Origin of the sequence: Pseudomonas sp. Sample_21, assembly GCF_004307525.1 — a bacterium.
Lineage (GTDB): Bacteria > Pseudomonadota > Gammaproteobacteria > Pseudomonadales > Pseudomonadaceae > Aquipseudomonas > Aquipseudomonas atacamensis.
In genome coordinates, this window is sequence record NZ_RCNZ01000126.1 from 1 (window position 1) to 46,289 (window position 46,289).

General features: G+C 59.0%; 27 protein-coding genes. 14 read left to right on the forward strand and 13 right to left on the reverse strand.

Annotation, left to right across the window (positions count from 1 at the left end):
- The 4 genes from D8U71_RS24360 to D8U71_RS24375 all read right to left on the reverse strand — a co-directional run.
- Positions 1–1,948, reverse strand: a 1,948-nt coding sequence (locus tag D8U71_RS24360; protein WP_241664253.1) for a neuraminidase-like domain-containing protein, incomplete at its 3' end; no start/stop codon positions are given.
- Positions 1,949–2,013: 65 nt separating this feature from the next.
- Positions 2,014–5,661: a Tc toxin subunit A gene (locus D8U71_RS24365; protein WP_130888863.1), complete on the reverse strand. Its 3,648-nt coding sequence runs from the start codon at positions 5,659–5,661 to the stop codon at positions 2,014–2,016.
- Positions 5,662–5,804: 143 nt separating this feature from the next.
- On the reverse strand, positions 5,805–9,023 hold the full coding sequence (locus D8U71_RS28685) for a hypothetical protein (RefSeq protein WP_241664254.1): 3,219 nt from the start codon (positions 9,021–9,023) through the stop codon (positions 5,805–5,807).
- Between the two features lie 200 nt (positions 9,024–9,223).
- The gene (locus D8U71_RS24375; RefSeq protein ID WP_130888864.1) at positions 9,224–12,415 is read right to left on the reverse strand and encodes a hypothetical protein; all 3,192 of its coding nucleotides are present in this window, start codon (positions 12,413–12,415) and stop codon (positions 9,224–9,226) included.
- Positions 12,416–12,868: 453 nt separating this feature from the next.
- Here D8U71_RS24375 and D8U71_RS24380 point away from each other — a divergent pair, with 453 nt between their 5' ends.
- Positions 12,869–13,246 (forward strand): DUF6124 family protein, encoded by a 378-nt coding sequence (locus tag D8U71_RS24380; protein ID WP_016773463.1) that lies wholly within the window; start codon positions 12,869–12,871, stop codon positions 13,244–13,246.
- A 92-nt stretch (positions 13,247–13,338) separates the two neighbouring features.
- On the opposite strand, the gene D8U71_RS24385 is transcribed toward D8U71_RS24380, so the two are convergent.
- A complete protein-coding gene (locus tag D8U71_RS24385) occupies positions 13,339–13,698 on the reverse strand; it encodes a PilZ domain-containing protein (protein WP_125917092.1) in 360 nt (119 codons plus the stop codon).
- Positions 13,699–13,929: 231 nt separating this feature from the next.
- A complete protein-coding gene (locus tag D8U71_RS24390) occupies positions 13,930–14,316 on the reverse strand; it encodes a tetratricopeptide repeat protein (RefSeq protein ID WP_130888865.1) in 387 nt (128 codons plus the stop codon).
- Positions 14,317–14,488: 172 nt separating this feature from the next.
- On the opposite strand from D8U71_RS24390, the gene pyk reads away from it, so the two are divergent.
- The 3 genes from pyk (at position 14,489) to D8U71_RS24405 (ending at position 18,952) form a co-directional block, all read left to right on the forward strand.
- Positions 14,489–15,940 carry a pyruvate kinase gene (gene pyk, locus D8U71_RS24395; protein ID WP_024014116.1) on the forward strand — a complete coding sequence of 484 codons (1,452 nt, stop codon included), beginning with the start codon at positions 14,489–14,491 and terminating at the stop codon, positions 15,938–15,940.
- 201 nt (positions 15,941–16,141) lie between these two features.
- Positions 16,142–17,437 carry a hypothetical protein gene (locus D8U71_RS24400; RefSeq protein WP_130888866.1) on the forward strand — a complete coding sequence of 432 codons (1,296 nt, stop codon included), beginning with the start codon at positions 16,142–16,144 and terminating at the stop codon, positions 17,435–17,437.
- A 222-nt stretch (positions 17,438–17,659) separates the two neighbouring features.
- Positions 17,660–18,952, forward strand: coding sequence for a delta-60 repeat domain-containing protein (locus tag D8U71_RS24405; protein WP_130888867.1), 1,293 nt, complete (start codon positions 17,660–17,662; stop codon positions 18,950–18,952).
- Between the two features lie 95 nt (positions 18,953–19,047).
- Here D8U71_RS24405 and D8U71_RS24410 read toward each other — a convergent pair whose 3' ends face one another.
- Genes D8U71_RS24410 through D8U71_RS24420 form a run of 3 tightly spaced genes read right to left on the reverse strand, consistent with a single transcriptional unit; the run spans position 19,048 to position 21,860 of the window.
- A complete protein-coding gene (locus tag D8U71_RS24410; protein WP_130888868.1) occupies positions 19,048–19,797 on the reverse strand; it encodes an enoyl-CoA hydratase-related protein in 750 nt (249 codons plus the stop codon).
- Positions 19,798–19,825: 28 nt separating this feature from the next.
- A complete protein-coding gene (locus tag D8U71_RS24415) occupies positions 19,826–20,761 on the reverse strand; it encodes an iron-sulfur-binding ferredoxin reductase (protein WP_130888869.1) in 936 nt (311 codons plus the stop codon).
- Entirely contained in the window at positions 20,754–21,860 is a 1,107-nt protein-coding gene (locus D8U71_RS24420; protein WP_016773456.1) for a GGDEF domain-containing protein, read from the reverse strand. Before D8U71_RS24420 ends, D8U71_RS24415 begins: the two co-directional genes overlap by 8 nt.
- 485 nt (positions 21,861–22,345) lie before the next feature.
- Here D8U71_RS24420 and D8U71_RS24425 point away from each other — a divergent pair, with 485 nt between their 5' ends.
- The 8 genes from D8U71_RS24425 to D8U71_RS24460 all read left to right on the forward strand — a co-directional run bounded on the left by D8U71_RS24425 (position 22,346) and on the right by D8U71_RS24460 (position 39,597).
- Positions 22,346–23,869: a fumarate hydratase gene (locus tag D8U71_RS24425; RefSeq protein WP_024014122.1), complete on the forward strand. Its 1,524-nt coding sequence runs from the start codon at positions 22,346–22,348 to the stop codon at positions 23,867–23,869.
- A gap of 199 nt (positions 23,870–24,068) precedes the next feature.
- Positions 24,069–28,550, forward strand: coding sequence for a SpvB/TcaC N-terminal domain-containing protein (locus D8U71_RS24430; protein ID WP_130888870.1), 4,482 nt, complete (start codon positions 24,069–24,071; stop codon positions 28,548–28,550).
- Entirely contained in the window at positions 28,547–31,330 is a 2,784-nt protein-coding gene (locus tag D8U71_RS24435; protein WP_130888871.1) for an RHS repeat-associated core domain-containing protein, read from the forward strand. Before D8U71_RS24430 ends, D8U71_RS24435 begins: the two co-directional genes overlap by 4 nt.
- Positions 31,320–33,962, forward strand: coding sequence for an RHS repeat-associated core domain-containing protein (locus D8U71_RS24440; protein WP_241664255.1), 2,643 nt, complete (start codon positions 31,320–31,322; stop codon positions 33,960–33,962). The genes D8U71_RS24435 and D8U71_RS24440 overlap by 11 nt, the downstream gene beginning before the upstream one ends.
- 84 nt (positions 33,963–34,046) lie before the next feature.
- Positions 34,047–35,807: an ATP-binding protein gene (locus D8U71_RS24445; protein WP_130888872.1), complete on the forward strand. Its 1,761-nt coding sequence runs from the start codon at positions 34,047–34,049 to the stop codon at positions 35,805–35,807.
- On the forward strand, positions 35,807–37,135 hold the full coding sequence (locus D8U71_RS24450) for a sigma-54 dependent transcriptional regulator (RefSeq protein ID WP_130888873.1): 1,329 nt from the start codon (positions 35,807–35,809) through the stop codon (positions 37,133–37,135). Before D8U71_RS24445 ends, D8U71_RS24450 begins: the two co-directional genes overlap by 1 nt.
- Before the next feature lie 377 nt (positions 37,136–37,512).
- Positions 37,513–38,832, forward strand: coding sequence for an MFS transporter (locus D8U71_RS24455; protein ID WP_024014128.1), 1,320 nt, complete (start codon positions 37,513–37,515; stop codon positions 38,830–38,832).
- 135 nt (positions 38,833–38,967) lie between these two features.
- Positions 38,968–39,597, forward strand: coding sequence for a flavin reductase family protein (locus tag D8U71_RS24460; protein WP_071173402.1), 630 nt, complete (start codon positions 38,968–38,970; stop codon positions 39,595–39,597).
- Here D8U71_RS24460 and D8U71_RS24465 read toward each other — a convergent pair whose 3' ends face one another.
- A complete protein-coding gene (locus D8U71_RS24465) occupies positions 39,598–39,840 on the reverse strand; it encodes a hypothetical protein (protein WP_016773447.1) in 243 nt (80 codons plus the stop codon).
- Positions 39,841–39,883: 43 nt separating this feature from the next.
- Positions 39,884–40,237, reverse strand: coding sequence for an antibiotic biosynthesis monooxygenase family protein (locus D8U71_RS24470; protein ID WP_130888874.1), 354 nt, complete (start codon positions 40,235–40,237; stop codon positions 39,884–39,886).
- 397 nt (positions 40,238–40,634) lie between these two features.
- On the opposite strand from D8U71_RS24470, the gene D8U71_RS24475 reads away from it, so the two are divergent.
- On the forward strand, positions 40,635–41,564 hold the full coding sequence (locus D8U71_RS24475; protein WP_016773445.1) for an AraC family transcriptional regulator: 930 nt from the start codon (positions 40,635–40,637) through the stop codon (positions 41,562–41,564).
- A 247-nt stretch (positions 41,565–41,811) separates the two neighbouring features.
- On the opposite strand, the gene D8U71_RS24480 is transcribed toward D8U71_RS24475, so the two are convergent.
- Positions 41,812–43,263 carry an aldehyde dehydrogenase family protein gene (locus D8U71_RS24480; protein ID WP_130888875.1) on the reverse strand — a complete coding sequence of 484 codons (1,452 nt, stop codon included), beginning with the start codon at positions 43,261–43,263 and terminating at the stop codon, positions 41,812–41,814.
- Positions 43,260–44,897 carry a 5-guanidino-2-oxopentanoate decarboxylase gene (locus D8U71_RS24485; protein WP_130888888.1) on the reverse strand — a complete coding sequence of 546 codons (1,638 nt, stop codon included), beginning with the start codon at positions 44,895–44,897 and terminating at the stop codon, positions 43,260–43,262. The genes D8U71_RS24480 and D8U71_RS24485 overlap by 4 nt, the downstream gene beginning before the upstream one ends.
- A gap of 218 nt (positions 44,898–45,115) precedes the next feature.
- Here D8U71_RS24485 and D8U71_RS24490 point away from each other — a divergent pair, with 218 nt between their 5' ends.
- Positions 45,116–45,997 (forward strand): LysR substrate-binding domain-containing protein, encoded by an 882-nt coding sequence (locus D8U71_RS24490; protein WP_130888876.1) that lies wholly within the window; start codon positions 45,116–45,118, stop codon positions 45,995–45,997.
- Positions 45,998–46,289 lie beyond the last annotated feature (292 nt).

Consider the following 46,289-nt stretch of genomic DNA (forward strand, 5'->3'; position numbering starts at 1 on the left):
GATTACTTCCCGCCCCCTCTATATCCAGAGGCCGGCAACGCCAGTACGCCGGTTTCGGGTTCATGATCGGGACCGGCGGATCTTTCCGATCCTGGGTTGCCTGTGGATCGAACACGTAATGCAGCCAGTCCTGCGCTTCCTGGAAGCGCTCTTCATCACGCAACCGGGTGGCAATCAAATGCGGCAGGTGAAAAAACAATTCCCAGAAATTCAGACCGTTGGCACCGTTGAAGGGACCATTGAGTTCAACAAATTCTGCGCCGGTCGGCGACGGTTCGAGAATGAACTGGTTGGACCAGTCCAGCACGGCGTCCACGGAAATATTCGAACGCCTTACCAGTTCCGAACCGAATAATGAATTGAGCCGAACGTATTTCAACGCCAGTCCAGCTTGATTGAATGACAGGAACTGTGCCGTGCCTGCACTGCTCCTGTGCAGAGTTGGCGGGACGAAGTCCATGAGATCGACAATCGTCAGGTCGAATTCTTTCTGTCCTGTAGGGGAACTGGGAGAGGCGAATAAGACCGTGACTGGCGTAGCCCATGTGCCTTTCGCCCGCCGGGAAGTCCACGCTTGAGTTGTCCAGCCACCGCTTGCATCCTGGAGTTCACTAATCGGCGGCGGATCGATATCAGACGATCCCGTCACTTGCAGCACCATATTCAACATAGCGCTTTCAAGTCCCGTGGGACTGCAGAAACCCTGCACCGTCAGCACATCGTTGTCATCGACGCGCGTTGCCATAACGTTCAGACCAAGATAGGGGGTCAGAGAACCATGGTTCGTTATGCGAGGGACAGCAGTAACCTGAATGTCGAGCGGGTGCTGAACCGTATCGCTGCTGACGAATCGCTCCTTGAGTGCCAGATCCAGCCACGCGCCACCGTCCAGGAGGGGGCGCATCAGCACGTCGTAAATCGCATGCACTGTCAGATCCGTTTCAGCAGAATCTTCCGGTGGAGAATCTGCGGGTGACTTCTCAGAGAACTTGCCACTTAACAGAATCCCCAACTTGCCCTTCGGATTAAGGTAATCAGCATGCACAGTCGCAATCAGTCGGGGGGGGCTCGCCAAAAGCTTGTCCTTGCACTCTGAACTGTGCACACACAACGGCGCCGACCACTGCCCGTTCTGTGTCATGAATGCCAGATTGATCACCAATTTGCTCGGGCTGAAAGCCTCCGCTGCGCTGCCGACGACCGCGTCACGCCATTCGGCCCAGACCACACATAACCGGCCATTCCAGAACACCGGGCGGATATCCAGCACCTGATTGGTGGTGGGGATTTCCACCGCTTGCCATTCACTCCAGGCCGCCGGGTTGACCGCCGCGCTGGCCGGGCTCAGTTCGATCTCGGCCTTGCGCCAAAAATACTGAAACGGCTGCACTCGCTGCCGCCCCAGAAAGTAGTAATCGGCTTTGGCCGGTGTCATGCCATCCATGAAACAGCTGATCACATCGAGATCGCAGATTTTTTCGAATGCCTGTAGATACTCCTGCAGCGCAGCCTGCACGGTATCGTTGTTCAAACGGGCCTGGTTAAGGTTGTTTTCCAGATTTCTGAACAGACTGGTTTTGCGCAGTCGCACTGATGGAATGATGAAATTTTCCGGATAGCATGGAATTTTTTGCATCGCCGCCCAATCGGAATAATTGCTGTAAAAAATCCATTCGTGCAGATGACGCTTGTCGAACTCATGATCTCCAAAGCCTGGCTCCAGCTTTCGATACACCGCATGAATGTACTGCTGCACACAGCTTGTCGCTTCGGCAACTCTGGAACTCTTCACCTGATAGGTGTCAAGCGGGTCGATGCGCAGCAATTCAAACAGATCGTCAGGCGTTTTCAGAAACGGGTATCGGGTATTGGCCACTTGACCAATGCAGTATTCGAGCAGGGCCGAGCGACGTTTTTCCAGCAGCCCGCCAATGTTACTCAGTGCCATGATCTCGCTCCTTGGAATATGGCCCGGGGACAAACGTTCGCCAGGCAGTACGCAACGTCCTGCCACTAGCTCCGGGCGAACGTGATGGCATTGGTGAATATTCTTTCGCTTTCCCCAGACTGAGTGCGAACACTGAACACGAATGTGCCGCCCGTCCTGCTTGAAACAAAAACCCGTGTAAGCCCCTGCTGATCAGTAAAACCCTGCGCCGGCCGAATAGTGACGGCATCCCTCTTCTCGGGCGCTTCGATTGTCCAGAACCACTCCACCAGCGAGTTCTGTCCGCGGTTTCCGTAGGCGTCTTCCAGCACCGCATAAAGTTCTACTTCATGGCCGTATTCCACTGTATCCAGAGGCGTAGGTGAAAGTTCCTCAAGCGGGAAAAACAGCGTAGCGAAATCGGCCGTGATCTCGATGGAAGGGGCATATTGCGGCTCGAACAAATCCAGCCAGAGCAATGGCGTGTCGTGACCCATGACATTGCCGGGAATAAACTCGGCCACAAGCGTCCCGTCGATCAGGGTGGTGTCGTCCTTAATGGTGCCCAAAGTGGCGCGCCAATGGACGGTGACGCCACTCAGCGGCTCCCCGTTGGCGTCTTTGAGGGTCACCTTGTAAGTGACTTTTTCGCCTGGCTTATTGGCCACAACGGTGCTGTTATCCACCACTTCGCACGTCATCGTGACCAGCCCTGTGACGTCGCCCGGTGCATGCACAATTGGCGCCTGCGCACTGGACTCGCCGAGCAAGGCATGTTCAGCGGCCTTGGCGTAGGAACTTTTGTCGACCGTCTCGGGCAGATTACCGATCAGAAAAATCGTTAACGCATCCATACCGGTCGCGGTGGACAGCGTCAGCACGCGCATCAACAAATCGAGCTGGCTGAGGTTCTTCAGAATCCCGTCGGCATCGATGCGGCTGACACATTCGCGCACTTCCTGCACGCTCCAGCCAAAAAAATTCGCCAGCTTGATGGCAGACGCCTGTTGCGCAAGCCTTTTCGCATCACCGCTGACTGCCGGCAATGCGTTGACCTGACGCAGGTAATCCAAAAGCTTCTGTGGCGATTGGCCGCTCGCGGCTGAGGCGAGGGCAAAAGCGCGAGTGAGCGTCGTCAGGTAATAAAGAGTGCGCACCGTCAACGTATGTTTGTCGGCCTGAACAAGCCAGTCCTTGTAGCCGCTATCCAGATATTCCTGCAACAGCGCGGCGCTTAACCCAAGTGTCGACACCACCTCACTGCGCCGGCGAATTTCAGCCAGCAGATCAAATGATGCGCTTGCGGCTCGGTCGCGTGTACGGCCGGACGCCTCGGCTTGCATATCGGTTCGCTCCAATACATGCAGGAGTAATTGATGCACCGTGACGCCTGCCCAATCCAGGACCAGCAACGCTTGATCCACACCCACGCCGGCGTATGCCGCCAGCGTCTCCCTTACCAGCGAAGTCTGAGCATCGCGCATCTGTAGAAAAGCACTGACCATGCTGGTGATGATGTTCTGCCGCAATGCTGGCTCGATCTCACCCAAGGCGCTATTGACCGCCCATGAGATTTTTTGAAGGACGAAGGCCGGATACGTCTCAGCGCCTTGCTCATAGGGCAGGATCAGACCATACAAATCGGTTATCGGCCCCAGGCTGTCGGCGGACGTCGCGAGGAATTCGATCCAGTCAGTAGCACCGGCGGTCGGTACGCCAGCCATGAGGAAAGTGCTATTGGACAGCTGTGCCGTCGGCAGCAAATTGCGAATCTGCTCGAAAAACTGCTCATCCTGTTCGGACAGTTCCTGTACCGGTGGCGCGTCGACCGCATGCTGCAACATCCACGACACCGGCAGATTGTTTTGCGCGCACCACTGCACGCAACTTTGCATAGCCTCGATCAGTTCCAGCGCATCCGGTAAACCGTCCGGAACATCGTGAATGACAGGGACACCGGCGAAGCGGTTGATCCACTCATCGCCGCCCAGCATCGACAGCATCAGTACACCTTCAACCGGTGTGATGTTCAACAGCCGGGGCAGCGACACCAAACGATAAAAACTTGAGATGATCGCTGCGTTGCGATTCAGTGTTTCGGTCAAGCCATAAGCCTTGGCCACTGTTTTCGCCAGAACGTAATAAGTCTGCGGATCAATCGCCAGGCCACTGCAGAGCTGGCTGATCGTCAGATCCACCATACCAGGCACAGGTGTTACCGCAAACGCACCGTTGTCGAGCTTGAAAGGTTCGCGATAGCCTGATTCGAAATTGAACAACTGATCGAACTGCGAAAGCGCTTCGCCGCGGCCATAAACCGACATCTCACCGATAAAAACCGCGAAGTCCGCGGCAGTGCATTGGTAGCGCTCGCGCAACTTTTGAAACAGGCCAAGTGCATGCACGACGCCATTGGTTATTTCCATTTTGTCTGAAGAGTCTTCAGGCCGATTGCCGAGCCCTGTCGCCCTGATGGCAGCTGCCAACACTACGTCTACCTGATCGAACGGCAATCCGGTCCAGCTCGCCAGGCGCACCATCCGATTCAGTCGGTCATAATGATTGAACCCGATGGACTCGTCGGGATTTGCCGTCAATCGATGCCGAAGCTCGCTTGCATTATCGATACGCACCGCCGGCGCAGTGTTGTCATTGATATAGATTGACCCCGAGCGCTCGCTTTCCGGATGCTCGGGCTTGTCATCTATATAGGTGACATTGCTCGAGCGCACCGGAGCAAAGTCGCCAATCGACAGCAGGGCTTCGATCTGCCGACTGTCGAGCTTGGTGCGCTCACCCAGGAACACCACCTGATTGAGGAACAGGTATTCGTCGAGCTTGCTGGTACCAAAGTTTTGCGCAAAGAAACTTTCGCGATCTTCGAAATCCGCCCGGGTTTCTGTCAGCAACAGGCGCTGATAAGGGCCAAGCCGCGAAGCATGGGCGAAACCCTTTGCAGTATTGGCACCCCGACCATTGGTTTGCAGAAAATACGGATAAGAGAGGTCGACCCGGTGCTCAAAGTCGCCCACCGACAGATCATGAACCTGCGCGATACCATCAATCGTGACCCAATGCTGGTAATAAGGCAGGCCGTTGGGGTAGCGAGCTGCGATCAGCGCGTCTTCGATCGAATCGACATCTGTATTCGCCGCAATGAATTTTTCCAGCACCTCGACGATGATGTCCACAGACGAGATCGACTGATAAACCGCATTGAAGTCGACGCTCAGTGCCAGCAAATCCGTGCGCCGGTTATGCAGCGCATATTTTTCTTCCTTGTTGATGCCCTCCAGACGGTCACGAACCCAGCGCAACAAGTCGATCAGATAGGCTACTGGCGACCAGATGGACTCCAGCGCATCTGGCGGGCACAGTGCAGCAAAATCGGTACCGATCAGAGCGTGATAATTGGGACCGTCCACGATCGATAGCAAACCGCTGGAGCTGCGCTTTGGCGCGTCCCTGTTCCCCCTCAGCGTCCTCTCGATAAACTGGCGCCGCTGAGACGTGGCTATGCTGTTGGCGCCGCGCCAGAATTGTTGCGCTTGCTCAAAGCTGAGTTGCGGGTGCTCCTGGAGCATGCCTTGAACACCCTTTTCAACCAGTGGATAAATTGATCCACCGTTTTCCAGGTAAGTCTCGAGGTTCTGCAGTCCGACGTCCTGTGCTCGTTGTTTCTCGCTGAACAACTGGTCGAACAGTTGCAGGGCGGGACGGCGCGAATCAACCATGATCAGATTCCTTTAGGCGACAACTGGCCCGCACAGCCCGACATCCTTCGTCGGGCTGCACATTCAGTAAGTACGATTTAGCGCTGCGAAAGCCGTTCAGTCCACTGTCATTTATGACAGGTTTTATAACCGTTCGTCGGAAGTCAGGCTTGAGGAATTGTTGTGAAAAGCCGCGCGGCTTCGACTTCAAAACGCGCACTGTCCGCCCAATCGGACATCGTCGCGTCATCCGCTGCGTCAGTCAGCGTCTGCCGGAATCGGTACCAGTTACCCGCCAGCGGCAGTGCCCGCGTCGCCTCCCCGCGCCACTGCTCATCGACCACAGGTGCCTGAGCCAGCCACTGCACATCCGGGTTGTACCAACTCACGACGGCGCCCACGCCCAGACGGCCCTTGCCGCTGAACTGCACTGGCTGAGTGACCCAGCGTCCCGCCGCCGGCTCGTCGAGGACAGGCACAAAAGTACCCAACATGACCGAGCGCAGGGTTTCAAACGATTCGAAACCGTCCCGGGATGCGACTGCCTCCAGCCGGTAAAGCCCCCCGACCAGCGAACTTGCATCGAGCATCGCTGACCAGGTGCGATTTTCCTGCACGATTCCACTTGCCGGCTCTGAGCGCGTGGCACCGACCAGCGTCACCGTAACCGTATCGCCCGGCACGCCAAAACCGCACACCACCACCTGCTGCCCGATGGCATCGTCCTCGATCGGGGTTTCAATGAAGGGGGCGGCCGGCACGACGTCAAAGTGCAGCGGCTCGCTGTCTTTCGACTCCTGCAGTGTGCCGCTTTCATCCATGAACCTTTGCCGAGCCCAGATTGTTTTGCTGCCCACCGGCAACGTCACTTCGGCTTGCCAAATGCCCTGCCAGTCGACACCGACATTACTGAGCAGAGGTTCGGTGAGCCCTAGCAGACAGACTTCGACAACCCCGCCCCTCATGCCGGTACCCTTGAGCAATGCAGTTCGTGGCAACTTGCCGTTTGGTATCGGCTGGAGAAATTCTGGCGGCAGCAACACCACCGTCAATTCATGCTCGTCACTGTACAGCGACGGTCGACCGTCCAGTGTCTGCTGTGCGTCGAAGGTGTAGAGCCTGAATTCCAGAAGGCTCAGGTCAATCGACCAGTCGCCGTCCTGGCTCAATACTTTCGGCTCTCCCAACGGACGGCCAAACCGTTTGTCACGCAGTTGCAAGGTAGCACCCACCATTCCCATCGTGCCCTCGACCGTTACGACACGGCCGACTTCCGAGCCGTCCGGCGGCTGAGTAATCACTGGCGTGACCATCGGCCTCCTGACAATAAAGGTTCTGGACGCCGGCTCCGAAGTTTGCTGCGCGGCGAGCTGGGTTACCGTGACGGTATGGGAAATATCCGGGGCAAATTCTTTGTCGCGCCTGAACTGCCACGTGCCAGCACTGACGATGCCCTTGTGCACAATGCCGGTTTCGTCGCTGTACTCAATGTTCACGGTTGCACCCGGCCAGCACGTACCGCTGAACCTGGGCGAAAGTCCGTCATCTTCAGGGTCGTTCAGGCCTGGGGCTTGCGGCGCGATGGTGACTTTCAGCACAAACCAGTTTGGCGACTGATGACCGTCGAGAAATTGCTTTATGTGTACCTCACGCTCGAACGACGGTCCCCAGACCGTTGAAGCCTTGGTAGACCATCGCCCGCCGTCGACCTCAGCTTCAGGCGCTTCGAGGTATCCGCTATTGGGCCTGTTTGGATGCACCATGGCTCCGTTGAAGCCTTTGCCGCTGAAGGTCGGTTGGTAGTCGTTGGTGAATTGCACGTCACTGACATCGGGGAGGATGTTTTTGACTTCGAAGGTCAGCGGGAGCGACTCGATCCAGCCGCTGGCGTTGTCAGCGATTTTTTGAATGACGGTAACGTTGTAGGTACCGACAGTCCATTCCTGCGCTGCGGTGCTCCATGTGCCACTCGGCATCACTTCGGCATTTGCGGGCGTGGGAACTTGCACCGCCCCCCCCCTGACGGTGAACTGGATTTCAGATTTGCGTTTGGAATCGTAATAACCCTTGCCGGAGAAAGTTACTGTAGTTCCAGCGAAGGTGACGGTGGGCTGTTGCAGGGTGGGCGGGCGAATCCTGAAGGCCTGTGGTGCACTGCGTCCGGATGACACGCCATCCAGATCCTGTTCGACAACAAGGCTGATCGCCCCTGGCGGCACTTTGATCATCCCCTCCCACGGCCCGTCTACATCGCTAACGACTTCCCAGCCAGGAACGGAATCATTCGTCAGATCGAAAAATGCTCTCAATCGCGCGCCAGCCAGGCCGTTGGTTCCTTTCAGGAGGAAGTCTGGATCATGGATTGCCAACTCAGGTGGTTCGGATATTGACGGCACACCCATGACTCTGAAAGTCGCGGCCTCGGTATAAAAATGACTGATATTCGGTGATTTGAGTTCAGCGGTAACCGAGAACGTCCCACTTACTGGGACCTTTGTTGCCTTAGCCTCCCAACTCGTACCGGCATCTCCGACAGTAATAACGTCGCTCCAGTTCTCATAGTGATTTGAGTGCCCAACTACTCTGATATCAGTACCCGACGCAGCAATACCTCTGAAACCAACCACATCCTTTGCCAACATCAAAGCATTAGCTGCCGGGAAAGTAATTCGAGCGCGGTAGACTGTTATATAACCCGTCCGCTCGGAAACCTTACCACCGTACATTTGATATGCTTGAAACGTTAAAGAATTTTTGTTTTCTGCCACGGTGACTGGCACTGACCAAGGATCGTAGAAAGCCTCTTCTGCCCCAATCGTACCGCGCCCATCGTCCAGGACAACAATATAACGGTATATTGCCCCCGTACCCTTGACAGCGAAAGTTGAAGATGTGAAGTTTCGGATTGCACTGATGGTTGGAATGGGCATCCGATAATTGGCGATCTTATAGGTTTTCAGAACCGGATCACTTGCGTTATCTACATCATAAATATAATCGAACCCCACTGTTACGTTTCTCTGATTGGCGATAATCATTTCTCGATAGGGTTCATCAAGATCGATCCACTCACCGGTCTGGCGAGCACTGCCCGTCAGTTCTCTTACATTACCTTCACCGCTAACCAACGAAAGATAGAATTTTACATTCCCTTCATAACGTCGATTCTCTTTTGCTCTGTACGCTGACACGATGCAAGTAAATGTCGAACCATCGTAGGAGTAGGCATAGCTCACTCGAAGCTGCGCCCACCTACCGTCTTCTTCCGCGTGCAGCTCATGGGTTACAAATGCCACATCCGTTCCGATCTCCTCAGCGCAGACTACCTCTTGTTTCGGGGGCAAGCTGTCGGAAGGATCTTTAATACCATCATCTTGTTCCATGGCCGGATCTCAGAAAGGGCAAGCTGGCTGATAGATAAAACAGGTCACATTCATTGAATACCGATGCGTCGCATCGCTACACCTGTAAAACCTGACAGTCCCGACCAACGGTAACTATTCCACGCCTTAATATGCTTGCGTCCTTCAGCCATTAAACGCGACTGCATCAGCTTGCGTTGTTGCCACACATCACTCAGAGTTCACCAACTTGTACATATGAAACGCCGCCCGGCTTGGCTGATCAGGCGCGCGGCTTCGACTTCAAAACGCGCACTGTCCGCCCAATCGGACATCGTCGCGTCATCCGCTGCGTCAGTCAGCGTCTGCCGGAATCGGTACCAGTTACCCGCCAGCGGCAGTGCCCGCGTCGCCTCCCCGCGCCACTGCTCATCGACCACAGGTGCCTGAGCCAGCCACTGCACATCCGGGTTGTACCAACTCACGACGGCGCCCACGCCCAGACGGCCCTTGCCGCTGAACTGCACTGGCTGAGTGACCCAGCGTCCCGCCGCCGGCTCGTCGAGGACAGGCACAAAAGTACCCAACATGACCGAGCGCAGGGTTTCAAACGATTCGAAACCGTCCCGGGATGCGACTGCCTCCAGCCGGTAAAGCCCCCCGACCAGCGAACTTGCATCGAGCATCGCTGACCAGGTGCGATTTTCCTGCACGATTCCACTTGCCGGCTCTGAGCGCGTGGCACCGACCAGCGTCACCGTAACCGTATCGCCCGGCACGCCAAAACCGCACACCACCACCTGCTGCCCGATGGCATCGTCCTCGATCGGGGTTTCAATGAAGGGGGCGGCCGGCACGACGTCAAAGTGCAGCGGCTCGCTGTCTTTCGACTCCTGCAGTGTGCCGCTTTCATCCATGAACCTTTGCCGAGCCCAGATTGTTTTGCTGCCCACCGGCAACGTCACTTCGGCTTGCCAAATGCCCTGCCAGTCGACACCGACATTACTGAGCAGAGGTTCGGTGAGCCCTAGCAGACAGACTTCGACAACCCCGCCCCTCATGCCGGTACCCTTGAGCAATGCAGTTCGTGGCAACTTGCCGTTTGGTATCGGCTGGAGAAATTCTGGCGGCAGCAACACCACCGTCAATTCATGCTCGTCACTGTACAGCGACGGTCGACCGTCCAGTGTCTGCTGTGCGTCGAAGGTGTAGAGCCTGAATTCCAGAAGGCTCAGGTCAATCGACCAGTCGCCGTCCTGGCTCAATACTTTCGGCTCTCCCAACGGACGGCCAAACCGTTTGTCACGCAGTTGCAAGGTAGCACCCACCATTCCCATCGTGCCCTCGACCGTTACGACACGGCCGACTTCCGAGCCGTCCGGCGGCTGAGTAATCACTGGCGTGACCATCGGCCTCCTGACAATAAAGGTTCTGGACGCCGGCTCCGAAGTTTGCTGCGCGGCGAGCTGGGTTACCGTGACGGTATGGGAAATATCCGGGGCAAATTCTTTGTCGCGCCTGAACTGCCACGTGCCAGCACTGACGATGCCCTTGTGCACAATGCCGGTTTCGTCGCTGTACTCAATGTTCACGGTTGCACCCGGCCAGCACGTACCGCTGAACCTGGGCGAAAGTCCGTCATCTTCAGGGTCGTTCAGGCCTGGGGCTTGCGGCGCGATGGTGACTTTCAGCACAAACCAGTTTGGCGACTGATGACCGTCGAGAAATTGCTTTATGTGTACCTCACGCTCGAACGACGGTCCCCAGACCGTTGAAGCCTTGGTAGACCATCGCCCGCCGTCGACCTCAGCTTCAGGCGCTTCGAGGTATCCGCTATTGGGCCTGTTTGGATGCACCATGGCTCCGTTGAAGCCTTTGCCGCTGAAGGTCGGTTGGTAGTCGTTGGTGAATTGCACGTCACTGACATCGGGGAGGATGTTTTTGACCTCAAAGGTCAGCGGCAGCGAGTCGATCCAGCCGCCGGCGTTGTCTCTGATCTTCTGGACGGCGTTGATCTCATAGGTGCCAAGTTTCCAGCCCGTTACGGCGGTGCTCCAAGTGCCGTTGCGCTGTACTTGTGCGTTGGGAGGCGCGACCGGCATTGGGCCGGCTGGACTTTCGAGGATAGTGAACTCGATTTCGGTTCTGAGCTTCTCGTCGAAATGTCCGGTGCCGGAAAATGTGATCGTTTCATTGGCTTGCGTGTATGTGACCGTGGGCTTGCCCGTGCGTACCCGTATGCCGAAGGGTTGGCTGGTCAGCGATGTCACTCTCAAATAGGTATGCGTGCCGACAATTGAATGCGGACCAGGTGTCAGCGTGAAAGATGCAGACCATGCGCCTGTGGCGGCATCGGTTGGGGTGCTGATTTGAGCTTGGGTGTTTTCCGAACGCACGGCAACAGCACTGGAGATCCCGGCGACGACAGTGCCTGTGAACGTCGATGTCATGTCCACCGTCTGCGTCAATCCAGGAGACGTTATTCGGGGGGGGTCAATGACATAAAAATTTCGTTGGACTGACGGCACAGATGTTGCGCCATCGTATCTTTGACTGGCGACTAGAGAATAATTTTCGCCGAACGCAAACGTATAAGTGCTGGTACCACCCCATGACCCATCAATTTCGATCTTTGCGTCGGCCAATACTTTGATCGATGTGCCTTTGATGTAAACATCCACTCTCGTCATCGCTTGGTGCAGACCGCCTGTACCCGCAAATTGCGGCGTTTGTGTATTTATAACCTGCGGCAACGGCGTGAGCGTTACAGGCTTGAGTACGGTCAGTGACGCTTTCCCCGCGTAGCGCCCCTGCGTACTTCCATACTCCTCACGGATGATGAAATCCTGTAAACCCTGGGGGACATTATCAAGGAGGGTGACAGTCCAATTTCCGTAGCCATTGGTAATGGTCGTTGTGCTCAGTACAGAGCCTGAATTGGGACGCACAAGCGTGATTTTGCTGCCTTTACCGGCGAGGCCTGGAACCGTTGTAGTCACAGTACGATTGCTAGCAATGCGAGCAGCCTTTCTGACCAGCAAAGTCCGCGGTGTCCACCTTGACCATTGATCAACGTAATGCCATCTTCCATCAACTCTGACTTGCAGGTCACTCTCGGGAAGGTCTTCGACTCGAATACTGTGCCAGACGCCCCCCAACCATGCACTTTCAGTGATACGCCGGTAGTAATTATCGGCTCCGTGAAAATCCAGATGAACTTTGTGATAGCGGCCATCGTTTACCGGTATACGAAACTTGAAGTCCATCGTGGTATCTACTAACAGTGACCCGGAGCCGGCCTCATACTCCAAATCCGCGACCAAGATTCCAGGCTCTTCGGAAATCGGATCATCGGATTTTTGGGAAGGGCGATGGTCCTCAGGAAACGGGCGATCTTCTGGAGAATTGGAGCCTGGGTTCTCATGGTCGGACATGATTGAGCTTCCTTATACCGTCGGTATCTGGGTGCCTCATTGAAGAACCGTAAGCACGAAATGACACCTGTAAAACCTGACAGTCCCGACCAGCGGTAACTATTCCCACGCTGCAACATGCAGACGTCCTTCAGCCATTAGCACGCGGCTACATCAGCTTGCGCCGTTGCCTACACATCACTCAGAATCCGCCGGCTTGTGCGCTTTGAAGCTGCCCCGTAACGTGATCCGTGCCGCTGCCAATCAGTGGTCGGGTTTAGTCGCCCGGGTCGTGCATTGCGCATAAGCGTCATCAAGTCGGGTAATCCCTATCCCCGCACTCGATGGTGGCTGTTCGCAGGGCGCCTCAGGGCGCGCCGGTTTGTGCACTCCCGGTCGACTAACCTGCTTACAGCCGCCACCCTTTCGTTTAGTCGCGAAGAGGTGGATGCCCCAACTATGAGTGTGCAGACAATGATCAAACCAACACCCAATCCCCCTGAAAGCGAAGACTCGACCTCTCCCTACGCTTCCGCCGATTCCACCAGACTCCACCAGGCCGCTGAAAAAGCCCTCGATCACTACCTGAAAAAACCCGGCGCTGCGCCGTCGTGCAATTCCGTCGATCGCGGCATGCAGATGTTCATGGTCGCGCCCGACATCAACCCCGAAGCGATGGCCATTCAAACCTACGAAACCTTTTCTTCGGTCAGCATTCTGCTGCTCGACCTGGCGGACAGCCTCGAGGACAAGCCGCGACATCTGGCGATGGCGATCTATCAGTTGAGCGAGATGGGGTTATTGCTGGCGGAGAAGGCGCTGGATCAGGAGCGGGCGATCGCGGTGGCGTGACGTCAAGATCAAAAGATCGCAGCCTGCGGCAGCTCCTACATCTGGAATGCGTTCCACTGTAGGAGCTGCCGAAGGCTGCGATCTTTTGCTGTTCAGGCAGAAGCCGGCAACGGCTGAAAACTGAAGTACTGCTTCAGCGCCAGCACCAGCTCGCCGAACTCCGCCGGCGCACGCCGCAGGATGAAACCAGCGTCGTAATGCAGCGGTGTGGCGTCTTCATGGCACCACACGCAGCAGGCGCTGAAATCGATGACTTGCTGGCTGCCATCGCGGGCGGGGACTTTGAGGCGTAACTGGAAATCTGCGCCGATCATCATCGGCAACTGGCTGATCAGCATCAGCCCGTCCGCAGACACGTTGCCGAGAAAGCCCACGGGTTTGTCGGTGATGCTATTGAACACTCTGAGGTAATACGGCAACTGGTGCCGTTCGATCCGGCGGTCGGTAAACATGATGTGCTGTACGCCATGCAGGGCTCCGCCAGGGAGCCGCACCTGTGCTTCGGAACGAGCCTGTAGGCAGGCCCGCTCTCCCCGCTTCCGGTGTGACGGTCGCGACAATCGCCGTCACTTTTACCACTGCCAGTCGCAGGTGTTGCGCCGCCATCGAGACAAGCCTCGCAAGCGGTTTCCTTGACTATAGCGGAGCTTGTACAGACGGCCAGATTTTGTACGACAGTACCGTCAGAAGCGTGTCGGCCGCACCACCGCAGCGGCGCTGCGTGTCGAGTAATGGCCCAGGCTCTGCAAGGTTTCCAGACGCGCGCGGGCGCGGTAGGCGTATTCGCTGTTGGGGTACGAAGCGATGATGAACTGGTAGGTCTGCACCGCGTCGATGTACAGCTTCTGCCGTTCCAGGCACTGGCCGCGCATCATCGACACTTCCGGCCACACGTACGGGCGGGCGCGGCTCGCACGTTCGACCTTGGACAGTTCAAGCATGACCTGCTCGCAATTGCCACGTTCATAGGCGCTGTAGGCGTTGTTCAAATGATGGTTCATCGACCAACGGGTGCAGCCCGTCGCGGCGAGGACGCTGAGGGCAAGGGCGGCAATGGGCAACAATCGCATGGGGGTTCTCCTGTCTTGTGCTCTGTATCGACCCCTGGTCGAAAATCTTCAGGCGCGTTTGTCCCGAAGTTGCCACGTTCAATAAAGAAAACGATAAGTAGTGCATTCGAACAATGACTACACCCTTCGAGCATAGTAGCCTCTGCCTGCGCTTGAACTCAGGAGTCTTTGCATGTCCGTCCGTCGTACCAAAATCGTCGCTACCCTTGGCCCGGCCAGTAACTCGCCGGAAGTTCTCGAACAGCTGATTCTGGCTGGTCTGGACGTTGCCCGTCTGAACTTCTCCCACGGCACCCCCGACGAGCACAAGGCTCGCGCGAAACTGGTGCGTGACCTCGCTGCCAAGCACGGCCGCTTCGTCGCCCTGCTCGGCGACCTGCAAGGCCCGAAAATCCGTATCGCCAAATTCGCCAACAAGAAGATCGAGCTGAAGATCGGTGACAAGTTCACCTTCTCCACCAGCCATCCGTTGACCGAAGGCAACCAGCAAGTGGTCGGCATCGACTACCCGGATCTGGTCAAGGACTGCGGCGTGGGCGACGAGCTGCTGCTCGACGACGGCCGCGTGGTGATGCGTGTTGAAACCGCCACTGCCACCGAGCTGCATTGCGTGGTGACCATCGGCGGCCCGCTGTCCGACCACAAAGGCATCAACCGTCGCGGTGGTGGTCTGACCGCGCCGGCCCTGACTGAAAAAGACAAGGCCGACATCAAGCTCGCCGCCGAAATGGAAGTCGACTACCTCGCGGTGTCCTTCCCGCGTGACGCCGCCGACATGGAATACGCCCGTCAACTGCGTGACGAGGCCGGCGGCACTGCTTGGCTGGTGGCGAAGATCGAACGCGCCGAAGCCGTGGCCGACGACGAAACCCTCGATGGCCTGATCAAGGCTTCCGACGCAGTGATGGTTGCCCGTGGCGACCTCGGTGTGGAAATCGGCGATGCCGAGCTGGTGGGCATTCAGAAGAAAATCATTCTGCACGCACGCCGCCACAACAAAGCGGTGATCGTCGCGACGCAGATGATGGAGTCGATGATCCAGAACCCGATGCCGACCCGCGCTGAAGTGTCCGACGTGGCCAACGCCGTGCTCGACTATACCGACGCTGTGATGCTCTCGGCAGAATCCGCCGCTGGTCTCTACCCGCTGGAAGCCGTGCAGGCGATGGCGCGCATCTGCGTCGGCGCCGAGAAGCACCCGACCGGCAAGACTTCCAGCCACCGCATCGGCAAGGAATTCAGCCGCTGCGACGAAAGCATCGCGCTGGCGACCATGTACACCGCCAACCACTTCCCGGGCGTCAAAGCGATCATTGCGTTGACTGAAAGCGGCTTCACCCCGCTGATCATGTCGCGGATCCGCTCCTCGGTGCCGATCTACGCGTTCACCCCGCACCGCGAAGCCCAGGCCCGCGCGGCGATGTTCCGTGGCGTCTACACCATCCCGTTCGACCCGGCCTCGCTGGAGCCGCACGAAGTCAGCCAGAAAGCCATCGACGAACTGACCAAGCGCGGCGTTGTGGAAAAAGGCGACTGGGTCATCCTGACCAAGGGCGACAGCTACCACACCACTGGCGGCACCAACGGCATGAAGATCCTGCATGTCGGTGATCCGCAGGTCTGAGTGACCGGCCGCTGAAACGCAAAAGCCCCGCCATGTGAATGGCGGGGCTTTTTGTTGTCTGCATGTCGCTGAAAACCAGTTTTCACAGAACGTCAACTGTCAGTTCTGTCAGTTGTTGCAAGAGCCATTCTTGACTAGCGTGCTACTTCACCACCCAATCACTCAAGACTGGGCACGAGTCGTGATCAAGGAGGATTGAAGATGGACGTTGCGGCAAACATCTCGCCAGGTAAATTCGACCCAACGTTTGGCAATCAGGGCGTTGCCACTCCGAAAAAACCTCCCGATTTTTCAGGAAACCTTGTCCTGCGGGGGGTGATGGTCGACAAATCAGGGCGCACCTATATCGCGGGAAGCGTAGGCCAATCGAACGGTGATGCCTACTACTTGATCAGACTGGATAGCAATGGCGTACACGACACTCAATTTGGCCAGAGTGGCTACGTAACCGGTCAATTTGAGGACGGAGAAGGATCGCATTCCTTCGCTAACGAAATAGTGGAACAGGCCGACGGCAAACTGCTGCTCATCGGCAGTTTCTTTCAGGCTAACCTCAAGCGTGCCATAGGCGTCGTGCGTCTCGACGTCGCTGGCAACCTTGATCCGGCATTCAACAAAACCGGCAAAGTCGCTGTTTACCTCACGGACGACGACACGGCACATCAGAAGCACCAGCAACTACCCAACGCAGCGAACTCAAAAACCGGTAGCCAGCGGTCGACCGTTCTGCCTGACGGCAAGATCGTATTGCATACCACCGTAGATCGGGATGGAAACAAAGTGGCGACAGCCGTCATTCGGCTCTTGCCTGACGGCACACGGGATGTTGAATTTAACGAGGGAGAAATCGCCTATGTTCTCCACCCGAATTTCACTCACACGGAGCTATACGATCTATTGGCAAAACAGGATGGGACCTACGTGCTCGCGGGCTGTGTACGTGGCAATGATCCTTACCGGGCAGTACTCAACCGCTTGACTGCTACCGGGAAAATTGATGACTCGTTCGCCGTTGATGGCTTTGAAGTGATGGATCCGATAGAGAACTCGCTGAGCGTCAATGTCTTGAAAGTTATCGGGCAGACGAATAAGCGGCTGTTATCCGTTGGGTATACCGAGCCTGCACACCATGGCGTATTGATCAGCCGGGAATCCGACGGTAAACCCAACATCCAGTTCAACGCAGGCAAACCACTTCTGAGCAGACTGCAAGGCATTGACACCTTATGGCTTGACGCGTCCATCCAGAGCAGCGGACACATACTTGTTGCCGGGCTGAGTCAAGTGTCCTCTGGTTTTAACCATGTTATTGCCAGATTCACCGATGACGGCAAATTGGACACGGATTTTGCGGATGGCAAAGGCTGGCGAGTGTTCGACCTGGAGAGGGGGATCTGGACCGGGGTTGCAATCGGTGAAGGTAAAATGACGTTCCTCGGCCAAAGGCAAGTCGACGGGCAACGGGTTCAATGCGTCGGCCGTGGATTGATCGAGTGACCTGGCGACGAGTTTACCGGCTGCCCCTGATTGAGAGTTTTATGGTCTGGTCAACCCCTTTCGCGAGCAGGCTCGCTCCCAACTTTGAAATGCGTTCCCCCGTGGGAGCGAGCCTGCTCGCGAAGGCGTCTTGACCGTCACCGAAAAAACCTGCTCAACGCCGCCACCGCCTCCGGCGAACAATGGCGCTCTCATCCAAAAACATCGATCACGGACCATACAATGAACATACAAACATCAAACAGCGCAGGGACCCTGGATTTTGATTTTGGCGCAAATGGGGTCGCGATGATTACCGTGCCGCCATACCCGTCAGCAAGCATCCACGGAGTGGAGATCGGCCCGGATAAAAAAATTTACTTCGTAGCAGCTCAACCTGTGGCATTCCCGACCCAATACATACTCGGCCGGCTATTGAGTGACGGTAAAGTGGACACCGATTTTGGTAAGTCCGGGTTTGTCATAGGTAATTTTCCGGGTTTTGCACTAAGCACGAATGGGGTGCAGTCCTTAACCATCCAGCCTGACGGAAAAATAATTGTGCATTGTATTGTTAAAGGTTCTGCAGGCCAGAACGCCGCGGCTTTTTGCCGCTACGACGCTCAAGGTCAGCCGGATACGGATTTCGGTACAAACGGCCAAACCGTACTGGATATAATTTTATCGCCACCGGCCGTAGCCCCCTCTACAGTCAAGCCTCAATCCTTCGAGGGGAACGCCGCCACACCGCTCAGTGTAGAAGTTTTGCCCAACGGCAAACTACTTGCGTCCCATTATTACAGTTTCGACTGGCAGCAGAGCCATGGCCTGATTATTCGACTCAACGAAAACGGAACGCTGGATACGGATTTCAATCAGATTGGCTACATCGCGGTAATTCATCCCCGATATTTGCTTGGTAACACCGTTCTGCTCAATCTAATGGTACAGGCTGATGGCAAATATCTTGGATGCGGCAATGTCGGGGAACTTTCAGATCCATTCAGTTCGGCCATGTTTGTGCGTTACGACACCTCGGGTAAGCTCGATAGGACATTTGGTGAGGGTGGTTTCGTTACTATCGCCAGCGATGCGCATTCACTTCTGATTCGCAGCATGGTATTGCAACCCAACCAGCACATTCTGGGTGTAGGTTATACAACAGGCGAACCCGCCGTACTGATCAGCATCAAGGCCAATGGTGAGCCGGACGGTGAATTCAATGGCGGCAAGCCCCTCTTTACCAAACTTGAGGAAAGCGCTTTCACCACTTGGCTAGTCGGACGTATTCAAGCGGACGGAAAAGCTGTAGTTGCCGGGGGAGTCAGAAGTGACAATGAAGGATATATTGTCATCGCGCGATTTATCGATGAGCAATTCGACCCATCGTTCAATTATCCGCACGGCTGGGTTCGCACTGAGTTGGGAAGCGGTTTGCACGTAGCAACTGGTTTGACATTACAGGAAGACGGCAAGATTTTGATTTGTGCTCGCCTGCCTGACGGAAAAATCGGACTGTTGCGCTACCACGCCTGATAGGTGGGAGTCCCGCTGTATAAACGGCGGGACGCTTTGTCAGGTGATCCAGAAGGTGGGGTGACTTATCGAAAGCGATTGGCCCAACGACGCTCTCAATGCCGTTGGACAAATCCGATCAGCGCCGCCACCGCCTCCGGCGAACGCAGGCGCTGGGTGAACAACGCACCCTCCTCCTCGATCACCTTGCGTAGCAGATCCCGATCCGGCGCTCGCATCAATTGCTTGCTGATGCGCACCGCTTCGGCCGGCAATTCATCAAACCGCAGCGCCACTTCTCGCGCCTTGCTCAACGCCGCTTCACCGCTGTCCAGCGCTTCGGTGGCGATCCCCCACTGCGCAGCCTGTTCGCCGTTAAAGCCTTCCCCAAGCAGCAATAACTCAGCCGCTTTCGCCTGCCCGAGCAAACGCGGCAGGATCAGGCTGGAACCGAATTCGGGACACAATCCGAGATTGACGAACGGCATGCGCAGCCTGGCGTCGCGGCTGACATAGACCAGATCGCAGTGCAGCAACATCGTCGTGCCGATGCCTACCGCTGCACCAGCGACGGCGGCGATCACTGGTTTGCGGCATTCGAGCAGGTTAAGCATGAAGTGGAACACCGGGCTGTCGAGGTCGCTCGGCGGTTGCTCGATAAAGTCGGCGATGTCGTTGCCGGCGGTGAAGCACTCGGCACTGCCAGTGATCAGCACGGCGTTGATTGCCGGGTCACCGTCGGCCTGTTTCAGTGCTTCGGCGAGGCGGCTGTACATGGCGCGGGTCAGGGCGTTTTTCTTGCCCGGGCGGTTGAGGCGCAGGGTCAGCAAACCGCGTTCGCGTTCCAGCAGGATGGCTTCGGTCATGGCGTGTCTCGCGTCTGAAAATCAGCGTTCAACCACGGCTCACAAACACGTCGGCCAGCAGTTGATTGCGCGGCAATCCGGCCAGGTACAGACGCTTGGCGAAGGCGTCGACACTGGCCGTCGAGCCGCAGACTAAGGCCAGGGTCTGCCGGGAAACAAGGCGCAGTTGCGCCAAAGCGGCGGCCGACTCGGCCGCGGTCCACAGCTCGACACTGAGGTTTTCCCGCTGCGCAGCCAGTGCGGCAAGGGGTTTGGCCAGATAGTGCTCACGTTCGTCATGGGCCAGGTGAATGACGCGGATGGCGCCTTGGTGATCCTGACGCAAGGCTTCGCGCAGCACACCGAACAACGGACCTAAACCGCTACCGGCGGCCAGCAGCCACAGCGGGCGCGCATGCCAGTCCGGGTCATAGTGCAAAGCACCACCGCGCAGCTCGCCGAGGCGGATCGAGTCGCCGATCTGCAGCTTGCGGGCGGCATCGACGAATTCGCCGGGCTGGCGGCAATCGAGGTGAAACTCCAGAAAGCGGTCTTCTTGCGGCAGGCTCGCCAGCGAGTACGGGCGGGCGATGTGGCCGATCCACAGCACCAGATGCTGGCCGGCGCTGTAGCGCAATGGCCGCTGCGTTGTCAGGCGCAGGCGCAGAACGCTGTCGCTGAGCCAGTCCAGCGCTTCGACCAAGGCCGGCAGACCGTCAGTAATCGGGTCGAAGGTATGCACCTGCAAGTCTTCGACCACTTGGCATTGGCAGGCCAGGCGCCAACCGTCCTGACGTTGCTCGGCACTCAAGGCATCCGGGCGGTTGTCGCTGGGCACACCTCGGATGCATTGCACCAGACAGGCATGGCAACTGCCGGCGCGACAGCTGTAGGGCACGGCAACGCCGTTCTGATTGAGACTGTCGAGCAGATTGCTGCCCGGCTCAACCGTCCACTGCCGATCACCGACACGCAATTCAGGCATCGACGTTCTCCCACGCGGCGGCACAGCGATTGCGCCCGTCACGCTTGGCCCGGTACAGCGCCTGATCGGCACGCTGCAACGCCTCATCCAGATCATCGCCCACGGACAGCAGGGTCATGCCCGCCGACAGGCTCAGGTTGCGCACTTGCAGGCCCATCAATTCCACCTCGCTGAAGGCGATGCGCAAACGCTCGCAACACGCGGTCAGGCGTTCGGCATCGCAGTCGGGCACCAGCACCACGAATTCTTCGCCACCATAACGCGCCAGCACGTCACCGTCGCGCAGGCAGGCTTGCGCCACACCGGCAAACGCCTGCAATACCTGATCGCCGGCGGCGTGGCCGTGCAGATCGTTGATGCGTTTGAAGTGGTCCAGATCGATCAGCGCCAGCCCGTGCATTACGTCGCCGTCCAACGCGTTGAGCTCGCGCGAGGCGATGCGCAGGAAATGCCGGCGATTGAACAGCCCGGTCAGTTCGTCGGTGGCCACCAGGTCTTCAAGCTGGCGCATCATCCCGCGCAGGGTGTCCTGATGCGCCTGCAAGGCAAACCGGCGCTGACGCTGACGTTGCCGCGAGACCTGGACAAAACGTGCGTAAAGCACCAGCCACGCCAAAACCATTGCCAGAATGCACACTTGCAACGCCGCGAGCGCAGGCTCGGCCAAGCGGAAGTGGTAAGCGTCCCACAGGGTAATCGCGGAGAAACTGAAGAACACCAGCAGCGCGCAGCGGATGAACACCCGTCGGGTGAGATGGAACAGGCCGAACAGCAGGATCAGCACATAGAACACCAGAAACGCGCCGCGTGCCTCGTCGACATGGGCGATCAGCCACGTCTGCCAGCCCAGCCCCATCAGCACTTGCGCTTCGGTCAGGCTGGGGTCGGCGAAGCGCTGGTTGCGCCCGCTCCAGAACATGGCAAAAAGGCTCGCCTGACTGATGACCACCAGAGCGCTGCCGATGGCCACACCACTGAGCGATTGCTGATAATGCCCGGTGAAAAACGCCAGCCACAGCAGCAGCAAAGCCAATCCGTAGGTGGCCGCAGCGAGGGCGAAGCGTTTGAGCAAAAGGCGTTGAATGGCGTTATGGGTCAATCGTTGACTCACCGTGCGATAGGAGGCTGACCGAGTGTCCTACTCTACAGACCGGATGCCACTTTAGAGGGCCGGTCGCTAAATGACCACCGATTTTCGGGCTCGAAAATTGACGTCAAATGCATGACCTGATTGAGCTGCATTGATGCCCGCACCAGGTCCCTGTGGTGAGGGGATTTATCTTCGATGGGCTGCGAAGTGGCCCCTTGCAACCGGTCAATCACACTGAGCCCACAGTTTTACGACTGCTGCGCAGCCGAGCGGGGATAAATCCCCTCGCCACAGGGTCATCCGACCAAAAGCCAATGTGCCCCCACCACCGAGGCGCGGTATACTGCCGCGCCTTTTTAGCGTCGCGCCACAAAGGGACAGCCATAAGCCGCAAGCCTCAAGCGGCAAGCTCAAGCTGTCCGCGTAATGCTTTAACTTGCCGCTCGAAGCTAGAAGCCTGTAGCTTCCCCACCGTTTTCAGAGGAGCGCGACTCATGACCGTGATCAAGCAAGATGACCTGATTCAGAGCGTTGCCGACGCCCTGCAGTTCATTTCCTATTACCACCCCGTGGATTTCATCCAGGCGATGCACGAAGCCTACCTGCGCGAAGAATCGCCAGCGGCCCGTGATTCGATGGCGCAGATCCTGATCAACTCGCGCATGTGCGCCACCGGCCATCGCCCGATCTGCCAGGACACCGGTATCGTCACCGTGTTCGTCCGTGTCGGCATGGACGTGCGCTGGGATGGCGCCACCATGGGCCTGGACGACATGATCAACGAAGGCGTGCGTCGCGCTTACAACCTGCCGGAAAACGTCCTGCGGGCATCGATCCTTGCCGACCCGGCAGGCGCTCGCAAGAACACCAAGGACAACACCCCGGCCGTAATTCACTACTCCATCGTCCCGGGTAACACCGTGGAAGTGGACGTGGCGGCCAAGGGCGGCGGTTCCGAGAACAAGTCGAAAATGGCCATGCTCAACCCGTCCGACTCGATCGTCGACTGGGTATTGAAGACCGTGCCGACCATGGGCGCCGGCTGGTGCCCACCGGGCATGCTGGGTATCGGTATCGGCGGCACCGCCGAGAAGGCCGCAGTGATGGCCAAGGAAGTGTTGATGGAGTCCATCGACATCCACGAGCTGAAGGCCCGTGGTCCGCAGAACCGCATCGAAGAAATGCGTCTGGAGCTGTTCGAGAAGGTCAACCAGTTGGGCATCGGCGCCCAGGGCCTAGGTGGCCTGACCACCGTGCTCGACGTGAAAATCATGGACTACCCGACCCACGCTGCCTCGCTGCCGGTGTGCATGATCCCCAACTGCGCCGCCACCCGTCACGCACACTTCGTGCTCGACGGTTCCGGCCCGGCCTCGCTGGAAGCACCACCGCTGGACGCCTACCCGGAAATCGTCTGGGAAGCCGGCCCATCGGCCCGTCGCGTCAACCTCGACACCCTGACCCCGGAAGAGGTGCAGAGCTGGAAGCCGGGCGAAACCGTGCTGCTCAACGGCAAGATGCTCACCGGTCGCGACGCCGCGCACAAGCGCATGGTCGAGATGCTCAACAAGGGTGAAACTCTGCCGGTCGACCTCAAGGGTCGTTTCATCTATTACGTCGGCCCGGTTGATCCGGTCGGTGACGAAGTGGTTGGCCCGGCCGGCCCGACCACCGCAACGCGGATGGACAAGTTCACCCGCCAGATCCTCGAGCAGACCGGCCTGCTGGGCATGATCGGCAAATCCGAGCGCGGCCCGACCGCGATCGAAGCGATCAAGGACAACAAGGCCGTGTACCTGATGGCTGTCGGCGGCGCCGCTTACCTGGTTGCGCAAGCGATCAAGAAGTCCAAGGTGTTGGCATTTGCCGAGCTGGGCATGGAAGCGATCTACGAGTTCGAGGTCAAGGACATGCCGGTCACCGTAGCGGTGGACAGCAAAGGTGAGTCGGTACACATCACTGGCCCGGCGATCTGGCAGCAGAAGATCAGCGAGAGCCTGGCGGTAGAAGTGCAGTAAGCTTCTGGCGTCATGAAAACGGCCGGTGCATCCGCAAAAATGCCCCGGCCGTTTTTGTGTGTTCAAACCAATTGCGATAAAAGAATCGCCCAAGCACAGAAAACGATCTTGCGCACCTGTCAGATCTGACAGGTCCATTAGCGGCCCACTCCTGTTAGCGTCTATCCATACGCCCTATGTAGCGCGAATGGATTCGACCATGGCCGATCAAGACCTCAGCATCACAGCTCCTTCCATCGCCAGAAGCTCATCGATCGCCACCATCGGCAAAAGCTGGAGCGCCGTTGGGCCGACCGCCTCGGCTGGATGCGAATTGCTGATCCCGCTATCGAGCGGTCGTGGCTACGGTCCGCAAATACCCTTGGCAATCAACAGCCAGAGCGGTAACGGTTCGTTTGGCCTTGGTTGCCACCTGGGCCTGAGCCAGATCAGCCGCCGCACCAACAAAGGTGTTCCACGTTATACCGAGCACGATGAAATCATCGGGCATGACGGCGAGGTGTGGATGCCAGAGCTCGATGATGCCGGAAACCTGAAGTCGCGCACGGAACACAGCTACAGAGACCGCCCCATTGCCGAACACAACGTCGTGACTTACCGGGCGCGGATCGAAAGTGATTTTTCCCTGCGCGAATGCTGGCATCCGGCTGACGGCGGAGCCCCTTTCTGGCTGATCCACGGCGCCGACGGTACGTTGCATGTCTACGGCAAAACCACCGCCTCACGCCGTGCCGACCCCGACGACCCATCACGCATCAGCAGCTGGCTATTGTGTGAAAGCATGAACGCCCATGGCGAACACATCTGCTACGAGTACAAGGCCGACGATCAGCCTGACGAGCAAGACCCGATTCACGACTACCGCGCCCAGCGCTATCTGCGACGAGTGTGTTACGGCAATGCCACGGCGAGCGATCACCTTTACAGCTGGGACACTGACCGACCGACGGATCTGCCATGGCATTTTCAACTGGTGTTCGATTACGGCGAGCGCAGCAATTCGCTGACGGAGATTCCGAGCTACGAGGAAGTGAACCGCTGGCGGCTGCGGCCTGATCCGTTTTCCACCTATGGCCAGGGTTTTGAGCTGAGCACCCGCAGGCTCTGCCAGCAAGTGTTGATGTTTCATCACTTCCCCGGGGGCCTGGCGACAGAGGCAAAACTTGCACGTCGCCTGCTGCTGGAATATCGACCGATCCAGAACACTGCGCAGTGGGCCTACAGCCAGATCAGCGCGGCGCACTATCAGGCCTTCGATGCGCAAGGCAATGTCGAGCACTCACCGCCGCTAGAGTTCGAATACTCGCCCTTCGAGATCAACAAGGCACCCGCACGCCTGTTGGAAAACGAGACTCAACCGGGCATCGAAGACGGCGGGTTCTATCAATGCGTCGATTTGTATGGCGAGGGCGTGCCGGGCTTTCTCTGCCGCTACGACAACGCCTGGTATTACCGAGAACCGCTACGCGCGGCGCCTGGTACCGAACTGATCGGTTACGGCCCATGGGTTTTGCTGGACAGGATCCCGGTGGCAGATCGCAACCGCGCCGTGGCGCAACTGCTTGATCTGACCGGCGACGGCCGCCTGGACCTGATCATCGCCCGGTTGGGTTACTGCGGGTTTCATGCGCTGAATGCGCAGCGGCAATTCGAACTGTTCAGCGCGTTCGACAAGTTTCCCCGGGAACACCAGGATCTGACTTTGACCATGGGGGATTTCAGCGGCGACGGGCTGATGTCAGCGGCCAGCATCAGCCCCGACCGCGTGCGCCTCTATGCCAGCCTGCGCGAAAAAGGCTTCGCCGCCGCACAGGAAATACCCCATGAATACGCAGACGACCGTCTGCCGGTGTTCAGCAACTCGCGAACCGAACTGGTGCTTCTGGGCAACCTGCTCGGCAGCGACATGCCCGAGCTGTGCCGCATCCGCCATGACGAGGTCCGCTGCTGGCCGAATCTTGGTCATGGCAAATTCGGTCAAGGTCGCAAGATCAGCGCCCTGCCCTTCACCCATGAAGAATTCGACGCCTCGCGGGTACGTCTGGCCGATCTCGATGGCTCCGGCGCGCCGGCATTGATCTATCTCAAATCCGAAGGGTTCGACATTTACCTGAACCGGGGCGGCAACGGCCTGGAGCAGATTCCCGTCAGCGTGCCGTGGCCTGAAGGCGTGCGCTATGACCGTTTGTGCCAGGTCAGTTTCGCCGACCTGCAAGGCCTCGGTTGCGCCAGCCTGATTCTGACGGTGCCGCATATCCAGCCGCGGCATTGGCGCTACGATTTTGTTGCAGCCAAGCCCTACCTGCTGGTCAACAGTAACAACAACATGGGCTGTTCCAGCAGCGTGACTTATCGCAGCTCGGCTCAGGAATGGCTGGATGAAAAGGAGCGGCTGCTGGCACTTGAGCGTGCACCGGTATGTCACCTGCCCTTTCCGCTGGCCGTGGTGAAGAAGCAGGAGCAGCACGACGAGATCACCGGCAACCGGTTGACCCAGTCGTTCACTTGGCGCGAAGGGTTCTACGACGGCAGGGAGAGGGAATTTCGCGGGTTCGGCTACTTGCAGCAACTTGACTGCGAGGTTGGAACCGATCCTTCAGAGCCTGGCTTCAGCGAGCCGGTGCAAACATGCACCTGGTTTCACAACGGTCAGGAAATCAATCGCTCCCGCGACGATTATTTCAGCGCGGATGTGAACGCCTGCCCGTTGGGCGAAACCCTGTTCAGTCGTTACCACCCCAAAGGTGAAATCGATGAGCCCGTCACTCCGGAGGAGTCCGACAGTCGCTATCGGATTGCGCAGGCACTGGTTGGCTCGGTCGCTCGAACAGAAATTTTTCCCTACCGCGCCGATGCGCAGGCGCCCGGTGCAGCCGCACTGTACTCGGTAGAAGAGAAGCGCTATCTGGTTCGCGAGGTGCGGCCACAGGGTCCATATGCCGCAGCCGTTCTGCTGCCCCTTCAGGTCGAAGCCATCAGCTATCAGTACGACGGTTTTATCAACGACCCGCTGTGCCGCCACGATGTCACCCTGCGCTGGAACGCTTATGGCGCCGCGACCCACGCACTTACGGTGAGCTATGCGCGCAGGTTGACCGCCCAGAGCCCGCCCCCCTTCACCGAAGACCATCTGAATCAATGGTGGTCCGACGCTCACGACGAGGCGCAACAATACTTTTACATCAGTGAAACCCGTGCACGTCTGATCAATCTGCCAGAGCCACAGCAATGGCGATTGGGCTTGCCGTATCTGGAACGGGGCGATGCGCTGAAATTGGCCAAAGGTACGCTCCCCGGCGAGTTGAACCCGGCACGGGTGTCTTTCGAATCACTGAGAGAGCTGCAGGATACGCAAGAATGGGCCATGGAAAGGGTACTGACTTCGCAATCCATACAGCGTTATGTGGACGTAGAGGGTATTGAACTGGATGACGGCGTCGCCGGATTCGAAGCGCTGTCGCACTCTCTGGAGCTTGCCCTGCTGGATAAAACCGCGCTGGACGCTTACAGCATTGTGCCGGACCTGAATATCCGCGAGGCCCTCGCGGCAATTGGTTACTCACCCATGGCGCTGCTGTTCGAAGCACCGCCCAGCGAGGAACCAAACCTTTGGTCGTCGCGGTTCAATCTGGCCCGGTACGGCGGCTTGCAAGCGTTCTACAACGTGCTCGATTTCAATGAAACGCCAAGCCATGGCGTGACCAAAGCCGAATACGATCAACACTATCTGACAGTCATGCGCATGGAATTGCCCGACGGTTGTGCCGTCCAGGTCGCGGAGTTCGATTATCACGCCCTGAAACCCAAGCGAATCACCGACGCCAATGACAACACTGAAGAAGTCATCTACGAGCCTTCCGGTCAGCCGCTGGTCATCAGCTTTCACGGTACCGAGAACGGCAAACCTGCCGGATTCGACAAGCTGACCGATGACTGGACCTTGCCGGATCCCAGTCCGGAATACGCCATTCAGTTTCCGGAAGATACCGTAGGACACGCAGCGAGCACTCTGCACAAAAACCTTTTCAGCTGGATGGGCCTGATACCCGCCTCCACACTTCAAAGCCGCTCGATCAAGCAAGGTGACCTGTTGCCCGGCGGGCATATCCGTGCCAGCGCACGTCGCCGGCTTGCGCGAAATCCCGGCCCGACGCCTGAAGACCAGCAATTGCTCACGGCCATTGAACTGGCTTACCGAGAACCGGTTCACACCGTAGTGCTCAGCGCCGACCGCTATCCGTACGACGCCATAAAGGCGCAGATCCAGATCGTCAAAACCTGCGTCGACGGCTTTGGTCGGGTACTGCAAACCCAGCAGAAGGTCGATCCGGGGTTGGCTTATGTGGTGGGTGAGGATGGTCAATTGCTGATCGAAGAAGGTGAGCAACCGACGCAGACACGCTGGCGCATCAGTGAACGCGTCGAATACAACAACAAAGGTCTGCCGCAGCGCCAATACCGGCCGTTTTTCGCCAACACCCACCGCTACGTCAATGATCAATCGCTGCGCCAACTCGGGTTGTTCGATCAGCTGTTCTATGACGCAGCGGGGCGTCCGATCAAGCTGATCAATGCCAAGGGCGACTTTTCCCGCGAGACTTATCATCCTTGGTATCACGCCAGTGAGGACTTCAACGACACCGCTGAAGAGCTGGTGTCTACGCGTGGGTCAGGCTCATGACCGCCTCCGCGCATTGGCGCACGCCTTCGCTGACCGTCAGCGACGGGCGTGGCCTGCCAGTCCGTCAGGTCGCTTATTTGCGTACCGTGGCGGGTGACACGCCGAAAGCTCTCGTGACTCGCCAGCGCCACGATGTCGCCGGGCGTCTGGTCGCGCAACAGGATCCGCGCCTGCCGACAGCAAACACAACCAGCGTGTTTGCGCTGAACGATATCGCCGTGTTTACCAACAGCCGGGATAGCGGCTGGCGCCTGCTGCTGCCGGGCAGGGCCGGGGAGCCCGGACACCGTTGGGATGAGCGCGGCCACGTCTGGCAGTCGACCTTCGACGAGCAATTGCGCGTGGTGCAGCTCGAAGTTTCGGGAAACGGCGAAAATCAGCTCGATACCTTCACGTACGCCCCAGGCTCTGCCGAAGCAGACTCCAACCTGCGCGGCCGGTTGATCCGGCAGACAGATCCGTCAGGTTCGCTGGACATCACCGGCTATGCCCTCACCGGACAGGCACTGGTGGAAAAGCGCACTTTTCACGATAACGAAGCGTTCACCAGCCATCAGGTGTTCAGTCCGCTTGGCGCCGTGCTTGAACAGACCGATGCCGGCGGCCATCGCAGAGCATCGCGCTATGGTCTTGCCGGGCAGCTCAGGCAAATGGAGCTGCAAGTCGAGACGAAAGTCACGCAGGTCTTGCTGGATGCGCAGTACAACGCGAACAATCAGATCATCTCGCAGCTGGCCGGTAACGGTGTCCTGAGTCAGTGGACGTATGACCCGGCCGACGGACGCCTGCATACGCGCACCAGTCAGAAAACTGCTCACCCCAGATTGCAGGATCTGCAATATTTCTACGATCGCATCGGCAATATCATCCGCATCGAAGACCACGCCTTCGAGCCCGTCTGGTTCGCCAATCAACGGGTCGACGGCCACCGCGAATTCAGCTACGACTCTTTGTACCGGTTGGTCCGCGCGACCGGTCATGACGACGCGCTGCCCCCGGACATTCCCGGCCCGCCGCGACCGCCCGACGAGAAAAACCGCCTCAATTACACCCAGACGTATAGCTACGACGATGGCGGCAATCTGACCGAATTGCGTCATCAGCGCGACGGCAACAGTCGTACCCGCACGATGTACATCGACCAGAAAAGCAATCGCGGGGTGCGTTGGGAAACGGGCGACGAGCCGCCGGACTTCGGTACCTGGTTCGACCCGCACGGCAATCAACGCAAGCTGCGCCACGGTCCGTCATTGCAATGGAGCAGGCGTGATGAGCTGGAGCGCGTGGATCTGGTTATCCGTCAGGACGGCGATAACGATGCCGAGTATTACCAGTACAGCGCCGGCCAGCGGGTCCTCAAATGTCATGAATGGTTCACCGACAAGGTCCGCCATTTCCACCAGGTGCGCTACCTGCCGGGGCTGGAAATTCGCAGCAAGGACAACGGCGAGGAGCTGCACATCATCAGCCTCGGTAACGCGCGCTGCCTGCATTGGGCGCAACGTTCAGTGCCGATAGACGACCAGATGCGCTACACCCTCGAAGACCACCTCGGCTCTTGCGTAATGGAGCTCAATGAAAACGCTGTGGTCACCAGCGCAGAAGGCTATTACCCGTTCGGCGAAACCGCGTGGATGGCGCCGGAATCGGAAATCGAATACCGCTTCATCCGATATTCCGGCAAGGAAATGGATGTCAGCGGTTTGTACTACTACGGCGCCCGGTATTACGCGCCGTGGTTGCAGCGTTGGGTCAGTACTGACGCCGAGCAGGCGGACGGCCTGAATTTATATGCATTCGTGGGAAATAACCCGATCCGTTTCATCGATCCGGACGGCAACAAGCGTGCAGAAGGCGTGATCATGCTGTATTCGGCGTTCGCATCCGCCGTGGAAGGGCATTCCGAAGAAGTACTGGGACAGCTGCACAACATCATTCATCAGGATGTTGCACTGAGCATGGCAATGAATCTGGCGGGAGAAACCCTCAGAGGCGTTATCGGTTATGAGGGTGGATCCATCGGTGGTACGCAATTTGACACCATGATCCCCGCTCTTGAAGTAAAGCCGAATGTGTTGAAACCCTCAGGCTTGATCGGCGGCAACATCGGTGGAGATGTCGCCGCAGCTATTGGCGAACCACTGGCTGACCATGTCAGGCTTCGCGTCGGTCCTTTGATACCGCAGACCTCGCAGATGTCCGTCAGCGCGATTGATCAAAGTCTGGGAATTCAGGAATCGGTCAGGGAGATCAACTCCTGGAAAGACTTCAGGAGGGAGCTGCTCCATCCAGCACTCAATGCGATCACCAACCCAGTGTTTTTGATGAACAGAGTATTCGGATCGGTAATCGCCATCATTCCCGGCGCACTGAATATCGGAAGTCGGGCGCAGGAAGCACAGGACATCAAGAACCGCCTCGACCCGGTGAAAATCGAAAAGATCGAGAAAATGCTCAGCGACTGGAAAGCAGCCATCGAAGAACGGTCTGCATGGGCAGAAAATGCCTTTGATGCACTGGGCGTTGACAGTGTTTCGCCCGCCAATGTGCTGCCGAATGCGAACAGCAACACGTCCAGCGAAACGTTGGCGGTCATCACGCGTTCCGGCCTGCAGCAAAGGAACCGGGCTGTACTTGCGAACATCGCGCAAGCGCAGGCCGGCCTCGCGCATTACAAAGAGATGGGGTCGACGGACAACCAGTATTTGGCAAGGCAGCGACATCTGGCATCGAAAAAAACTGGCAGTCCACTGGTTGCCAAGTTTAAAAATGGACGATGAAACCATGCACTTGCGCACGCCGTCCTTATCGGCCACTGACGGTCGAGGCTTTACTGTCCGGCAGGTCGATTACCTGCGCAACCTGGCCGGCGCCTCCCCCAAAGCCCTCGTGACTCGCCAGCAATACAATTTGGCCGGCCGTCTGGCACTGCAGCAGGATCCGCGTCTGGCCGTTGCCAACGTCAGCACCGTTTACGCGCTGAACGGCGATGCGCTGTACACCGCCAGCGTTGACAGCGGCCAGCGTTTGATGCTGCCCGGGTTGGCCGGCGAGCCAGTGCAGCGATGGGACGGCCGCCACCAGCATTGGCAGTCGTCGTTCGACGAGCAACTGCGCGTGGTGAAGCTCGAGATGACCGGCAACGACAAGACACAACTCGATACCTTCACCTATGCCGACGGTTCTGCCGATACAGGTAACAACCTCCGTGGCCAGTTGATCCAACGGACAGATGCCTCCGGTTCGTTCGAAGTTGCCAGCTACGCTCTCACCGGCCAACCACTGCAAGAGACCCGCCTGTTTCACGACGGCGCATCTTTCGCCAGCCATCAGGTATTCAGCCCGCTCGGTACCATGCTCGAGCAAACCGACGCCGGCGGGCATTGCCGGCAATCGCGCTACGGAGTCGCAGGACAGCTTAAAACAGTGGATCTGCTGATCGGAGGCACAGAACGGCACCACGTATTGCTGGCTGCGCACTACAACGCCAATGGCCAGATCATCGAGCAACAGGACGGCAACCTGGTGCTCAGCGAATGGACCTACGATCCAGCCGACGGACGCTTGCGCACCCGGATCAGCCATAAGCCCGGCCAACCCGCATTGCAGGATCTGCAATATTTCTACGATCGCGTCGGTAACATCACTCGCATCGAAGACCACGCCTTCGAGCCCGTCTGGTTCGCCAATCAACGGGTCGACGGCCACCGCGAATTCAGCTACGACTCTTTGTACCGGTTGGTCCGCGCGACCGGTCATGACGACGCGCTGCCCCCGGACATTCCCGGCCCGCCGCGACCGCCCGACGAGAAAAACCGCCTCAATTACACCCAGACGTATAGCTACGACGATGGCGGCAATCTGACCGAATTGCGTCATCAGCGCGACGGCAACAGTCGTACCCGCACGATGTACATCGACCAGAAAAGCAATCGCGGGGTGCGTTGGGAAACGGGCGACGAGCCGCCGGACTTCGGTACCTGGTTCGACCCGCACGGCAATCAACGCAAGCTGCGCCACGGTCCGTCATTGCAATGGAGCAGGCGTGATGAGCTGGAGCGCGTGGATCTGGTTATCCGTCAGGACGGCGATAACGATGCCGAGTATTACCAGTACAGCGCCGGCCAGCGGGTCCTCAAATGTCATGAATGGTTCACCGACAAGGTCCGCCATTTCCACCAGGTGCGCTACCTGCCGGGGCTGGAAATTCGCAGCAAGGACAACGGCGAGGAGCTGCACATCATCAGCCTCGGTAACGCGCGCTGCCTGCATTGGGCGCAACGTTCAGTGCCGATAGACGACCAGATGCGCTACACCCTCGAAGACCACCTCGGCTCTTGCGTAATGGAGCTCAATGAAAACGCTGTGGTCACCAGCGCAGAAGGCTATTACCCGTTCGGCGAAACCGCGTGGATGGCGCCGGAATCGGAAATCGAATACCGCTTCATCCGATATTCCGGCAAGGAAATGGATGTCAGCGGTTTGTACTACTACGGCGCCCGGTATTACGCGCCGTGGTTGCAGCGTTGGGTCAGTGCCGATCCGGCGGGGGATGTGGATGGGTTGAATCTGTATGGATTCGTCGGTAACAACCCGATCGTTCATGTCGACCAGACCGGTGCCTTCAAAGTGGTGTTTGACCTGATCAGAAAAGCGGTGGGTATTTTTGATCAAGCGCAAACTGCGGCGGAGCAATTGCACAACCTGACCACCGAGTTCGATGGCCTGATTCCTGAAGGCCAGAACATCGAGGAGGTGCGCAAAAGCATGACGTTCGGCAAATTCATCACCTCCCGGGCCGGCATCAAATCGGTCTTTTACGGTATCGGCAAAGGCATCGCCATCGGCAGTGTCATCGGCACCGTGGTACCCGGAATCGGCAACGCCATCGGTTCCGGCGCAGGGGCAATCGCGGGGGCAATAGTGTTTCCGGTATTGCGTTACCACTTCTTCAAGAAAGGTTTGAAAGCAGCGCAGACACTGCACACCCAAGAGCTCAAGGACGGGCTGAAAACGCTGGGCGACGGCGCTGCAAAAGCCGTCGACGGCGCGGGGGCTCTTCTTGATGAAGGTGCTGCGCTTATCGACAGCATCAAGACCTTCACGGATAACCTCAACAGCTACTCCGAGCACATCCAGAAGATGTTCTATGCCCAACTGGACGCACTGGATGCAGAAAAACAGCGTCAGGTCATGAAGCTGTCCAGGAATGGTGTAGACCCGTTCGAAGCCATCGACAAGGTCATGCAAACCGCACAGGCAATCATCGAAGCGCCGAGCGAGGCGCAAGGCGTGACTGAACGCCTGCAGCAACTGGAGCGCTCGCTCGCTGCCGAACCTCAGGCAAGACCGGTGCCGAAGCCGAGGTTGAATCTTGTGCATCGACGTCAGGTACAGGAGACAGCTGTTTAGCAGACACGGCCGGCGCGAACAGCGCGCCCGGCCATCTCGGCCCATGCTATCGTGCCCGCCCGTCCTGCCGACCTTTGATCCAGCATGCTGCCGACTTCCCGTACCCTGCGTCTGTCGTTGTATTCCCTGCTGATCATCGCCGGCACGGTCATTGCCGCGACGCTCGCGATGCGCCACGCCGAGCGTCAGGCGCTGGAAGAAGACGCGGCCCGCGCCAATCAGCAACTGGGGTTGTACGCCAACTCCTTGCACACCCTGATCGACCGCTATCGCGCCCTGCCCGCCGTGCTGGCGCTGGACCCGCAATTGCGTTCGGCCCTGGCCGGCCCGGTCGATGCTGCGCAGCAAGCGGCATTGAATGTGAAACTGGAAAAGATCAACGGTGCGGCGCAGTCCTCGACCCTTGAACTGCTGGATCGTACCGGCCTGGCCGTGGCCGCCAGCAACTGGCGCTTGCCCAGCAGTTACGTTGGCCACAATTACGGCTTCCGCCCCTACTTCAGCCAGACCCGCACCCAAGGCACCGGGCGTTTTTACGCAGTGGGCGTGACCAGCGGCATTCCCGGCTATTTCCTTTCCAGCGCCGTACTTGGCGGCAACGACGAGTTTCTCGGCGCGATGGTGGTCAAGCTGGAATTTCCCGAACTGGAACGCGAATGGAGTCAGGGCAGCGACACGCTGCTGGTCAGCGATGCACGCGGGATCATCTTTATCGCCAATCAGCCGGGCTGGCGTTATCGCGCCTTGCGGCCGTTGAGCGCCGATGATCTGGCAGAGATCAAAACCACGCGTCAGTACGACAAGCAATCGCTGCTGCCGCTGACCCATTTGCCGCTACGGCGCTTCGATGACAACAGCGATCTGCGCCGGGTCGAAGGTCCACAAGGCACGGCGGACTATCTGTGGGAATCGCTGCCACTGGCGACCGAAGGCTGGACCCTGCACCTGTTGCGCCGCCCGCAAGTGGCCTTCGAAGATTTGCGCAACGCCGCGCTGGCCGCCTCCGGTGTGTGGCTGGCGCTGGTGTTCTTGTTGCTGTTTCTCAATCAGCGCTGGCGGCTGGCCAAGGTCCGTCAGCGCAATCGCGAAGAACTCGAGCGTCTGGTCGAGGAGCGCACCCGCGACTTGCGCACCGCGCAGGAAGGTTTGGTGCAGTCGGCCAAACTCGCCGCGCTGGGGCAGATGTCCGCCGCACTGGCCCACGAAATCAATCAACCGCTGACCGCCCAGCGCATGCAGCTGGCCACCCTGCGCCTGCTGCTCGAACATGGCCGTGTCGATGACGCCTACAAGGCGCTGAAACCGGTGGACGATATGCTCACGCGCATGGCTGCCCTCACCGGCCACCTCAAGACTTTCGCCCGCAAAAGCCCGAGCGGTCTGCGCGAACGTCTGGATCTGGCGACGGTGGTCGATCAGTCGCTGCAACTGCTCGATGCGCGACTGCGTGACGAGCAGGTCAGCCTGGTGCTGCATCTGACCCGTCCGGCGTGGGTGCGCGGTGATGCGATTCGTCTGGAACAGGTGTTGATCAATTTGCTGCGCAACGCGCTGGATGCGATGCAGGGTAAAGCCTGCAAGCGCCTGGAAATCCGTCTGGAGGCCGATGAGCAATTGTGGCGGCTCAGCGTCAGCGACAACGGCGGCGGGATTGCCGAGGAACATTTGGGCCAAGTGTTCGATCCGTTCTTTACCACCAAACCGGTGGGCGATGGTCTCGGCCTGGGGCTGGCAGTATCCTTCGCCATCGTGCATGAATCCGGCGGGCGCCTGAGCGTCGAGAATGGCGACCACGGCGCAGTGTTCAGCCTGACCCTGCCAATCGATCTGGAGGCACACATCTGATGCTCAATTCGGTGATGGTGGTCGACGACGAAAGCAGCATTCGCGACGCCGTTGAACAGTGGCTGAGCCTGTCGGGGTTTCAGGTGCAATTGTTCAGCCGTGCCGAAGAATGCCTCGCCGCGCTCCCGGAACATTTTGCCGGGGTGATCCTCAGCGACGTGCGCATGCCCGGCATGGACGGCTTGCAATTGCTCGCGCAAGTGCAACAGCGCGACAGCGATCTGCCGGTGATTCTGCTTACCGGCCATGGCGATGTGCCGATGGCGGTCGAAGCCATGCGCGATGGCGCCTACGACTTTCTGGAAAAACCGTTCAGCCCGGAAACCCTGCTCGGCAGCCTGCGCCGGGCGCTGGACAAACGCCGCCTGGTCCTGGAAAACCGCGCCCTGCACGAACTGGCTGACAACCGCGCTAGGCTGGATGCGACGTTGCTCGGCGTGTCCCGCGGCTTGCAGACATTGCGTCGGCAGGTGCTGGATCTGGCGACGTTGCCGGTCAACGTGCTGATCCGTGGTGAAACCGGCAGCGGCAAGGAACTGGTCGCGCGTTGCCTGCATGATTTCGGCCCGCGCGCCGGCAAACCTTTCGTGGCGCTGAACTGTGCGGCGATCCCGGAGCAATTGTTCGAGGCCGAACTGTTCGGCCATGAGAGCGGCGCGTTTACCGGCGCCTCGGGCAAACGCATCGGCAAGCTGGAATACGCCGATGGCGGCACGCTGTTTCTCGACGAGATCGAAAGCATGCCGCTGGCCCAGCAGGTGAAATTGCTGCGGGTCTTGCAGGAACAGAAACTCGAGCGGTTGGGTTCGAACCAAAGCATTCGCGTTGATTTGCGTATCGTCGCGGCGACCAAACCGGACCTGCTCGACGAAGCTCGCGCCGGGCGTTTTCGTGAGGACCTGGCGTATCGCCTGAACGTCGCCGAACTGCGCTTGCCGCCGCTGCGCGATCGCCGCGAAGACATTCCGTTGCTGTTCGAGACCTTCGCGCAGAATGCCGCTCAGCGTCTGGGCCGGACCTTTCCGCCGTTGACCGGTGCGCAGCTCAGTCACTTGCTCAGCCATGACTGGCCGGGCAACGTCCGCGAACTGGCCAACGTTGCCGAGCGTCAGGTACTGGGGCTTGATGAACCGGTCGCCGGAATCGACCCGGGGCAATCGCTGGCGGCGCAGCAGGAAGCGTTCGAAGCGCAATGCCTGCGCGCGGCGCTGACCCGGCACAAGGGTGATGTCAAAGCCGTGCTCGAAGAACTGCAACTGCCGCGCCGCACGTTCAATGAAAAGATGCAGCGGCATGGGTTGAGTCGGGAGATGTTTCTGGCGGAGTGAGGCAGAGATTTGTGGTGTAGCTGAAATCCATCCCCCTCACCCCAGCCCTCTCCCCCAGGGGGCGAGGGGGAAGGGAGCCGATCTCCATGCTTTCCCGAATCTGTATTCGACTCGATATTGCAGGTCGATGTAACCCACAAGAACACCTCGGTCAGTCCCCTCTCCCTCTGGGAGAGGGCTAGGGTGAGGGGCTTTTGATCTTCACGCGGTAAGCGGAAATCCGCTCACTCAGCCCAATCAGTCGGCACAAATCCGCTCACTCCTCCCCGCCACCCCTTCTAAACCGGCCCCTCACCCCTTGGCACACCTCCTGCTATAGCCCTGGCAGGCTGCGTTCCGACGCGCTCCACAAAAACAATTAAACGAAGGATCCTTCAATGGATAACTCCAACGCCCTGCCCCTTGGGTCGGCTGCCGTGCCGGCCAAACCGAGAACCACCGCCAGCCGGATCAAATCGATCTTCAGCGGCTCTGTCGGCAACATGGTCGAGTGGTACGACTGGTACGTGTACGCCGCCTTCTCCCTGTACTTCGCGAAAACCTTTTTCCCCGCCGGTTCCACCACCGCGCAACTGATGAACACCGCAGCGATCTTCGCCGTGGGCTTCCTGATGCGTCCGATCGGTGGCTGGCTGATGGGCATGTACGCCGACAAGGTCGGGCGCAAGAAAGCGCTGATGGCCTCGGTATACCTGATGTGCTTCGGCTCGCTGCTGATCGCCCTGAGCCCGAACTATGAAACCATCGGCATCGGCGCGCCGATCCTCTTGGTATTCGCCCGCCTGCTGCAAGGCCTGTCGGTCGGTGGCGAGTACGGCACCTCGGCGACTTACCTGTCCGAGATGGCGACCAAGGAACGTCGCGGCTTCTTCTCCAGCTTCCAGTACGTGACCCTGATCTCCGGCCAGCTCATCGCCCTCGGCGTCTTGATCGTGCTGCAAAACATGCTGACCACCGAACAGCTCTACGCGTGGGGCTGGCGTATTCCGTTCGCCATCGGCGCGCTCTGCGCAGTGGTAGCGCTGTACCTGCGTCGCGGCATGGAAGAAACCGAGTCGTTCACCAAGAAAGAAAAATCCAAGGAAAGCGCCATGCGCACCTTGATGCGCCACCCGAAAGAGCTGTTGACCGTGGTCGGCCTGACCATGGGCGGCACCCTGGCGTTCTACACCTACACCACCTACATGCAGAAGTATCTGGTGAACACGGTCGGCATGAGCATCTCCGACTCGACCACCATTTCCGCCGCCACGCTGTTCCTGTTCATGTGCCTGCAACCGATCATCGGTGGCCTGTCGGACAAGATCGGTCGTCGCCCGATCCTGATCGCGTTCGGCGTGCTCGGTACGATCTTCACCGTGCCGATCCTGATGACCCTGCACACCATCCAGACCTGGTGGGGCGCGTTCTTCCTGATCATGGCGGCGCTGATCATTGTCAGCGGCTACACCTCGATCAACGCGGTGGTCAAAGCCGAATTGTTCCCTACCGAAATCCGCGCCCTGGGCGTCGGCCTGCCGTACGCGCTGACCGTGTCGATCTTCGGCGGCACTGCCGAATACATCGCGCTGTGGTTCAAGAGCATCGGCATGGAAACCGGTTACTACTGGTACGTCACCGCGTGCATTGCCGTGTCGCTGCTGGTGTACATCACCATGAAAGACACCCAGAAGCATTCGCGGATCGTGACTGACTGACGGGGCTACATCGCTGGCAGGCCACAAAATCTGTGTCCTGCCACGAACCCTACGGGGTCTCGCGTCTGGCTGGAAATATGCGCCGGGTCCTTGCACTATGGCTGCATCCGAATGCAGCTCAGGAATCCGTTACCCATGCCCGATGACATCCACTTCTACGAACCCGCCAACGGCCACGGCCTGCCTCACGATCCGTTCAACGCCATCGTCGGCCCGCGGCCCATCGGCTGGATTTCCTCGCAGGATGCCGAAGGCCGGCTCAATCTCGCGCCGTACAGTTTCTTCAACGCGTTCAACTACGTGCCGCCGATCATTGGTTTTTCCAGCGTCGGGCGCAAAGACAGTCTGAACAACATCGAGCAGACCGGAGAGTTCGTCTGGAACCTCGCCACGCGCCCGTTGGCCGAGCAGATGAACCAGAGCTGCGCGATGGTCGCGCCTGAGGTCAACGAGTTTGAACTGGCAGGGCTGACGACCGTGGCGTCAAAGGTGATTTCGGTGCCACGGGTCGCCGAAAGCCCGGTGTCCTTCGAGTGCAAGGTCACGCAGATCATCCAGCTGCAACGCGCCGATGGCGAAACGGTGCCGAGTTGGCTGATCCTCGGTGAAGTAGTCGCGGTGCACATCGCCAAATGGCTGCTGAAGGACGGCATCTACGACACCGCCGCCGCACAACCGATTTTGCGCGGCGGCGGGCCGGCGGATTATTTCCAGCTGGGGCCTGAGGCTCTGTTCAAGATGTGGCGCCCGGGCGCACAGAAGTAATTACCAGATCAGCTCGGCGTCATCGGTGACGCCCTTGAGCTTGTCCAGCTCGTTGATGGCTGCGTCATCGGCAGCAATGGCGCCGGGGAACACCTGCTCATCGAGCAACTTGTGAAAGCGTGGGGCGCCGCCATCGACCAGGGCCTTGACCGCGATCGCCGCGTAATAACCCTTGTTGCCGCCCAGCTCGACGGGGACGACTGCGGAGACTGCTTCGAAGCGTTCAAACTCTTTACGTGCCATGTCGCGGATCCTGGCTCAATCAAATAAGCCGGACATTAAACCCTCAACCGGCGAGTTTGTGTATCGGCGCGACGCATTGACCGAGGGCCTGCGCGGCGGAAACGTCCCTGAAGGTGTGGAAGTCGAGGCTGTTGACCACCAGGTCCTGGACCAGCTCGGCGAAGACTTCCATCGACGGACTGTTGAAATAAGTCGTCATCATTTGCTGACTGCTCCAGTAGCCGCTGACCAGCCACAGGTCGGCGTCGCACTGCGATTGTTGCAGGGAAAAACTCAGGCAGCCGGGCGCCGCGCGCGAGACCTCGATCAACGCGCTCAGGCGCACGCCGAGTTCCGCCGAACGCCCGGCCTGGGCACGAACGAAGGCCATATGACTGACAGGCATTTGCTTGGACATGATCAACCCTCCATGAAATCGCGTGGCAGCCGGGGGACGGGCTGCGACTGAAGCAAAGATTAAGGGCCGGGGCCGCCGCGCCGTTAGTCGATTCCTGCCTTCGCGTTGCACAATCCTGCGAGACTGCGCAGACGACCTGTAACAACCTGTAAACCCGCGCAACACGTCTGTCATACGGGTTTTGTGTAGGCGCTGCCGAAGGCTGCGATCTTTTGCTTTTGCCTTGAAGATCAACGGATCGCAGCCTTCGGCAGCTCCTACGGAATCGTCTGGCGGGAGACCTGCGTGCACCTGCGGGCAGAATCAGGCAAGCATTTGGCAGAATGTGTCTACCGCTGCTGCTTGCACAAACATATGCTCTGCTGCATTCCCCCCTCACTTGCCGAGGATGCCGTGCATGACGTCATTCGATCGTTTTCAAGCCGAACCCAGCGCCGACATGGAAAAGCAGCGCGCGGAACTGGCGGCGATCATCCGCCGCAACACCAGCGACGATGGCAGCTACCAGACCGCGATCGGTTCGCTGGTGATGTCGCGCCACACCCAGTCCCATGACTTTGCCCCGGTACTCGCGCAGCCGGCGCTGTGCATCATGGCGCAGGGGCGCAAAGAGGTCCGCCTGGCCGATGAGTTCTTCAACTACGACCCGCTGAATTATCTGGTGGTGTCGGTTTCGATGCCGCTCAGCGGCCGGGTGGTCAATGTCTCGCCGGAAGAACCGATCCTCGCCGTGCGCCTCGACATTGACCCGACCGAAATCACCGCGCTGATCGCCGACGCCGGCCCGATGGGCGTGCCGACCCGGCCGACCGGACGTGGTCTGTACGTGGAAAAAATCGACAGCGCCATGCTCGATGCGGTGCTGCGTCTGGCCCGGCTGCTCGACGCGCCGAAAGACATCGCCATGCTCGCGCCGCTGATTCGCCGGGAGATTCTCTATCGCCTGCTGCGTAGTCCGCAGGGTCATCGTTTGTATGAGATTGCGATTGCCAACAGTCAGAGCCATCGCATCAGCCAGGCCATCAAATGGCTCAACGGCAACTTCGAGCAGCCGCTGCGCATCGATGATCTGGCGCGGGAAGTGAACCTCAGCGTGTCGACGTTGCATCACCGTTTCAAGGCGATGACCGCGATGAGTCCGTTGCAGTACCAGAAGCAATTGCGCCTGCAAGAGGCGCGGCGGCTGATGTTGACCGAAGGCCTGGAAGCCTCGGCGGCGGGGTATCGGGTGGGCTATGAAAGTCCGTCGCAGTTCAGCCGCGAATACAGCCGCCTGTTTGGCGCGCCGCCGTTGCGGGATCTGGCGCGGTTGCGGCTTTCGGTGTGACTCCATAGAAGCCCCTCACCCTAGCCCTCTCCCAGAGGGAGAGGGAACCGATTGTGGGATATTGGAGAGGTTCATCGACTTGCGATATCGGTGCTGAATCCGGAATCAGCCAAGCCAGGCCAACCCGCCGTTGGATTGATGACCTTCAAATCCATAATCGACTCGGTTTTTCAGGTCGACGGAGAACGCAAGACACCTCGGTCAGCTCCCTCTCCCCCTGGGAGAGGGCTGGGGTGAGGGCAGGCTTCTACACCGCTCGCACGACGTGCTTGATCTCCAAAAACGCCGCCAACCCCCAAGGCCCCAGTTCGCGGCCGACACTGCTCTGCTTGTACCCACCCCATGCCGTCTGCGGGAAGATCACCTGCGGAGCATTGATCCACACCAGCCCTGCCTGCAAGGCATTGGCCACGCGATCCGCCGTTGCAGCATCGCGCGTCACCACACTCGCGACCAGGCCGAACTGCGTGTCGTTGGCCAACGCAATCGCCTCGCTCTCACTGGCGAAACCGCGCACACACACCACCGGCCCGAAAATCTCTTCACGCCATAACGCGCTGTCCAGCGGCACGTCGGTGAACACCGTCGGTTGCAGAAAATAACCGCGCGGCAAATGCGCCGGACGATTGCCGCCGCACACCAACCTCGCCCCGGCGCTCAAACCGCGATCAATATGCCCAAGCACCCGCTGGTACTGCGCCTGATTGACCAGCGCGCCCATCTCCACATCCGCATCAAACGGATCAGCGACTCGGATCGCCTCCGCACGTTTTTGCAGGCGCTGAAGAAATTCATCCATCAATGCCTCGGCAACCAGCACCCGACTGGTGGCCGAGCACATCTGCCCGGCATTGAAAAACGCCCCACCACACGCCAGTTCCACCGCCAGATCCAAATCGGCATCCGCCAGCACCAGCAAGGAAGATTTGCCACCCAGCTCCAGGCTGACACCCTTCACGGTTTCAGCAGCGCGTTGCATCACCTGCACACCAACAGCGTTGCTGCCGGTAAAGGAGATCTTGGCAATGCGTGAATCGGCCGACAACGGCGCGCCCACCGCCAGACCAGTGCCGCAGACCAGATTGAACACGCCGTCGGGCAAACCGGATTCAGCGATGATCGCGGCCAGTTCCAGCTCCGGCAGCGGCGTCACTTCAGAAGGTTTCAGCACCACGCAGCAACCGGCGGCGAGCGCTGGCGCCAGTTTCCATGCGGTGGTGACCATGGGGAAATTCCACGGCACGATCAGCCCGACCACACCGCATGGCTCACGACGCAGGCGTGCGCTGAAGTCATCGCTGGGCAGCGGCACGTTGCTGTCCTGCCCGGCGTCGAAGCCTTCGGCGAGTCCGGCGTAATAGTCGAACGTGGCGATCACGTCATCGACATCGATGGCCGCTTCGAACTGCGGTTTACCGTTGTTGCTCGACTGCAGGTTCATCAAGTGATCGCGACCGTTGCGCACGCCGTTGGCAATGTTGCGCAGGATCGCAGCGCGTTCGGCGCCGGTGGTTTTCGACCAGTGTTCGAACGCCTCGGTCGCCGCGCTGATCGCCTGGTCGACGGCGTGTTCGTCACCGCCATTGACGGTGGTCAGCAGCGCTTCGGTAGCGGGGTTGATCACCCGTAGATGTTCGCGGCCCGACGACCATTGACCGTTGATGTAGAGCCCGTCGAGTGTGGTTGGAAAACTGATCATTGGGCCACCGCCTGCATCCACTGGTTCTGGTCGATTTCAATCAGCGTCGGGCCTTGCCGGTCCGTCGCTTTACGCAGCGCTGCGCGCAATTCGTCGATGCTGCTGATGGCTTGCGCGGCGCAACCGAGGCCCTTGGCCACGGCGACGAAATCCGGGGTGTAGATGTCCACGCCGACCGGTTCGATGGCGCGGTTGACCATGTACTTTTTGATCTCCTCGTACCCCTGGTTATTCCACAGCAGCACGATCACCGGCACCCGTGCTTCAACGGCGCTGGCCAGTTCCGGCAGGGTGAACTGCAAGCCGCCGTCGCCGATCAGGCACACCACTGGCGGGCGCGCGCCGTTATCGAGTTGGCCGCCGAGCCACGCACCAATCGCCGCCGGCAACGCATAGCCGAGGGTGCCGTAACCGGCGGATGCGTTGAACCAGCGACGCGGACGCTCGGGGTTGAACGTGAGGTTGCCGGTGTACACCGGTTGCGTGGAATCGCCGACGAACACCGCTTCGGGCAATTCGTGCAGCACGGTTTCGAGCAAACGCGTCTGCGCCAGCGTTGGTGCATCCCAGCTCGCCGCCAATTCATTACGCAGACGCGCGGCGCGGACCTGGCCCCAATCATTGCGGCGCTCGGCCAGCGGTTGGTGCGACAAGGCGCTGAGCAATGCTTGCGCGGCGTTGCGCGAATCAGCGACCAGTGCGATGTGCGGCGGGTAGTTGCGCACGGTCTGATCGGCATCGATGTCGATGCGCAGCAGCTTGCCGGGAATCTCGAAGCCGCCGGCGAAGGTCACGTCGTAATCGGTCTCGGCCAGCTCGGTGCCGATCGCCAGCACCACGTCGGCTTCAGCGACCAGTGCGCGGGTGGCGACCAGGCTCTGCGTCGAACCGATCAACAACGGATGACTGGTCGGCAGCATGCCTTTGGCGTTGATGGTCAGCGCCACTGGAGCGTCGAGCAGTTCGGCGAGTGGGGTCAGCTGGGGCGCTGCGTCGATAGCACCGCCGCCGGCGAGAATCAGTGGACGTTGCGCCGTGGCGAGCAGTTCGCTCATGCGGGCCACGGCAGCCGGTGCGGCGCCGGCGCGATCGATATTCACCGGCAGGCTGGCGAGCAACTCATCGGCCTCTTCCACCAGCACGTCCAACGGAATTTCGATGTGCACCGGACGCGGTCGCCCGGCCTGGAACAGCGCGAAAGCGCGAGCAAGCACCACCGGCAGTTCGGCAGCGGACATCAGCGTGTGCGAGAACGCTGCGACGCCGCCGACCAGTGCGCTCTGGTTCGGCAGCTCATGCAACTTGCCGCGCCCACCGCCCAACTGACTGCGCGACTGCACGCTGGAAATCACCAGCATCGGAATCGAATCGGCGTAAGCCTGGCCCATGGCCGTGGTGATATTGGTCATGCCCGGGCCGGTGATGATGAAACACACACCGGGTTTGCCGCTGGTACGCGCGTAGCCGTCAGCCATGAACCCGGCGCCCTGTTCGTGACGAGGCGTGACGTGGTTGATGCTTGAACGCGCGAGGCCTCGGTACAGCTCAACGGTGTGCACACCGGGAATGCCGAACACCTGCTCGACCGCGTAATTCTCCAACAGCTTGACCAGTACTTCGCCGCACGTTGCCATGTTGATTGCCCTTTCATTCACTGAACACTCCCTGTGGGAGCGAGCCTGCTCGCGAATAAGCGGTCCAGCCAACATCCGTGTCGAACCTTGAACCGTCTTCGCGAGCAGGCTCGCTCCCACAGGGTCCGTGGAGTGCCCATTGGAACGGTGCGCAACTGGCAGCAACAATCGATTAAAAGTCATACTAGCCATGTCGCCACGTCATACCTCGGATCGCCATGAAACGCCTGCCACCCCTGCCCGCTCTGCATACGTTCTGGATCACCGCGCAATGCTGCAACTTCACTCGCGCCGCCGAGCAGTTGCACATCACTCAGGGCGCGGTGAGTCGGCAGATCGCGGGGCTGGAAGAACAGCTCGGTTATCCGCTGTTCATCCGTCTGGCCCGAGGTCTGGCGCTGACGGCCGAAGGCCGCGAATGGCTGCCGCAAGTGGAAAAGGTCTTCGGGCTGATCAGTGAAGCGACCGAGCAGATCGGTCAGACGCGGCAAACCTTGCAACTCAAGGCACCGAGCTGCGTGATGCGCTGGCTGCTGCCGCGTCTGCTGCAATGGCAGAAGGAACGCCCGGACGTGCCGGTCAAATTGACGGCGTCGCTGCAACACGGCGTGGATTTTCAGCGCGAGCAATTCGACGCCGCGGTGATCTACGGCCCGCCGCCGGACCATTCGCCAGGCGCGCTGCATCTGTTCGACGAGCAACTGACACCGGTCTGCTCGCCGCAACTGCTCAAGGGTTCGCCGGCGCTGAATTCACCGCAGGATTTGCAAGAGCATCTGTTATTGCACCCGACCCACGACATTCAGGACTGGTCGGTATGGCTCGATGCAGCGGGATTGCGCCTGGGCAACCTCGGCAGCGGGCAGCATTTCGAAACGCTGGATCAGGCGATGTCGATGGCCTCCCATGGCACGGGTGTGGCGATCGGGGACTGGTCGCTGATTGGCGATGATCTGAACGCAGGACGGCTGGTGATGCCGTTTGCGTTGAAGGTGAAGACGGGGTTGGCGTATTACGTGGTGGTGCCTGCCGCAGCCGAACCCTCGCCGCAACTTGAGGAGCTGATGCTCTGGCTGGTTGAGCAGGCTCATTTGCGCTGAAGCCTCTCCCCTCACCCTAGCCCTCTCCCCAGGGAGAGGGAACTGATTGGGGATACTCAAGAAATTCATCGACCTGACACAGCCACGCCGAATCCACAATCGACACGGTCGTTCAGGTCAATGCGTGACCCAAGACAACTCGGTCGGCTCCCTCTCCCCCGGGAGAGGGAACTGATTGGGGATACTCAAGAAACTCATCGACCTGACACAGCCACGCCGAATCCACAATCGACACGGTCGTTCAGGTCAATGCGTGACCCAAGACAACTCGGTCGGCTCCCTCTCCCCCGGG

Coding starts and splice junctions, on each gene's coding strand:
- D8U71_RS24365 (WP_130888863.1), bottom strand. CDS start 5,661: ATGGTTGATTCGCGCCGTCCCGCCCTGCAACTGTTCGACCAGTTGTTC.
- D8U71_RS28685 (WP_241664254.1), bottom strand. CDS start 9,023: ATGGAACAAGATGATGGTATTAAAGATCCTTCCGACAGCTTGCCCCCG.
- D8U71_RS24375 (WP_130888864.1), bottom strand. CDS start 12,415: ATGTCCGACCATGAGAACCCAGGCTCCAATTCTCCAGAAGATCGCCCG.
- D8U71_RS24380 (WP_016773463.1), top strand. CDS start 12,869: ATGATCAAACCAACACCCAATCCCCCTGAAAGCGAAGACTCGACCTCT.
- D8U71_RS24385 (WP_125917092.1), bottom strand. CDS start 13,698: ATGTTTACCGACCGCCGGATCGAACGGCACCAGTTGCCGTATTACCTC.
- D8U71_RS24390 (WP_130888865.1), bottom strand. CDS start 14,316: ATGCGATTGTTGCCCATTGCCGCCCTTGCCCTCAGCGTCCTCGCCGCG.
- pyk (WP_024014116.1), top strand. CDS start 14,489: ATGTCCGTCCGTCGTACCAAAATCGTCGCTACCCTTGGCCCGGCCAGT.
- D8U71_RS24400 (WP_130888866.1), top strand. CDS start 16,142: ATGGACGTTGCGGCAAACATCTCGCCAGGTAAATTCGACCCAACGTTT.
- D8U71_RS24405 (WP_130888867.1), top strand. CDS start 17,660: ATGAACATACAAACATCAAACAGCGCAGGGACCCTGGATTTTGATTTT.
- D8U71_RS24410 (WP_130888868.1), bottom strand. CDS start 19,797: ATGACCGAAGCCATCCTGCTGGAACGCGAACGCGGTTTGCTGACCCTG.
- D8U71_RS24415 (WP_130888869.1), bottom strand. CDS start 20,761: ATGCCTGAATTGCGTGTCGGTGATCGGCAGTGGACGGTTGAGCCGGGC.
- D8U71_RS24425 (WP_024014122.1), top strand. CDS start 22,346: ATGACCGTGATCAAGCAAGATGACCTGATTCAGAGCGTTGCCGACGCC.
- D8U71_RS24430 (WP_130888870.1), top strand. CDS start 24,069: ATGGCCGATCAAGACCTCAGCATCACAGCTCCTTCCATCGCCAGAAGC.
- D8U71_RS24435 (WP_130888871.1), top strand. CDS start 28,547: ATGACCGCCTCCGCGCATTGGCGCACGCCTTCGCTGACCGTCAGCGAC.
- D8U71_RS24440 (WP_241664255.1), top strand. CDS start 31,320: ATGGACGATGAAACCATGCACTTGCGCACGCCGTCCTTATCGGCCACT.
- D8U71_RS24445 (WP_130888872.1), top strand. CDS start 34,047: ATGCTGCCGACTTCCCGTACCCTGCGTCTGTCGTTGTATTCCCTGCTG.
- D8U71_RS24450 (WP_130888873.1), top strand. CDS start 35,807: ATGCTCAATTCGGTGATGGTGGTCGACGACGAAAGCAGCATTCGCGAC.
- D8U71_RS24455 (WP_024014128.1), top strand. CDS start 37,513: ATGGATAACTCCAACGCCCTGCCCCTTGGGTCGGCTGCCGTGCCGGCC.
- D8U71_RS24460 (WP_071173402.1), top strand. CDS start 38,968: ATGCCCGATGACATCCACTTCTACGAACCCGCCAACGGCCACGGCCTG.
- D8U71_RS24465 (WP_016773447.1), bottom strand. CDS start 39,840: ATGGCACGTAAAGAGTTTGAACGCTTCGAAGCAGTCTCCGCAGTCGTC.
- D8U71_RS24470 (WP_130888874.1), bottom strand. CDS start 40,237: ATGTCCAAGCAAATGCCTGTCAGTCATATGGCCTTCGTTCGTGCCCAG.
- D8U71_RS24475 (WP_016773445.1), top strand. CDS start 40,635: ATGACGTCATTCGATCGTTTTCAAGCCGAACCCAGCGCCGACATGGAA.
- D8U71_RS24480 (WP_130888875.1), bottom strand. CDS start 43,263: ATGATCAGTTTTCCAACCACACTCGACGGGCTCTACATCAACGGTCAA.
- D8U71_RS24485 (WP_130888888.1), bottom strand. CDS start 44,897: ATGGCAACGTGCGGCGAAGTACTGGTCAAGCTGTTGGAGAATTACGCG.
- D8U71_RS24490 (WP_130888876.1), top strand. CDS start 45,116: ATGAAACGCCTGCCACCCCTGCCCGCTCTGCATACGTTCTGGATCACC.